Origin of the sequence: Mesorhizobium sp. M0088, assembly GCF_040322895.1 — a bacterium.
GTDB lineage: Bacteria > Pseudomonadota > Alphaproteobacteria > Rhizobiales > Rhizobiaceae > Mesorhizobium.
On record NZ_JAMYUI010000010.1, the window covers coordinates 115,343 to 171,169 of the forward strand.

A 55,827-nucleotide genomic window follows, 5' to 3' on the forward strand; every position below is an offset into this window, starting at 1 on the left:
GGCCGACATGCGGATGGTCGATGACGATGAGATCATAGGCGCGCGCGAGTTCCTCGACCGGGAAGGATTCGAAATCCTGAAGCGAGCGCTTGTCCCACTCGATCACGACGCCGGTCTTCTGCTGCCAAAGCGACGAGCAGGCGACCATCGGATCGTAGCCGCGCGGGTGGCTCCAGGTCATACCTTTGAGCTTGGGCGAACTCACAGGCCGAACTCCGCGCGGATCGCAGCACTGTGCTCGCCGATGCGTGGTGCTGCCCGGTCGACCTTGGCTCTGATGCCGTCGACCCGGAGCGGCGAACTGGTGGTGAGGATCGAGACGTCATCCTCGCGCGTCACCGTCTGCAGCATGTCGAGGGACTGGAACCCTTCGCTCGCCAGCATCTCCGGCCAGGTCAGCACTTTGGCGCACCAGATGTCGGCCGGCTCGAGGATATCAAGCCACTCATCGATGGTCTTGGTCGCGATCCGCTGCGCGATGATCGCCTTGATGTCGTCGCGCGCGGTGAACCAGGATGCCGGCTTGTCACGATAGGGTGCGAGTTCGCTGAGCGACAAGAGATCGGCCAGCTTGGGGATCGGCGTCATGGCGATGGCGAGGTAGCCGTCCTTGGCCGGATAGACACCGTAAGGCGCCGACAGATAGGCATGCGCACTGCGGAAACTGGAGCGCCTGGGCAGCCGGCGGCCGTCATTGAGATGCGTGGTCAGCACCTCGAACTGGAAATCGACAAGCGCTTCCAGCAGGCTGGTTTCGATGTGGCTGCCCTGACCGGTGATACCGCGCCGCACCAGTGCGGCCAGAATGCCCTGCGCACAGGCCGCACCGGCCAGCATGTCGCCGATGGCGAGGCCGAATGGCACCGGCCCCTGGTCCTCGTCGCCGTTCAACCACATCACGCCGGAACGCGCCTGCGCCAGGAGATCCTGGCCCGGGCGTTTGACCCACGGGCCGTCCTCGCCATAGCCGCTGATCGAGGCATAGACCAGGCGTGGATTGATCTTGCGGACCGCCTCATAGTCCAAGCCGAGCCGTTCGATGACGCCCGGCCGGAAATTCTGGATCAGCACGTCGGCCTTGGCCAGAAGGCCGCGCAGCGCCTCGAGGTCGGCCTCGTTCTTGAGGTCGATGGCAAGACTTTCCTTGGCTCGGTTGATGGCATGGAAGATGGTGGAATCGCCGCCGATCTCGGTGTCGCTGAGATAGAGCCGGCGCGACAGGTCGCCGCCATCCGGGCGCTCGATCTTGATGACGCGCGCGCCGAGATCGAGCAGCCTCAGCGAGCAATAAGGCCCGGACAGGAACTGGCTCATGTCGACGACGACGAGACCGGCGAGCGGCAATTCGGCTGCTGCCGGCATCGTTATTTCTCCGTCTTGCCGACGAAGTCGGCCGGGTTGCGGTACTTCACCGTCTGCAGATGCTCGCAATAGAGAACCAGCTCGCCTTCGCCCTTGAACACCTCGTAGCTGGCGCGGATCAACCCCATCTCCTGGTAGCGGGGCTTCTTGTCGAGATTGGAGCGGATCGAATAGATCGTGTCGCCAATGAAGACGGGTTTTATGAAGCGGAGCTTGTCGTAGCCATAGGAAAAGGCGTTGACGCAGTTGGTGGCGACCAGTCCCAGGCCAGCCGAGAAGACGAAGGCGCCGGCGATCAGCCGCTTGCCGAAAATGCCTTCGCTCTCGGCAAACATCTGGTCCTGCACATAGGGGTGGATGTCGAGCACCAACGTGTTGAACAAATGGCTGTCGCCTTCGGCCATGGTCCGTCGCAACGAGCGGATCTTCTGCCCGACCGGCCAATCCTCATAGAACCAGTTTTCGGCGTTCCATACCGGCAGCGCGGCATGATCCGCCGGCATGTTCTTGGGATGCGTCGAGGCGACACCGACGGTGGATGCGAAATCGTTCATGACCGAATCCGCCAGTCCTGCCGAAGGGACCGCGCAACCATTTGAACACGCATCAAGGGGCCTGAATGCAAGACGTCTCCTCCCGTCAATCTTCTTTTGTAAATAGTATTTTCACATATGGGGTTGCGTTGCAAGCGTGAACAGGCGAAATTTTGGCTGCTCCCGCGCGCCGAAGCGCAGGCGGGCAGGGAGGAAAATCATGCACAAGGATTGTCTGGTCTTTGTCGGCAGCCTGAACCGGGAGGCGCCGTATTTTCAGGGCGCTCGGGGCGTCGGCCTCAGCGTCTACAGCTTTGACGAGACGACGCTGGAAACCCGAAAGCTGGCTGAAGCCGATGACGTCGACAATCCAACCTTCCTCTCGGTGACGCCGGACGGTTCACACGTCTACGCCAATTCGGAAGTCTTCACCTGGCGCGAAGGAACTGTCTCCGCCTACAGCTTCGATCGTGCCTCGGGCGCGCTCACCTATCTGAACAAGCAGCCGTCGCTGGGCAGCATCACCGCCCATAACTCCATCACCCGCGACGGGACAAAACTGCTGGTCGCCAATTACGGCATGGGCGAGGGCGGTCCGGATCGCGCGGTGGCGGTCTATGGCTTAGAGGAGAGTGGTGCCTTGTCGGCCCCGCTGGCCAGCGTCTCGCATTCCGGCAGCGGCCCGAATGCGGCACGGCAGGAGCGCTCGCACGCCCACAGCGTCACCGAAACCATCGGCGGGGGAACAGCCATCGTCGCCGACCTCGGCATCGACCGGCTGGTGTCCTACCGGATCGGGCACGACGGCAATCTGGCCAAGCTAACCGAATCCGCTTTGCCATCCGGCGCCGGTCCACGCCACCTCGCACTGCATCCGAACGGACGCTTCGTCTTCGTTATGAACGAGCTGGATTCGACCATCGTGGCGATGGCGCTGGACGAAGCCTCGGGCAAGCTCACGCTCATCGACGCGAAGCCCGCGGTGCCAGCCGAGGCGCGCGACAGCAACCATTGCGCCGACATACAGATTTCCCCGGATGGCCGTTTTGTCTACGGCTCCAACCGTGGCCACGACAGCGTCGTCATCATGGCGGTCGACCAGCAGACAGGATCGCTGAGCCTCGTCGGCTACGTCCCTTGCGGCGGTGCGACGCCACGCAACCTGGCGCTGACGCCGTCAGGCGGCCATCTGTTTTCCGCCAACCAGAACGCCGACCGCATCTCGATCTTCGCGCGCGACGCCGAGACCGGCATACTCAGCGACACCGGGCGCGCCATCGAGATCGGCACGCCGATGTGCGTCAAGATCGTGCGCTGAACACCCACAACCGCGAAGCCTTGGACAAAGTCGCCCTGGGCTCAAGCCTGTTGTATTGCCGAGAGCTTCCAGTTCGAGCCATTCTCACGCACGAATGTCCACAGCTCGGTCGTCTCTGTCGGATGATCATCGTCGCCCGCGACGACCTTGCCGCTGGCCCGTTCGCGCGTGACGTCACGAGACTCGTAGCGCAATGCGGCCGTGGCGTAGTCGCGGTCATCCTCACGCCAGCTTTCAGCGACGTCGGCCTGCAGCAACGTGATGTCCGTTACCTCGTTCCTGAGACCTTTCTGGGCATTGTCGGCCAGCTCTTCCGACAGATAGGATACCATTTCGGGGGTAACAGCCCGGCGCAGAGCGGCATGGTCTTCGCGCCCGAATGCTTCCTGGACATCGGTCAACAGCTGCTGGAATGCGTCGAGGTCGGTCTGAGCCAGCGTGATCTCATCAGAACCGATGGCCGGAGAGCTTCCGCCCGAACCACCGCCAAAGCCGGGAATTGTGAAGGAGCCTGCAGTCTGCTGCCCTGCCGTTGCGCGGTTCTCAAATCTCGAAGCCTGGGCATTGCCGGCACCGGCGAGCGCTGGCGCAGGACCACGCGCCGATTGCGAGCGGAAGAAGCGGATAGCCAGCATGATCGCGCCACCGATGAGCAGGGCCTGAAGCAGGAAACCGAACATGCCGGCCAGGCCGCCGAAGCCTTGGCCGACGAGCAGGCCGATCAGGCCGCCGAGCAGCAGGCCCCGCATCATCGTTCCACCGAAACCGCTCATGAAGCCGGGCCTCTGCGGGCCTGCCTGCGGCTGCCGGGCCGCGTTGTTCACACCGGTGTTGGGCGTCATCGAACGCTCGACTGGAGCGGTCGGGGCCGGTGCGGTCCTGGTCGGCGGTGCCGATTGGAACGTGCGCATGCCACGACTGCCGAAACTGCCGCCGCGGCGCGCCTCGGCATGGTCTATCGCGACCATCGAAAACGCCAGGAACAGTCCTGCAAAGAGGGCTGCAAATCGGCTTGTACGGGAAGTCATCGGAGATGAACCTTTGTCTCTGCGGTTTCGGAAATTTTCAGCCGTCGCCGGGTGCCGGCGTTATACGGTCAATCGAACAACTCTTCGAAAAATGATTTCTTCCGCTTTGGATAGCGGTGGCCGTGGGAGCGGGAATAATCGTCGTCGCGGCCCTGGCCGTGTTGCGGCTGCGAGAATGCTGCCGGCTGTGGCTGCGGCGCCGGCGCCGCTTCCCTGCCGGAACGCTCGATGATCTTGTCGAGTTCTCCCCGATCAAGCCAGACGCCGCGGCACTGCGGACAATAGTCGATTTCGATACCCTGGCGTTCGCTCATCACGAGCGCAACGCGGCAGGAGGGGCAAGTCATGCCAAGGAGAGAAGTAGATGTCATACGGCGCTCCAAACCAAAAAAGAAGGAACCCGCTCGACCGAAAAGGATGAAAACGGGCCCGTTACAGCGGTCCGACATCACAGTCGCCAAAAGCGACAGTCAGAGGGGCCCGGCCCGCAGGGGACAATTAGGAATGCAGCGCCGCGCCTTCAAGGGGCGATATTGCCCGCAAGAGTGATTTGTTCGCCATCTCGCTCAGACCGTGACCACGATTTCAAATCGTCACCACGATTTCAGATCGTCACCACGATCTTGCCGAACTGCTCGTTCGACTCCAGGTGGCGATGTGCCTCGACGATTTGGTCGAACGCGAAGGTCCTATCGATGATCGGCTTTAGAGTCCCGGTCTCGAGTCCTGCGAGGATGAAAGCCTTGGCGGCCTCCAGTTTCGCCGGGTTGCCGGTGATCTCGTGGACGAGGTAGCCGCGCAGCGTCAGTGTCTTGGCCAGCACGGCGAATAGCGGAAACGGTGTCGGCGCGTGGCTCAGTCCGCCATATTCGATGAGGATGCCGCTATGCGACATGGCCGCCGTCAGCGGCTCGAAGATCGGGCCGCCGACCGCATCGAACACGACGCGCACGCCTCGCGGCCCGGCGATCTGGTTCAACCGCGCCGCCAGATCTTCCTCCGTCGAGGCCACGACTTCGGCCGCACCGGCCTCGAGCAGCGCCCGCATCTTCGCCGATGTTCGCGTCACCGCAATCGTCGTCGCGCCCACACTGTTGGCGATCTGGACCGCGGCAAGCCCGACACTGCTCGACGCCGCGGTGATCACCACGTGGTCTCCGCTGTGCAGCCCGGCGATATCGATCAGCGCGCCATAGGCGGTGAGGTACTGCATCCAGACCGCCGCTGCCGTTTGCCAGTCGAGCGACGGCGGGTGCTTGACGATAAGTTCCGCGGGATAAGTGGCAAGCTCGCCATAGGCCGGCCAGCGGATCATCGATTGCGGCGGGATGACACTGACGCCGTCGCCCGGCGCGAATTCCTTCACGCCCTCACCTATAGCCTCGATGACACCCGCCGCTTCGAGACCAAGCCCCGAGGGCAGCTTCGGCGTCTCGATATAGGAACCCGCGCGCAGCAGCGCGTCGGCGCGGTTGAGGCCGAGCGCCTTGACGCGGATTTGAACTTCGCCCGGGCCCGGTGGGGGAAGCTCGGCATCCTCGATGCGCAGAACCTCAGGGCCGCCATGCTGGTGAAAGCGAACCACACGTGTCATTCGGGATACTCCAAATCAACTGGACCGAATGAGCTATGCAGCTAGGCTGCCCAGGGATAAATGGCTGCACGAGAAGAACAGTAGAAACCAGGAGTTCCGAATATGGATCGGCTCGAAAGCATGGCTGTGTTCGTCAAGGCCGTCGATCTCGGCTCGTTCGCGGCAGCAGCGGTCGCCCTGGACGTCTCGGGACCGATGGTTGGCAAGCATGTCCGGTCTCTCGAAGAACGGCTTGGCGTTCGCCTGCTCAACCGGACCACACGCCGGCAGAACCTGACCGATTTCGGCCGCGCTTACTATGAACGCTGTCGGGTGGTGCTGGCCGAGGCCGACGCCGCAGATGCGCTCGCCGCCGACCAGTTTTCGGAGCCACGCGGAAAACTGCGCGTCACCATGCCGGCGCATTTCGGTCGCCACTGCGTGACGCCCGTGCTGCTGAAACTCGCCCGGCAATATCCGATGCTGGAACTCGATCTATCTCTCAGCGATCGCTTCGCCGATCTTGCCGAGGATGGCTACGATCTCGCCATTCGGACCGGTGCTCTGGGCGACAAGGCGGGGGTGATCGCACGCCGCGTCGCGCGCCAGGACATGGTCGTCTGCGCCGCACCTTCCTATCTCAGAATTCATGGCGAACCGCGACAGATCGAGGATCTCGCCGATCATCAGGCAATTGTCTATCGCCGGCTTGGTCAGGTCGTTCAGCCGTGGCTGTTTGCGCAAGGGGGGCAACCCGCGCTCGAGATCACACCAACCGGCCGTCTGCGGCTCGACGATCTCGATGCCATCGCTGACGCGGCTGCCGACGGCATGGGCCTTGCCTGGTTGCCCTGGTGGCTGGTGCGCGAGCGCATTGAAGCCGGCGTTCTGCTGGCGCTGTTGCCGGATCAGCCGCGATATCTCTACGACTGCTACGCCCTTTGGCTGCAGACACCGCATCTGCCGCTGAAGGTGCGGCTGGCCGTCGATGCGCTGGCGGCTGCCTTGCCGAAGTCGATGGCCTAACCGCAACGTCGCAATCGCTCTCAGTTGAGATCGCGCGGATACTCCTTGACCTCGCTGCGGTCGACGATCAGCTCATCGCCATCATGGGCGGTGATGTGGGTCTCGATCCGCCAGACCTTTCGCAGCGCCCTTACCGTCGCCTTCACTGAAAGCCGCACCTGCCAGTCGCCGCGACCATAGGACTTGTCCCAGGTGCAGGTGCCGACCGCCGAGTTCGGATTGTCGGGGTGGATGATGAACCGGTCGACATGCCTCGCCGAGAGCACCATTCCCGTATGTGGATGCCGCACCGTGCCGCCATCATTGGCGACCTGATAGACGGTCTCGCCGGTGACCTGGTCCGTCGACACCGAACGCTGGAAGCCGTCGCCCTTGGCCAGCACCTCTTGCTCCATCGGCGCGGCGCTTTCCGGAGTCAGGAAAACCCCCAGTGTGTCGTCCAGCTTCTGCTGCGCGCGCACCGGCAGGATCAGCCGGCTGTCGCCGCAATGGATCGACAACGTCGCCTGCTCGGCCGTCGGGAAGACGATCGGCCAATGCGATGTCGCCAGCGCCAGCCGGATACGCTCGCCGACCTCGAAACGCTGCCCGCAGCAGCGCAGCTTGACGCGGACGGTCTCCGCCTGGCCCGGCACCATGGGTGCGATGTCCAGATCATCGTTGCGATGGCTCAGATTGAGAATACCGTAGCTGATACGCGAGGCGGCACCTTCAGGAAATACCTGCGACAGCGTGGCGGACAGAAGGGCGACGGGCTTGTCGGAGGAGAGTTTAACTTCGAATTCGGGGAAGCCAAGGATCTCGATCGCCTCGGTCAACGGCACCGTCTCGAAGATCAGGGCATTGCCTTCCTCCGTCCGCTGGTCGACCGGCAAGGTCGGCATGACGCCATAACCGCACCAGGCGCCGGACGACAGGCCGGCCGTCTGCGGCGATGAAATCTCCAGAACCGCGTTTTCGCCCTTGGCTTCGCTCAGCACATGCGGCGCAAGGTGCAGCACCTTTTCGCCGACGCCGGGTCCCGGCCACGCCGGTTCCGCCACCCAGCGGCCGGGCCGCTCGTCATAGATCGCCGCCGGCCGTGCGGGATCCTGGATCCAGGCGCGCAGCATCGGCTCGTCGGCAATGCCGGTGTCGATGCCCTTGAGATATTGATCCCACCAGCGCAGGCACTCCTGCAGGAAGCCGATACGCGGGCCGGGCATGGCGAAGTGCGGATATTTGTGGCCCCAGGGTCCGATCAGGCCCTTGCGAGGACCGCTCAGCTTTTCCAGCATCCGGAAGATCGGATTGGGATAGCCGTCGGCCCAGCCGCCGACGGCATAGACCGGGATCCCGACATCGGCATAATCCTCGCAGATTGAACCGTGCTTGTAGAAATCGTCGCGGCGCTGGTGTTCGAACCAGTCCTGCATCCAGATGCCGTTGCCGTTCAGCCGTTGCTCCCAAAGCTCGCGCCAGCGGTCGCCGACAACAAGCGGATCCGGTGGCGTCATGGCGATGGCCCAAGCGGTGGTTCCCCACATCAGATTGTCGCACATCATCGCGCCGCCGAGATAATGCACGTCATCATTATAGCGGTCGTCGGTCGAGCACAGCGAGACGACGGCTTTCAGCGCCGGCGGGCGGCGGGCGGCGACCTGCAGCCCGTTGAAGCCGCCCCAGCTGATGCCGATCATGCCGACACTACCCGAGCACCAGGATTGCCGGGCCAGCCATTCGATGACCGCCAGGCAGTCATCCTGCTCCTGCTTCAGATACTCACCCTTGCACAGCCCCTCGCTGTCGCCCGAGCCGCGCATATCGACCCGCACGCCGGCATAGCCGTGACCGGCGAAATAGGGATGCGTCAGCGCATCGCGCTCCACCGTTCCGTCACGCTTGCGATATGGCAGATATTCGAGGATCGCCGGCACCGGATCGGCCTCCGCGTCTTCCGGCAACCAGATGCGTGCGGCCAGCTTGACGCCGTCCGGCATCGGAATCCACAAATTCTCGATCTCGCGGACTTTGCGCGGGAAATCGGTGACGACGCGGATATCTTGCATGGCGGCTCCTCTCAACGCCCCGGCCGACACTTGCGCCGGTGGCGATCCTTATGTGTTCAGCGGGAAATGGCAGGTCAGACGGCTGTCGCCAACTGCGACCGGGACGGGGACATCCACCGCGCAGCGGCCCTGGGCCTGCGGACAGCGTGTGTGAAATTCGCAGCCTGAAGGGCGCGCCAACAAGGACGGAACGTCAGCCGGCAGCGTGATGCGCTGATGCACCCTGTCGGGATCGGGCTCTGGATTGGCCGAGAGAAGGGCCGCCGTATAGGGATGATGCGGCGCGCGGAAGATCGCTTCGGTTTCGCCCTGTTCGATGAAGCGTCCGAGATACATCACCGCCATGCGGTCGGCGATCTGGCGCACGACATGCAGATTGTGGGTGATGATCAGCATCGACAGGCCCATGCGGTCGCGCAGATCGTTGAGCAGGTTCAGCACCTCTCCCTGTACGGAGACGTCGAGGCCGGCGGTCGGTTCGTCGGCGACGACCAGCACCGGGTCCAGCGCATTCGCCCGCGCCACACCGACGCGGCGCGCCTGGCCGCCGGAAAGCTGGTGCGGGTAGCGGTCGGCGAAATCGCGCGGCAGTCCGACCAGCGCAAGAAGCCGTGTGACTTCGGCGTTGAGATCGCGATCCGACAGTCCGTGGATGACGAAAGGCTCCGAGAGCAGCGACCGCACGCTGAGCCGCGGCGACAACGATCCGACCGGATCCTGGAACATCATCGGCATGCGCCGCCGCACCGGTTTCATGGCGGTGTTGGACAGGCCTTGCAGTTCCTGTCCTTCAAACAGGATCGTGCCCGCTTTCACCGGCTGAAGACCGTTGAGCGTGCGCGCCAGCGTCGTCTTGCCCGAGCCGGATTCGCCGACCAGCGCGAAGGTGCTGCCTCGTTGGAGCGTGAAGCTGACACCGGACACCGCTTCGATCTCGGTGGCCCGCCCCGCGAGCCTGGCGGACAGGCCGCCAACCCGGAACGAGACTCGCAAATCGCTGACGCGGAGCAGGTCGTCGGAGCTCATGCGTTCATCGCTCCCAAGGGAATGTCCGCATGCCAGCAGTGGGCGATGTGAGACCCACCGAGGATTGCGCTGGGAGGCGTCGTCAGGCATTGGGCGTCGGCGCGATCGCAGCGCGGCTGGAAGACGCAGCCGCTTGGTCGGCGGCGCAGATCCGGCAAGGTCCCGGCGATGGTCGGCAGGCGGGCAACCCGCTGCGACAGCCGGGCCGGATCGCAGGCCAGCAGCTTCTGCGTGTAGGGATGTCGGGCGTCGTGGAATATCTCGCGGGTCGTGCCGCTCTCCACCACCTCACCGGCATACATCACGATCATCTCGTCGCAGAGTTCGGCAATCACGCCCAGATGATGCGAGATGAACAGCACCGAGCAGCCGATGTCGCGCTGCAGATCCTTGAGCAGTTCGATAGTGGCCACCTCCAGCGTCGCATCGAGCGCAGTCGTCGGCTCGTCGGCGATCAGCAGCGCCGGTTCCATCATCAGCGCCATGGCGATGGCGATGCGCTGCTTCATGCCGCCGGAGAACTCGTGCGGAAACTGCGTCAGCCGGCTTTCCGGATCGGGAATGCGAACCTTGCGCAGCATTGCGGCCGAGCGCGCATCCTTGTCCCGCTTCGACAGGTTCGAGCGATACTGGATGTCGCGCATCTGGCGCCCCACCGAAAGCACCGGGTTGAGCGCACCCATCGGGTCCTGGAACACGGTGGCGATCCTGAGGCCGCGCAAGCCGCGCATCGCGGTGGGGTCGAGCCGGGCAAGGTCCTTGTCGCCCTCGAAGATGATCTCGCCCGATGTGATTTCACCATTGTCGGCGAGCAGGCCGAGAATGGCGTTGATGAGCGTCGATTTCCCGCAGCCGGATTCGCCGACCACGCCGACGCTGCGGTTGGCCGGCACGGAAAAGCTCACCTGCTTCAGCGCCTCCAGTGGCCCACTCTCGGTGTGGAAGGCGACGCTCAGATTCTTGACCTCGAGAACCGTCATGAGCGCCCCTTCAGCCGGGGATCGAAGAGGTCGCGCAGCGTCTCGCCGAAGAAGGTGAAACCGAGTGTCGTCAGCACGATCGGCAGGCCGCCGGCAATCACGATCCAGTAGGAATCGCGAATGTTGGCGAAGCCGTCATTGAGGATCGCGCCCCAGCTCGGCGTCGGCGGCCGCACGCCGAGCCCGAGGAAGCTCATGCCGGCCTCGATCGCCACCACCACGGGAATGTCCATCGATATCAAGATCAGGATCGGGCCGATGATGTTGGGCAGGATGTGGACGCGCAGGATGCGGCCCGCACTGGCGCCCATCGAGCGCGCCGCCATGACATGTTCGGCTGATTTGAGCACCAGCGTCTGGGTTCTGATGATGCGGGCATAACCCGGCACATTGACCAGCATCACCACCAGCACCACCGCGTAGAGCGAGGGGCCGAACAGGGTGACCAGCGTCAGCGCCAGCATAACGGTGGGAAAGCTCTTCACCGCGTCGAAGATCAGCAGCAGCACATTGTCGAGCCAGCGCGGCCCATAGCCTGCGATCAGCCCCAGCACGACGCCGACAACCAGCGACACCGCTGTCGCGCCCAGCGCGATCAAAAGCGCGACGCGCCCGCCATAGAGCACCCGGGTGAGAAGATCGCGGCCGAGATGGTCGGTGCCGAGCAGATGCAGGAGGCTAGGCGAAGCGAAACGTTCGGCCGGCGATATCTTGCTCGGCGCATAGCTGGTCAGGCCGCTGGCGAACACCGCCGACAGCACCACCACCGTCACCAGCGTCAGGCCGATGGCGCCCAGCGGTTCGCGCATGATGCGGCGCACGGTGCGCCATATCATGCCGAGACGGAAGCTGCGGGATGGCAGCTCAGTTGAAACTTGATCTGACACGGGGATCCAATAGGCCGACCAGGAAGTCGGCCGCTACGTTGACGAGGACGAAGAAGACCGTGGTAACCAGCACGGCTCCGGAGACGATTGGATAGTTGCGCACCGAGATCGCCTCATAGACCAGCTTGCCGATGCCGGGACGGGCGAAGACGATTTCGGCGAAGACGGAAGACGACAGCATGTGGCCGATGCCGACGCCGAGCAAGGTGATGGTCGGCAGCACGGCGATGCGCAGCGCATAGGTGTAGACGATCCGGTGCTCGGTCAGGCCGAAGGCGCGCGCCGTGCGGATATGGCTGGCCTCCAGCGTCTCCAGCATCGAGGCCCGCACCATGCGCGAGATATAGCCGATCCAGCCAAGGCCGACCGCCAGAGACGGCAGGATGAGGTGCTGAAGCCGGCTGGCGAGGTCGCCCGGTTCGCCGGCGCCGATCGCCGGAAGCCATTGCAGGGCGACCGCAAACACCAGCAGCGAATAGATGGCGACGACGAAGGATGGCACGGCGATCATCGCCACCGACAGGACCCCGATCACCTGGTCGACAAAGCCGCCGCGCCGCACCGCTGCGATGCAGCCAAGCGGGATGCCCAGCGCCACCGACCACGTGATGCCGCCGACCACCAGCGCCAGCGTGAACGGAAGCTGTTCCATCACCACGTCCAGAACTGGCCGGTTCGACAGAACCTCGGTGCCGAGATCGCCATGCAAGGCAGAGCCGTAGAAGTTCACGAATTGCCGCCAGACAGGTTGATCCAAGCCCATACGCTCGCGTAGCGCCTCCTTCATCTCCGGCGTCGCGCGTGGCCCCAGCGCGACGGAGGCCGGGTCTCCGGGAATGAGGTAGACCATGGCGAACATCATCGTCATGGCGACGCTGATGATGATGGCGCCAAGCCACAGACGCTTGAGGGCGTAGCGGATCATTTTCGGTACCTGTCGGATGGTCTTTGGCCGGGGCGAGCCCCGCCCGCCGATATCATACCGGTTTGAAGTCGGTGAACACGGGTTCGCCGTTCGGCTTCAGGCCGGCCACAAGCGTGTCTCGATTCATGATGCCGGTGACCTCATGCGTCAGGAAAACGTAATTGCCGTTCTCCTCCATCAGGTCCTGCAGCTTCTTGTAGATGACATCGCGTTTTGCAGGATCGAGTTCGACCATGCCTTCAGCGTTGAGCTTGTCGAATTCCTCGCTGGAAAAACGCTCCCAGTTCCAGACGCCGATCTGGTCGCGCGTGAACCAAGCGGTCGCCCAGCTCGGGTCCGGCTGCATGGAGAAGCGGCTGATGATCATCTGCAGCTTCTTGTAGTAGTCGCCTTCCTTGGCGCCAAGCGTCCAGAAGGTGCCGCTGTCGTTCTGCTTGATCTCCACAGTGAGACCGACATCCTGCAGGTTCGACTGCACGACCTGCGCCGCGGTCAGCCGCTCGGTCTTGTTGAGGATGTCGAGCGTGATCGTGGTGCCGGCCAGCCCCTCCTTGGCGATCATGTCGCGGGCGCGGTCCGGATCGAAATCGAAGAGGTTCTTCTCGCGGTGGCCGGGCAGGCCGGGCGCGATGATGCCGGTGGCGGTGGCGGCGGCGCCGAAATAGGCGGCGTCGACCACCGCCTTGCGATCCACGGCGTACTGCACCGCGCGGCGCATGTTCGGATTGTCGAAAGGCGCGACATCCTGGTTCATGCCAAGCCAGACAAAGGCCAGCGACGGCTTCTCCACCACGGTCGTTTTTGGCGGCGGCGTCTGCTTCAGGCGCGAGATCGAGGAGACCGCGGTCCAGGTGTAGTCGAGGTCACCCGCCTCATAGCCGAGTTCGGCGGTCTTCTCGTCCTCGATCGGATGGATGTGGATTTCCGCGAAGGCGCCTTGCTCGTACTTCCAGTCGGGATTGCGCACCAGCACCGTGCGCTGCTTGGGCAGCCATTCCTTCAGGATGTAGGGGCCCGACTGGGCCACCGGCTTGACGCCCATCTTGCCGCCGAGCTCGGTTATGGCGCGCTTCGACAGGATGGTGCCGGACGGCGTCGGCAAGGTCGACGTCCACAGCGGCGCGAAGGCCTGCTTCAGGTGGATCAGCCCCGACAGCTTGTCCTTGACCTCGACTTCCTTGAGCGTTGCCCAGTCGCCGGAATAGGGGCTTTTGTTGGCGGGGTCGGCGATGCGTTCGATCGAAAACTTGACGTCTTCCGCCGTCATCTGGCCGTAGCCGTCTGTGAAACCGATATTGTCGCGCAGCTGGAAGGCGACGGTCAGCGGGTCGAGCTGCTTGATCGTTTCCGCCGCCATCGGTCGCCAGCCCCAGCTATCGCCCGGCGTGGTGACGACGAGGCCGGCGAAGATGACGCTGGTGATGTCGCCTTCAGGCGCCGCCAGCCGGAAGCAAGGGTCGAGCGTCTGGATGTCGGCGTAGGATCGCACCTTGAGGATCGGCCCGTCGCTCGACCAGGAAACTTTTGGATTGACCATTGAGGCGAGGCCGAAAGCGCCGGCTCCGGCGAGCAGGCTGCGGCGCGAAACCCTGGTGTCGGCTAGAATGGACATGCTCTACCCCTCTGCTGTTTTCGTTGTCTTGTTTCCGGCCGTTGGCCATTCTCCAAGCCGGGCCGAATGTGTCTGTCAGCTAAAACTGCTAATAATAGACATCTATGTCTAGCGAAAATTTTGCCGGCATGTCCGAATCTTGGATACGGACGATCTTGCGCGAAATCTCGATATCCGATCCGACCCCGCCGCTGCGTCGGCATGGGCAAGCGGCTAAGCGCGAAATGTGATCGCGCACACGGTGCGGCCTGGCCCGCCATTCGGTGGGGCCTGGATCAAGAGTTGGAGCGGAGACGCGCTCTCCGCTACCTTCACTTCCAGATTTCGGCCGCCAGGCGCACGAAATTGCCGCCCAGGACGTTGCGCACGGTCTGCTCGGACTGGCCGCGGCGCAGAAGCACATCGGTCAGTTCGCGCATCTGGCCGGGAGCCGCGTAGGTCGTCGCCCCTTCCGGATATTCGCTCTTGGGCCAGAATTGCGGATTGTCGGAAATGATACGGTCGATGCCTTTGACGTCGACGGGGAAGGCGTAGTCCAGCCCGATGCCGACATGATCTGGGCCAGCCATGTCAACGAGATATTCGATGTGGTCAGCCAGCCTGTCCGAGTCCGTGCGTCCCTCTCCCAGGAAACGATTGAGCCCTACGATCGCGACTATGCCGCCGGTGCGCGTGCAGGCCTTGATCTGCTCGTCGGTGATGTTGCGGCCATGGCCGCACAGGGCCTTGGCGTTGGAGTGCGAGAAAATAACAGGGCGGTTGGAGTACTCCATCACCTCCATCGAGGTGCGATAGCCGGTGTGGGTGACGTCGACGAACATGCCGAGTCGGTTCATCTCGTCGATGACCTGGCGGCCGAACGCCGTCAGGCTGGTCTCGACATCGTGGCAACCGCCGCCGGCGAGGTTGTTCCTGTTATAGGCGAACAGGATCTGGCGCACGCCCAGATGGTGATAGAACTCCACCATCTCGATGCGGCCGTCGAGCGCGTTCATGCCCTCGATGTCGAAGGTGATCGCCAGTTTTCCTTCGAGCTTGGCCTTGCGGATTTCCGCGACGGAGGAGACCAGCGTGTAGTGCTCGGGATTGGCAAGGATCCAGTGACGGAAATTTGCGAGCGTCCGCACTGTCTGCTCCCAGGGCAACAGGTCGAAGCCGACATCGATTGACAGATAGTCGATGCCGGCGTCGCGCCAGATCTGCAGATTGTTCAGGTCCGCAGCCGGATCCGGCATGAAGCCGGAATGCGCGTCCCATATGATTTCACTGTCGAAAATGGCCTTGGCGGCAGTCGAAACGCTCACTTTTTTCCTCGCTCTCTCGGCAACACCAACAACGGAAGGCCAGATCAAGCGGCGTTCCGGACGTGTGATCCAGATGCAGTGCGCATCAAGTATCAGGCCACAGACACATGTGTCTAGACAGCTCCGAACGGGCCTGTATGGTCGCCGTCGCTGCATGTCGCTCCGACCGAACCATCGGCAAAAGGGAGAACAAAGATGAGCTCAAACGGAAGCCATGGCGGGAGCGATAGCAGGCATATCGCCGTGATCGGCGGCGGCATTATCGGCTGCAGCGCGGCTTTCCATTTGCTGCGGTCCGGCGTGCGCCAGGTGACGGTCATCGATGCCGGCCAGCCGGGTGCCGCAACCACAAGCGCTGGTGCTGGCTTCGTCTCCCATTGGTCCGCCGGCATGATCCCGCTTGGCGAAGAGGGCCTTCAGCTGCAGCAATATGGCCTCGATTTCTATCGCAGGCTGCACGAGGTCGGCGTCGAGATCGGTTATCGGCCGAACGGCACCTTGATCATGGCGCTGACCGAGGACGGGCGAGAACGCTTCGTCCGACCGGTGCTGGACTCACCCTATGCCCCACCGGAAATGCAGGATTTGAACGCCGCGCAGATTGGCCAGAAGATGCAGGGCCTCATTGATCCGGCGCGGGTCCATTCGGCCGCCTATAATCCGCATGGCATCCAGCTCGACACCACGCTGGCGATGGGGGTACTGACCGGCCAGATCAGCGAGCTCGGCGGTGTTTTTCGCAGCGGCACACGCGTAACGGCCGTCCATGATGCCGGTGACCGGGTGAGCATCGAGACCGATCAGGGCAGCCTTGAGGCTGACGGCGTGATCGTTGCCGCCGGCGCCTGGAACAACCAGGTCATATCAGGCCTCGGCTGGAAGTTGCCGCTGCTGCGCGTCGTCGCAACGCGCATCGTCACCGACGATCGTGGGCTGCCGTCGACCATTCCCACGGTCCAATGCCGCGAATTGCGGCTGTGGCTGCGCGAAACATTCGGCGCCGTCATGTGGGGAACCGGCCGGCATTACAAACCTCTCTACAAGACCGACGACAACGAGATCGAACCTGGCCAGCCGCACAATATCGAGCTGATGCGGGAGACCTCCGAGCAGGAGCTTGCCGAGTTGCAGACTGTGTTCCCGCCGCTGCGCGGTTCGACGATCGCGAGCTGGGCGCAAGGCGTGCCGTGCTACACGCCCGACAACGGCCTTGTCGTCGGCAAGGTGCCCGGCAGCGACAATGTCGTGGTCGTCGGCGGCGACAATGAGAGCGGCGTCACCCATGGACCGGGTCTTGGCCGGCTATCCTGCGAACTGGTCCTCGGGCACACCCCGTTCGTTTCCGCCGAGCGGTTCCGTGTCGATCGCTACGCCTCCGATGCCTTCAAGTCGGAGGCCGAGATCGAGGCCGCCATGCCGGCCTGGGGCGCGCGTCATGAAGCGTCGCGGTTTGGTCGCGAGGCCTGATCTGTTAGCTGTCGCCGACGCTGGCCAGCAGCGCCTGCGCCACCGCCCTGACCACCGGGCCGGCATTCTTCCTCATGACGATGTGGAAGGAGCCGGCGTGGCGACGCGAGGTTTTCGTCAGCCGGACGAGCTGGCCGCGGCGCAGATGCTCATCGGCAAATCCCGCCCAGGCGAGTGCCGCGCCGCGCCCGGCGATGGTTTCGTGGATCATCGACATGTAGCTGGTGAACCGAGGCCCATCGAGCTTCCGCTCGGTTCCGATCCATGACTGCCAACTGTCGATCGCGCCCGGCGGCGTCACCTGGTGCAGCAGCGGCACCCCCAGGAAACCCTCGGGGTCCTCCGAGGCGAGCGCCGGGTAACGCGCCAGGAACGCCGGTGCGCAAACCGGGAACCATTCGCCGTCGAGCAGTTTGTCGGCCACGAATTCGGACCATTGCCCGGCTTCGCCGAAACGGATCGACAGCGCCACTTCGGGCTGGTCGAAATCCCTGTAATCGGTGGATGTCTGCAAAAGCACCCGGTCGCCGGCCACCCGCGAGGTGATGAGGTCGAAGCGCGGCATCAACCATGCCTGCGCGAAATCGTGGCTGCAGCCGACCACGAATGTATCGCTGTCGTGCGCGGTCAAATCCTCGACCGCTTGCCTGATGGTGCCGAGACCCTCGCGGACCGCTTCGGCCAGCGTGTTGCCGGCCCCGGTGACGGCGACGCGGTTGCCTTTGCGCGTGAACAGCTCGACCGACAACTGGCGCTCGAGGTTGGCGACATGCCTGCTGACCGCCGATTGTGCGATGTTGAGCTCCTGCGCGGCCAGCGTCAGCCCGCCATGCCTGGCGGCAGCCTCGAAGACGACCATGGCGTTCAGCAGGGGAAGCGATGTCTTGAGGGTTTTCACGATCCGAACCTGCATTCATGCCTTTTCGATATGGAGGTCTATTATTTCTGTATTTGCCGCAGGCCTTTCCGCATCGCACACTCTATCGAAAAATCATTCTAACGCCAGCGAGCAGAAAGGTGTTTGCCGTGCAGGCCTCCACATCGAACGGCCAGCCTATCGACAGAAGCGAGACCGTCAGGCTGATCGACCGGCAAAGTCCGGACTGGTCGCTGGAACAGGCCTTCTATGCCGATCCGGCGATCTTCGCGCTGGAACGGGACTTGTGGTTTCCGCGCCAATGGATGCTTGTCGCCCATTCCAGCGAGGTGCCTGAAAAGGGCCGCTACATCGTGCGCCAGCTGTTCGACGAGGAGATCATCGTCGTGCGCTTCGGCGATGGCGAGGACGACATCGCGGCCTATTACAATGTCTGCACCCATCGCGGCTCGCGGCTCTGCGCCAAAGATGGTCGCGGCAAGCTTCTGGTCTGTCCCTATCATGCCTGGTCGTTCAGGCTGACCGGCGAACTGAAATCACGGCAGGACCTTCCAGCAAGCGTCGACCCGGAAGCGCTGGGACTGCACCGCGTGCCCTGCAAGGGTTTCGGCGGCCTCGTCTTCTGCGGCCTCGATGCTAGTTCGCTGCCCGACATCCAGCCTGTCGCGGACGGGCTGACGGGCGGCTTGCGCGAAAACGGCCTCGACCGTGCACGCATCGTCGCCCGCAAGAATTATCTGACCAAGGCGAACTGGAAGCTGGTGCTCGAGAACTTTCTCGAATGCTATCACTGCCGGCCGGCTCATCCCGAATATTACCGCGTCAACGGCCATGTCAAAGTGACCGCGACCCGCGATGCCGACAAGGCGGTCGAGTGGCAGAACGAAATCGAGGCCTGGCACAGCGTCATCGGCGATGCCGAGTTCCACAAGGGCGCATGGCAAGCAGGCGACCTCGACACGATGCCGTTTGCCATGCACCGCAAGCCGATCGGCTCCGGCCGTAACACGCTGTCCAATACGGGCGAGGGGGTCTCGTGCCTGATGGGTGGTCGTCACGCCTATGATGGCGGCGAAAGCGGCTTTCGCCTCGGACGCCTGTCGTTTGCAAGTGCTGCCAATGATTATGTCACGCTGTTCCAGATGATACCGCGCAACGCCATGGAAACAGACGTCATCCTGACCTGGCTCGTCGACAAGGATGCCGATAACGACGTCGACGCCGATGCGATCAGTTGGATGTGGGACGTCACCACGGTGCAGGACAAGAAGATCACCGAAGACAATGCCGACGGCATCATGTCGCGCGCCTACCGGCCGGGCCCCTATACGCCGCTGGAAAGCCAGACCTCGTTCTTCGTGCAGACCTATCTGTCGGAACTGCGTTCGCTGATCACCGGCACGCGCGGCGCGACCGTCAGCCAGTGGTCCGCGCCGAAGGAACTTTTCGCATCGCCGAAAGCGGCGAGCTGCAACACGCGCCTCTGACCCGCGGCCGAAGATGCCTCTTTGAGGCGTCGCATTCCGATGCCATATGAAGGTGGCCGACGGAATGTTGCGGGAGAGACAGTTTATGACCAAAGGTTCGGACTTGTTCGTCGCGGCCCTCGAGAACGAAGGGGTCGAACGGATTTTCGGCATTCCCGGCGAAGAAAATCTCGATATCGTCGAATCCATCCGCCGCTCCTCGATCCAGCTGATCCTGACCCGCCACGAGCAAGCAGCCGCTTTCATGGCCGCCACCTATGGCAGGCTCACCGGCAAGGCAGGTGTGTGCATCACCACGCTTGGCCCAGGCGCGCTCAATCTTTCGACCGGTTCGGCCTATGCGCTGCTCGGCGCGATGCCGATGATCATGATCACCGGCCAGAAGGGCATCCTGTCATCCCGGCAGGCGCGCTTCCAGATCGTCGACATCGTCGCGGCGATGAAGCCGCTGACCAAGCTGTCGCGCCAGATCGTCTCGCCGAAGATGATCCCCTCGCTGGTGCGCGAAGCTTTCCGTGTCGCCCAGGAAGAACGTCCCGGCCCCGTACATCTGGAACTGCCGGAAGACATTGCGGCGGCCGAGTGTGAGCCGATCGCACTGGTGCCGACGCACCCGGTCGAACTGCCGCTGGCCAGCCCGGGTGCGCTTGATCGCGCCGCCCTTATGATCATGGAAGCCAGGCGCCCGCTGCTGATGTTCGGCGCGGCGGCGTCGCGTCCGCGCGTGACCCCCGATGTCGCGCAGTTCGTGCTGCGGACGCAAATTCCCTATTTCACCACGCAGATGGGCAAGGGAACCGTGCCCGGCGGCACGGAGCTCTATATAGGAACGGCAGCCCTTTCGCAGCGCGACTACGTGCACGAGGCCATCGAGCAGGCCGATCTGATCATCACCATCGGTCACGACACCGTGGAGAAGCCGCCCTTCATCATGGGAGCGAAGGGGCCGAGGGTCATTCATGTCGGCTACCAATCAGCCGATGTCGAGCAGGTCTATTTCCCGCAAGCCGAAATCGTCGGCGACCTCGGCCCTTCGCTGGCGCTGCTGGCCGACCGCATCGAGGGCAAGATCCCCAACGCGCAGGTCCTGCTGCCGCTGCGCGAAGGCATTCTGAGCCGGATCGCCGCGCGCGCCACCGAAGATCGCTTCACGCCGCAGCGCATCGTGCACGACGTGCGCGCCGTGATGCCGGCCGACGGGATTCTCGCCCTCGACAACGGCATGTACAAGATCTGGTTTGCGCGCAACTACCGGACGCGCATGGCAAACACGATCCTGCTCGACAATGCGCTGGCCACCATGGGCGCGGGCTTGCCGTCGGCGATGATGGCGGCACTGCTCTATCCGCAGCGCCGTGTCATGGCCATCTGTGGCGATGGCGGGTTCATGATGAACAGCCAGGAACTGGAAACCGCCGTCAGGCTCAAGCTCAACCTGGTCGTCCTGCTGCTCGAGGACCACGCCTACGGCATGATCCGCTGGAAGCAGGCGGTCGATGCGTTCCCGGATTTCGGCATGACCTTCGGCAATCCCGATTTCGTCAAGTATGCCGAGGCCTATGGCGCCAAGGGGACCAGGGTTGCGGAGATCACCGACTTGCGGCCGGTGCTGGAACAGGCCTTCACCGGCGGCGGCGTGCATCTCGTCGTCGTGCCCATCGACTATTCCGAAAACACCAGGGTGCTTGTCGACGAACTGCGCGAGCGGCTGCCAGCGCCGCAGACGCCCTGACGGCAGCGACAAGCCGCCGTCAGGATTGCTTGGGCGGAAGACCCTACACCTTGCAGTAAGGCGTCACCGGCTCGATGGTGCCGAAGTCCTTAGCGATCTCGTAGCCGATGCCGTCGGCCGCCGCCTTGCCTACATAGGAATGGCACAGCGTGTGGTTGTTGGTGGCGTCGACACGGATCTTGCCTTGCGGTGCGTCGAACTCGATCGACGGCAGCGCGGCCAGCACATCATCGTCCTTCAACGATCCAGCCTTCTCGGCGGCCAGCGCATAGAGATGCAGGCCGTTGTAGCCGGCCTCGCCGATGCCGTTGACCATCTTCTCCTGACCGAATTTCTCGCGGAAGCTCGAGATGAACTTCTTGTTGACCGGGTTGTCCAGCGCCATCCAGTAGGGTTGCGGTGCATAGGTGCCGGCCGCCACGCCGGGCGGCAGCGCGTCCTTGTTGAAGACCTCGTCGAGCGGGGCGATCAGCGGCTGCTTGATGTCGAAGCTGCGATACTGCTTGAGCTGGGTGACGGCGTCGTTGCCGACCACCATCGACCAGACGACATCGGGCTTCAGTGACTTGATCTTCTGGAAGGCCGGGCCGAAATCGGTGGTGCCGAACGGATAGTAGTCGGCGCCGATGATCTTGCCGCCGGCCTTCTCATAGGCCGCCGTGATCGCCTCGGTCATCTTCTGCGGCCAGGCATAGTCCGAAGCCATGACATAGATCGTCTTGCCGAGGTTCTCGGCCACCCATGGCATCATTGGGTCGACCTGCTGCATCGGGATCGGGCCGGTGGCGACGAAGTAGCGGTTGCATTCGCCGCCTTCGAAATTGGTCGGGTAGAAGAACAGCTTCTTGGCCTTCGAGGTGACCGACAGCGTGGCGCTGCGCTCGGGCGAAATGATCGTGCCCATGATCACGTCGACCTTGTCTTCGTTGATGAGCTTGCGCGCCTTGTCGATGGAGCCCTTGGTCGTGGTCTGGTTGTCCTCGATGATGAGCTCGACCTGGCGTCCGCCAATGCCGTTGGCGGCGTTGAGTTCGGCGGCGGCCAGCTTGTAGCAATTGAGCAGCGTCTCGCCGAGAATCGCCTGCAGCCCGGTGATCGGGATCGACAGGCCGACCTTGACGGTGTCGGCGGCGCGCAGGATCGACGGCGCGCCGACGATGGCGAAGGCGGCCGCGGCGCCGCCGGATTTCAAGACAGTTCTTCTGCTTATCATTGTTGTGTTCCCTTCCAGTCCCAGGCGCGCCCCATGCACGCCTTACAAGTCAACAAGTTCCCAGGCGCGCTTCACGCGCGCTCTATAGGGCCAACAGGTCCTTCAGCAGGGTCTCGTCGGCGAAGGTCTCAGGCGCACCTTCGTGGACGATCCTGCCCTTCTCCATCACCAGGCAGCGGTCCGATGCCTTGAGAACGAGATCGAGATTCTGCTCGACAAGAATGATCGCGATGCCGTGCTCGCGGGCGATGCGCGGCACCAGTTCGGCGATCGACTGCACGATGTTCGGCTGGATGCCTTCCGAGGGTTCGTCGAGCAGCAGCACCGATGGCAGGCCGCATAGCGCGCGACCGATCGCCAGCATTTGCTGCTGGCCGCCCGAAAGTGTGCCGGCAACCTGCGCTTCGCGCTCCCGCAGGATAGGAAAATAGCCGAAGATGTCGTCCGGAATGCCGCCATCGCCACGCTCCTTGGCGGCGCGGGTGCCGACCTCCAGGTTTTGCCGCACCGTCAGCTGGTTGAAGATCCCGCGCCCCTGCGGCACATGCGCGATGCCTGCCCGCGCGCGGCGGAAAGCTGGCGCGTTCGTGAGGTCTTTATCACCGAGAACCACCGCGCCTCCGCTCGCCCGCAAGCCGCCGGCGATGACGCGCAGCAGCGTCGTCTTGCCGGCGCCGTTGCGGCCAAGCAGGCCGACGACTTCGCCGGACGCGACACTGAGGTCGATGCCGTTCAGCACCGGGAGCAGGCCGTAGCCGGCCGAGACGGCAAGTGTCCGCAGCATGCTCAGCGCCTCCCCAGATAGACGTCGCGGACCATCTCGTCGGTCTCGATGTCGTGGAAAGGACCGCTGCGCAGCCGGCGTCCCTGATGCAGCACCAACGTCTCGCAGTTCAGCGCCCGCACGAAGCGGATGTCGTGCTCGACGGCAACGATCGAGAACTCGCCCTTGAGGCGCAGCAGCATCTGCGCCGTCGCCAGCGTCTCCTGCGGCGTCATGCCGGCAGTGGGTTCATCGAGCAACAGCAGGCGCGGCTCTATCGCCAACGCCATCCCGATCTCCAGCCATTGCTTCTGGCCATGCGCGAGCTCGCCGGCCAGCGTGGCGGCACGGTTACCGAGCGCGACCAGTTCCAAGAGTTCACCAACCAGGCGCACTGGCGAAGGCGCGCCCCAGCGCGCGACCTTCAGATTGTCCTCCACCGAGAGGTTCGGGAAGACCGAGGGAATCTGGAATTTGCGGGCGATGCCGAGCCGGGCGATGCGATGCAGCGGAAGTCCGGCAATGTCGTGGCCGAGGAAGCGCACGCTGCCGCTGGTCGGACGCAGCGTGCCGGTCAGCACGTTGAGGAAAGTGCTCTTGCCAGCGCCGTTCGGCCCGATGATGCAGCAAAGCTCCTTGTCTCGTACGGTGAGGTTCAGAGCCTCCAGCGCCTGCAGTCCGCCAAAGCGGATACCGACATTTTCAGCCTGCAGCAGGATGTCGCTCATTGCGCGCGCCTCCTGCCCTTGAACAGGCCTTTCAGCCGCGCGTAGATCGACAGGATGCCATCCGGCAGGACGAAGACGATGATGACGAAGACACAGCCGAGGAGAAGGGGCCACAGGCTCGGGTTGAAGCTGCTGATCGTCTGCTGCGCGCGCTGAATAAAGATGGCGCCCAGTACTGGCCCAAGCAGCGTGCCGCGTCCGCCGACCGCCACCCAGACGATAACTTCCGTCGACAGAAGCAGCCCGGACAGATCGGGTGCCACCAGCCCTGCCATGCAGACATAGAGGGCGCCGGCAAGGCCGGCGATCGCCGCCGACAGGACGAAAGTGACAAGCAGCCGCAACGGCGCATTGTGGCCGAGCGCGGCCGCCCGGATTTCATTGTCTTGAATGGCGGTCAGCACCGTGCCCCAGCGGCCACGGCTGATCGACCAGAGCGCCAGCACCGTCATGGCGACGATGGCCGAGACGAAGATGTAGCTGGGCAGATCCTGGCTGAGATCGACGTGCAGCCCGCCAAGATCGAACTCGATCGGCGGGATGCCGATCAGGCCGCTGTCGCCGCCGGTAACCGAGCTCCAGGAGACCGCGGCCTGCTGGCAGATGACGCCCATGGCCAGCGTGACGATGGTGAAATAGCTGCCACGGATGCCGCCGAAGAACAGGAAGTAGCCGATGATGGCGGCGACGAAGGCCGCACCCGCCACCGCACCCATGATGCCGAGTAAGCTTCCAAAGGGGATGGCATCATTGAGTGTGACCAGCGCCATGATGTAGCCGCCGATGCCGAAAAAGGCGGCGTGGCCGAAACACAGGATTCCGGTGCGGCCCCAGAAGAAGTCGAGGCTCGCCGCGAACAAGCCGAAGATCAGCGCGTCGCGGATCACCGTCAGCTGATAGCCGCCGGCAAAGAACGGATAGATGATCGCGAGCGCCACGCAGGTGGCGAAGATCAGCAGCCAGTTGCGATCACGGGCGATCATCGCGACGCTCCGTTGAACAGACCGTTGGGCCGCAGACGGACAGCGACGATAGCAGCCAGCAGCACGATCGCCTGCGCCAGCGACGGCGAGATCTGATAATTGAGGATGCTGGTCATCCCGCCGACGAAGACGCTGCCGGCGACAAGGCCGCCAATCGAGCCGACGCCACCGACGATGACGACGAAGAAGGCGTTGGCGAGATAGTTCACCCCCATCTGCGGCAGCACGATCGCCAGTGGCGCGACCAGTCCGCCGGCAAGCCCGGCGATGGCCGCGCCGAAGGTGAAGGCAATGGCGTAGGTACGCCGCGTGTTGATGCCGACGCCCTCGGCCATCTCGCGGTTCTGGATGACGGTTCGGATATCGAGGCCGAAGGGCGTCCGGCTGATCAGCAGGATGACGCCGAGCAAGGTCAGCATGGCGATGCCGATCAGGATCAGCCGGTAGGCCGGATAGACGGTGAAGACGAGATCGAGCGTGCCCTCGATCGGCGGCGTCACCGGCTTGGCGCCGAGGCCGAAGGTCAGTTCCAGCCCTTGCTGCAGGATCAGGCTGACGCCCCAGGTGGCGAGCACGGTCGAGACAGGCCTGGAATAGAGATGGCGGATGATGGCGAATTCGAGGATGCAGCCGACCACCGCGCCGGCGATGGGCGCGGCGGCCAGGCCCAGCCAGAAAGAGCCGCCTATGCTCTGGACGAAATAGACAGCGAAGGCGCCGACGGTGACGAACTCGCCATGCGCCAAATTGGTCACGTTCATCAGCCCGAAGCTGATCGCCAGCCCGAGCCCGACCAGCATCAGGATGCTGATCAGCGTCAGACCATTGAGCAGCGTGGTGATGAGAAAATCCATCGCGTCAGGCCGCGCTTGCGAGACGTTGGCGCAGGCCGGCGAGCAGCCCCTCTGCGGCATCGATCGCAGCAGCCTGGTGTGGCTGCAGATCCTGCCCAGCCCACTCGTCGATATGGTCCGACAGCGGATCGACCACTTCGGTACGGTGATTGGCCAGCGTCTCGATGACGGCATGGCCGCAGAACGGCACATAACCTTCGGAGTAGCCGCCCTCATGGGTCATGATCAGGCGTCCTTGCGATGTTTCCGCGGCCAACGCCACCATGCGCGCGGCGAGCCGCCTGAAGCATTCGCTGTTGAGCATCATGCGGCCGAGCGGATCAAAGCCTGACGCATCGAAGCCGGAAGCGACGATGACGAGGTCCGGTCGGTAGGCGCGCAGCGCAGGTGCGATGACGCGGTCGAAAGCCGCTTCATAGGCGCCGGTGCCGCTGCCCCCCGGCAGAGGTATGTTCATGTTGTAGCCTTTGCCGGCATCTTTCCCGTTGTCGGCCAGCGCACCGCGCCCGGTCGGGTAGAGATTGTCCTGATGCACGGAAATGGTCAGCACCGACGGGTCGGAATAGAACACGGTCTCGGTGCCGTTGCCGTGGTGCACATCCCAGTCGACTATCGCCGCGCGCCCGAGCAAACCTTCATGCTGCAGCCGGCGGACAGCAACGCCGATGTTGGAGAACAGGCAGTTGCCCATCGCCTGGTCGGGTTCGGCATGATGCCCCGGCGGCCGCGCCAACGCATAGGCATTGTCGACGCGGCCGGTCAGCACCGCGCGCATGGCGGCATAGGTGGTGCCGGCAGACAGCAGCGCGATGTCGAAGCTGTTGAGACCGATCGGCGCCTGTGGTCCGGCGAAACCGGAGCCACGCTCGCTCAGCATGCGGATATCGTCGACATGGCGTTGCGTGTGCACGCGCAGCAGGTCCTCGATCGAGACCGGCTCTGGGATGATCGGCACCAGATGACGCGACAGGCCACTGACCTGGATGAGGTTGTTCAGCCGGCGCTTCGAGCCGGGCGATTCCAGATGGCGGCCGGGTTCCACGAAACGGCCGGGCGGCATCATGTCGGCGCTGGGGCCGGTGTCGTGCCACATCAGCTGTTCGTGAAAAACGTAGCCTGTCGCCATCCGCAGCGTCCTCTGAAAACCAGGTGACGCTAGCAGGCTAACGATTATGTGGCCCGACCCGAAAGAGGGGCTGTGCCAGATGTCTATGCCCCTCCTTTCGGAGGGGTATGGGCGCCTGCGGACCCTTGCGCGGCGCGCACGGCCTGGACCCGGTTGGTCACCGCGAGCTTGCCGAAAATGTTCTTCAGATGCCACTTCACCGTGGTTTCGCTCACCGACAGCGCAAGGGCGATATCGCGATTGGACATGCCCTCGGCGAGATAGCGCAGCAGTTCGGCCTCGCGCTGGGTGAGCTGTTCCTTCTCAGCGGCTGGTGCGGCCAGCTTGCGCGTCGCCACGGGCATCGCCTGCGCGGCATCGATGATGCGTGCTGCATAGGCTGACAGCGCGGGATCGGTCTTTGCCTGAGCCGCACGCAGCCGCATCAACCCTTCGACGACAGACCTTCCCTCGTCGACGAAGGAACGGATGAAGCCTGACGGCTGGGCAAGACGTAGTGCTTCGAGGAGATTGCGGTCTGCCTCGCGTTGGTCGTGGGCAGCGCTGGCAGCCTTGGCGTCCAGGATCAGCGCCAATATATGGCGGCGCATGCGCCCGCTGTCTCTCGTGCGCTCCAGCAGCGCGTCGAAAATCCGCGCGGCATCGGCATAGGATTTCTCGGCCGTCAGCAGGCGGCCTTCGGCGAAGAACTCGAACTCGTTGGCTGTGGTGATGGCCATCGAAGCCTCGGTCCCTTCGCCGCGATGCTCGGTCAGCAGCGCGCGCGCCTCGACATTGCGGTTCTGGTCGAGCAGCACACGTATGCGGTCATGCACGATCATCGATGCCAGGCGGCGATAGACGGTGCCGCGCACGCGTTGATAGATGCGCTCAAGCATATCCAGTGCCGCTTCGGTGCGGCCGGTCAGCTGCAGCACGCGGGCATAGGTCGGCACGCTGGCCAAGGGATAGACGATGACCGCCGCGCCTTCGATCTGCGGTCCGAGATTCTCGACCAGCGTCAACGCCTCGCCCGACGCATTGGTCTCGTAGGCGAGTTCGGCAAGCAGCGTTCCGGCTAGGGCTTCGGCATAGGAGTTTGCACCGATCCGCGCCCTGGCCTCGATGATGGCGTTGCGCAGCAGCCGCTCTGCGGCGGGCAGGCGGCCCGCCGAACGCTCGATCACGGCCATGTAGCAATTGGCGATGGTGACGCCGAGCAGGCTGCCGCTTCGCTCGTGCGCCCGTCGTGCCGCGTCGATGGCGGCGCGGGCACCTTCGAGGTCGCCCAGCGCATAGAGGTTGTAGCCTATGACGTTGGCGGTCGCGCCCTCCATGAACCAGGCATCGGGCGCAATGACGCGCAGGGCCGCAAGGGCTGTGTCGCGCGCCTGATCGAACTGCTCCAGCGTGCTGTGCACGGCAGCGGCGAGGACCACGAGCTCGGCCTTTATCGTCGTGCCGGTCATGGTGCCCGGGTCACTGCCGTCGGCCGGTCCGGCCTCGACCAGCTTGCGCGCGTTGCTAAGCGTCTGCTGCGCAATCTCGGGTTGGCTGCTGTGCACCGCCAGCCACAGCACGACGAGTTGCAGCCGGATGCGCTGGTCAATCAGCGTCCTCGGCAGCAGCGCAAGCAACTGACGCACATAGAGGAGCTGGCACCGGGCGATGAGGTCGAGCGCATTGTTCTCGACGAACACCGCCGCGCGGGCATGGTCGCCGGCGGCCAACGCGTGCCCGATCGCCTCTGTCAGCATCTTGCGCTCGCCGAACCATTCGGCGGCCGCCAGATGCAGCGGCGCGATCATCTCCGGTTCGCGCCGCTCCATTTCGCGGCTGAGGAAATCGCGGAACAGATGATGGTAGCGGAACCAGCGCCGTTCTTCGTCGAGCGGCACCAGGAACAGGTTGCGCGTCTCGATCTCGGTAATCGCCGCCTCGGCATCGGCCGCCCGCATCACCGCTCGGCAGGCCTCGGCACTGAAGCGTTCGAAGATCGAACTGTAGAGCAGGAATTTTGCGATTGCCGGCGGCAGTTCCAGGAACACTTCGCCCATCAGGAAGTCGGCGACGTTTCGGTTGGCGCCGGTGAAGTTGCCGATGACGGTTTCGGGTGCATGTGCGGCACTCAGCGACAGCGAGGCCAGTTGCAGGCCGGCGGCCCATCCTTCGGTGCGCGAGCACAGGGTTTCCACCGCACCGCTGCTGACGCTCAAGCCCAGCTTGTCGTTGAAGAAGGCTTCCGCTTCTGACGAGGCGAAGCGCAGATCGTCCGGGCCGATTTCGAAGACGTCGCCAAGCACCCGGAGCTTGCCGAGCTGCAGGTCGGGCAGGCTGCGCGAGCCGATGACGAAGGCGACGTTTGCCGGCGCCTGCCGGGTCAGACGCTCCATGAACCGCTTCACCGCCGGCGCCTCGACGGCGTGGTAATCGTCGAAGAACAGGGTGATGTCGGCCTGGCGCGCCGCCAGACCCGCCACAAGTGCCGAGAGCACGACATCGAGCTGGGGGATCGGGCTCGACTGGAAGGCAAGATCGAGTTCCGCCGGACTCTGAACCAGTTGGCGCAGCGCGCCCACCAGATGCGACAGGAAGGCGCCCTCGTCATTGTCCGTCGCTTCGCAAGACAGCCAAGCGGTCAGCCGACCGTGGCGCGCGACTTCCGCGGCCCATTGCGCCATCGTCGTCGATTTACCAAAGCCGGCGGGCGCGGCGAACAGCACGATGCGCGTGTCGATATGGCGCTCCAGCGTCGACAGGATGGTCTCGCGGCGAACCCATCGGCGATGGTGCGGCGACGCTTGGCTGACGGATTGCGGGGCTGTTCTCATCTAGGTCCGCGCAACTTGTCGCTTTTCCGGGGAAAGCGCGGCTCCCTTGCCATTGCTCCACTCCGTTTCGATCAGCGGAATCTGCGGTGCGGCATCGCGCGGCAAGGTTCCCTTGATCCGGGGATCGTCGACGATCTCAAATCCGGTCGCGAAGGGCACGAACCCGCAGGCACTGTAGAACCCGATGACACTGTGATGATCGAAGCTGCTTGTATGCAGCCAGATGCGGCTCGGGTTGAGACACCATGCGAGGTCCAGTGCCCCGGCCATCAGCCGTTTGCCGAAACCCCTGCCGGTCAGGGACGGGAACAGGCCAAAATAGATGATCTCGATCTCGCTGCTGTCGGCGACGAAGAATTCGACCATACCGAGATGCGCGCCGGTCTCGTCATGGCCGTAGTAGAGATGCTGGCGCGGGTCGGCGAAATGCTCGGTGATTTCGGCATCGGACATTTCGGAAACACGGTCCCAAAGCCAGGGCGCGCCGATCTCGAGGAAGATCGCCCGATAGGAAGCGCAGTCGGGCGTCGTGATCCGTGTCATGGCCAAGGGGTGCGCGAGATCGGGCTGCGGCGAGCGCGCCTCCATCCACGTCACCGCATTGGCAAGCTTGCCCGCCGGCAGGCGATGGTAGCCAATGGCGAGATCGGTGATTTCGGCCGGCATCGTGTCTTCGGTGATCAACGCATTCCCCGTCATGTCTTCCAGAGATAGCAGTATCGGCTTGCTGCATCCGATGCCAACTCCCCAAGACCATGGCAGCATCGAACGGCAAACCTTGGACTGAAAGTTTGGCGCGTATGCCTCTTGCATTTCACAGGAATGGCATATGAGATATGATACACCATTCAGAAGAAAGTGAAATATGATGCCTGAGCGGATTGCGGACGAGGCCATTCTGAGCGCGGTCGATGACGGCTTCGCGCGGCAGGTAGCGTTTCTGCAAGAGCTCGTGCGTTTTCCTTCACAGCGTGGCGAGGAACATGCCGCACAATCGTTCATGGCGGCTGCCTTTGAGGCTGACGGCTATGCCGTCGACATGTGGCGCGTCGATGTCGATGCGATTCGCGACCTGCCGGGTTTTTCACCCGTGGCAGTTTCTTATGACGACGCCTTCAATGTCGTTGCCACGCATACGCCGCGAAACGCGACCGGCCGCTCGCTGATCCTCAACGGCCATATCGATGTCGTTCCGACCGGACCGCTCGACCGCTGGGTGCGCGATCCCTACGACCCGGTGATCGAGGACGGCTGGATGCATGGCCGTGGCGCCGGCGACATGAAGGCCGGCCTGTCCGCCTGCCTCTATGCGCTGGCCGCATTGCGCAGCCTTGGCTATCAGCCGGCCGCGAACGTGTATCTCCAGTCGGTGGTCGAGGAAGAATGCACCGGCAATGGCGCGCTTGCCTGCCTGCAGCGCGGCTACCGCGCCGACGCCGCCTTCATTCCCGAACCGCTGGAGCCGAGGCTGATGCGGGCGCAGGTCGGGCCGATCTGGTTCCGGGTCGAGGTCGACGGCGATCCGCAGCATGCATCCGGCGCTTTCTCGGCCGGCGCCAATGCCATCGAAAAGGCCTTCGTCATCATCCAGGCGCTGAAGCAGCTCGAAATCGTCTGGAACGCGCGCAAGGTCGACGACAAGCATTTCCACGATCACCCGCACCCGATCCGCTTCAATCTCGGCAAGATCGAAGGGGGCGAGTGGACATCGAGCGTTCCGGCGCGCTGTGTCTTCGAGATGCGCGTCGCCACCTACCCCGGCCAGAGGCTCGAAGACGCGAGAGCCGAGCTCGAGGCCTGTATCGCCGAAGCGGCGCGTGCCGATCCGTTCCTGGCCAATCGTCCGCCGAGCCTCACCTACAACGGCTTCATGGCCGAAGGCTATGTGCTGGAGGGTGCCGACGAGATGGAATCCGTGCTGCGCCGCAGCCATACCGCCGTCTGGGGCGAGCCGCTGACGGAACACGTCACCTCGGCGACGACGGATGCACGCTTCTTCGGCCTCTATGCCGACACGCCGGCGATCGTCTATGGCCCGATCTGCCGCATGCCGCATGGTTATGACGAGGCGGTCGATCTCGACTCGGTGCGCAAGGTCACCCAGACCATCGCGCTGTTCATCGCCGAATGGTGCGGGCTTGAACCTATCGAGGCTAAGCCATGAATGCGGCCGTCCCCGATGCGTTCGGCGAAACACTCGCCGAGGACGCGCCTGATGTTTCGGCGGTCGACGCGCTCGCCATCCTGCGCCGGCACTATGGGCTGACCGGCACCGCGCGTCCGCTGCCTGGCGAACGCGACCACAATTTCCACATCCAGGCCGATGGCGAGCGTGAGTTCGTTCTAAAGATCTCCCATCCGGCGGAAGAGGCCGGCTTCACCGATTTCCAGAACAAGGCGCTCGACCACATCCTTGCAGTCGACCCCACCTTGCCGGTTCCCTCGGTGCGCAAAAGCCTTGAAGGCGAAGCGCAATTTGCGGCCAGTGTTGGTGGATCGGCGCCGCGCATCATCCGGCTGGTGACTTATCTGCCCGGTCAGCTGCTGTCGCGCTCGCCGACTTCCGATGCGCAGGATCGCAATCTCGGCGTCTTCCTCGCCCGCCTTGGCCGGGCGCTGCGCGGTTTCTTCCACCCGGCCGCCGGCAGCGACCTGCTCTGGGATATCCGTAAGGTCGCCAAGACGCGGCCGATGATGGCGCATATCAGTGACGTTGGCCGGCGGGCGATGGTCGAGCGCGCGATCGACTCCTTCGAGCAGCATGCGGCGCCGGTCATCCCGACCCTGCGCGCGCAGATCGTCCACAACGACATGAACTCCTACAATGTGGTGATGGACGCGTCGCGGCCGGAGGTCGTCAGCGGCATCCTCGATTTCGGCGACATGATCCATTCGCCGCTGATCTGCGACCTCGCCATCGGCGCCGTCTATCGCTGGCCGGCGCAAGGCCATCCGCTGGCGCCGGCCGCGCGCTTCGTCGCCGGCTATCAGTCCGTGCAGCCGCTCGAGGAGGAAGAGATCAGCATTCTCTTCAATCTGATCCGTGCCCGCCTTGCGCTCATCGTCAACATCGCCAGTTGGCAGGCCGAGCGCTTCCCGGCCAAGCGCGACTATGTGCTGCGCCTCGCCACCGAGGTCTGGGCCTCGCTTGAAAAGCTGGATGGTCTGTCATCCACCGATGCCCGCCGCTATTTTCTCGACAATTCCAATCCGGAGTAAATGCTCGTGTCCCAGTCCTCGCCATATCCTTCAAATGCCGACGCGGCAGCATCGGAGCGCGCGCTGCTCGAGCGCCGCGCCAGGCTGCTCGGGCCGACTTATCGCGCCTTCTACCGCAACCCGATCCATCTGGTGCGTGGCAGCGGTGTGTGGCTCTACGATGCCCAGGGTCGCAGATTCCTCGACGCCTATAACAACGTCGCCTCGGTCGGACACTGCCATCCGCGTGTCGTCGAGGCGCTGTCGGCGCAGGCCGCCACGCTCAACACCCACACACGCTATCTCAGCGAGATCATCCTCGACTACGCGGAGAAACTTCTCGGCACCGTGCCGGCCCACCTCGGCCATGCCATGTTCACCTGCACCGGCAGCGAGGCCAACGACCTCGCCATCCGCATCGCCCAGCATTCCAGCGGCGGCACCGGGGTGATCATCACCGACTTTGCCTATCACGGCGCCACCATCGCGACGGCGCAGCTGTCGCCGGCGGCGGTCGGGGCAAAGGGCGTGCCCGCGCAGCACCGCACCGTGACAGCGCCGGACACGTTCCGCGACCATGGCCGGGCCGCGCATGATTTCGCCAGAAATGTCGCGGCCGCCATCGAGGACATGGGCGCAAAGAATATCCGGCCGGCAGCGCTGCTTCTCGACTCGGCCTTTTCCAGCGACGGTATTTTCTTTCCGGATGCGGCGGTGATGCGCGAAGCGGCGGATCACGTCAAAAAGGCCGGCGGCATCATCATCGCCGATGAAGTCCAGTCCGGCTTCGGCCGGCTTGGCCAGGGAATGTGGGGTTTCGCCAATTATGGAATCGAGCCCGACATCATCACGATGGGCAAGCCGATCGGCGATGGGCACCCGATGGGTGCCGTGCTGGTGCGGCCGCAACTTGTCGCCTCCTTCGGCTCGAACACCGGTTACTTCAACACTTTTGGCGGCAATCCGGTCGCTGCCGCCGTCGGCCTCGCCGTTCTGGAGGTGATCGAAGGCGAAGGACTGATCGAGAATGCGCGCAATGTCGGCGCCTATACGGCTGAGCTGCTGCGCGCCCTGCAGAGCCGGCATGGCGCGGTCGCCGATATCAGGCACAACGGCCTTTATTTCGGTGTCGAGCTGACGGCGGACGGTGACGAGGCGCTGGCCGCCACCAAGACATCGGCGGTCGTCGAAGCCATGCGCGAGGACGGCGTGCTGATCTCGTCCTGCGGTCCGCACGGCAATGTGCTGAAGATCAGGCCGCCACTGCCGTTTGCCAGGGACAACGCCGAGCAACTGGCTGAGACGCTCGATCGCGCTTTGTCGAACTGGTGATCGGAGCGCGCCGCGCATGCTGAAGCTCGAACATCAAACCCTGAATGACCGCGCCTATGGCGCGCTCAAGCAGGAGTTGATTTCAGGCGGCTTCAGCCCGGGGCAGACGCTGGTCATCCGCAAGCTCGCCGAGACGTTCGGCATCTCGACGACACCGATCCGCGAGGCGCTGCAGAGGCTTGTCGCCGAGCGGCTGCTCGAGATGCAGAACAACCGCTCGGTCATCGTGCCGTTGCTGTCCGCGCCTGCCTTCGAGGAGCTGACGCGCATCCGCATCGCCGTCGAGGGACTGGCGGGCGAGATGGCGGCGACCAGGATGAGCGAAAGCGGACTGGCTGACATACAGGCGACGCTCGTCGGCATGCAGCGTGCCATCGAGGCCGGCGACGCCAGGGCCTATCTCTCGTTGAACGAGGCGTTCCACTTCGCCATCTACCAGCACGCCGGCGCACCGATCCTGCTCAACATGATCCGCGACCTCTGGGGGCGGGTTGGGCCTTATCTCAAGCTGCTGATGCAGGCCGATCGGTACATCCCGCAGTCCAACGACGCGCATCGCAAGATCGTCGCCGCGCTGGAGCAGCGCAGCGGTCCCACCGTGCGGACTTTCATAGAAGAGGACATCGCCGTGGCGGCCGCCGTATTATCTGCAAACCTTGACGCTGCCAGGTAGCCGTCGGCCTAGCTCGTCCCGTCCAGCCGGTCGCGCAGCATGCTCCAGCCGAGCAGCATGTTGGGCGCGTGCCGCAGCACGGCGTGGAAAGGGATCGGCGCAGGCGCCGCGAAGGGCAGCGGCAGGTCGCGGGCATCGGTTCCAGCAGCCCAGTCCGCCAGCACCTTGCCCATCGCCGTGGTCATGGCGATGCCGCGGCCGTTGCAGGCGCGGCCGGCGATCAGGCCCGAGCCGAGGTCGATCAGATGCGGCAGGAAATCCGGTTCGACCGCTGCCATTCCCGACCAGCTGTAGGCAAGCGGCGGCAGATCGGGCAGATCGAGATGCCGGCCGAGCCTTCGCCAGATCGTCTGCGGTACGCGCGTATCCGCACCGGCGCCAAGGATATGCATGCCGCCGCTGATCAGCCGGTTTTCGGCGTCGAAGCGGAAGGTGAAGAGATTGCGCCTGGTGTCACCGACACCTTGCCCGCCGGGAAGCAACCGGCTGCGAACGTCACGAGGCAGCGGCGCTGTTGCGATCTGGAAAACCTTGAGCGGGAAATAGGTTCGCTGCAATGACGGATTGAGGGACCAGCCATAGGCGTTAGTGGCGATCAGCACCTTGCTGGCGCGTGCTGAGCCAGATGGGGTTTTCAGCATCCAGCCATCGGCGATGCGATCAACCGAGGTGACGCGCGTCTGCTCGAAGATCTTTGTGCCGGCCTTCTCCGCCGCATCGGCAAGCCCGCGCGCATAGGCGACTGGATTGAGCACGCCGCCGGAACGATCCATCCAGCCGCCGACATAGCCTGGCACGCCCGTCAGGGTCTCGATTTCCTGCCGGTCCAATGTGACTGCCGGCCGGCCAAGCTGTGCCCATTGCCCGGCACGTGACTTGACCCTCTCGAAGGCGGCAGGCGAATGCGCCGGCTGGATCCACCCGTTCTGCACGGCGTCGCAGTCGATGCCATGCTGCCGGATCAGGCGGAAAACCAGGTCGGCGCTGCCGGCGGCGAAATCGATCAGCCTTTCGCCGCGCGAGGGTCCGAGATGGGCCAGTATGTCGATTGGATCCATTTTGGCGAAGTTCGGCACGACAAAGCCCGCATTCTTGCCGGTCGCACCCCAGGCGATGAACTCGGCTTCGAGAACGGCGACGGACAGGCCTTTGCCCGCCGCATGCAGCGCGGTTGAAAGGCCGGAAAAGCCGCCGCCGACGATGGCGAGGTCGACATCGAGTCCGCTCTGCAGCGCCGGCCGCGCTCGACGGTTACGGCTGACGGCATGCCAGAGCGAAGCGCCGCGCGCTTCCGGCCGGATCGCGGCATTCATAACGGGGAGATGCTCTTGGCCGTCGCTACCTTCGCCCGCTTGCCAAACCACGGCCGCCGCGGCCTGTCGCCGAGCAGGCCATTCGGTCGGATCAGCAGGATGACGCAGAGCATGACGCCGATCGCGGCGATCTGCAGTGCGGCGGCGCGCGCCTGCTGTTCCGGCGGGAACAGGATGCTGGTCAGCGTGCCTGATCCGGCCCATATCGCCCACACCAGGATGCTGCCGATGACGGCGCCGGGATTGCTGCCCGAGCCGCCGACGATCAGCATTGCCCAGACCTGGAAGGTCAGGATCGGAAGGTAGTTGTCCGGCGCGATGAAGCCGGTGAAATGCGCCTGCAGCGCGCCGGCCAGCGCCATGATGGCGCCGCCGACGGCAAAGGCCTGGACGCGATAGAAACGCGCGCTCTTGCCAAGCGAGATCGCTGCCCGCTCATCCTCGCGCAGCGCCTTCAAGACCCGCCCCCATGGGCTGCGCGACAAATGCTCCAAGGCGAGATAGGCGATCAGCGTGACGACCGAGACCACGGCAAGGTTGGACAGGTTGAACAGCAGCGGCGTCTCGGCAAGGCTGCCGAAGGGGCGCGGGATGAAGCCGATGCCGAATGGACCGCCGGTCAGTTTCTGCGCGTTGAGCGCGACCAGTTGCACCACCACGGCGACGCCGAAGGTGGTAATCGCCAGATAGTCGGATCTCAGCCGCAGCGTCGCCATGCCGGTCAGCGCTGCGGCGATGCCGCCGACGACCATGGCGCCCGCCCAGCCGACAAGGATCGGCAGGCCGAAGCCGCCCAGCCGCGCGGCATCGTCCGGTGTGGTCAGCAGCGCCGATGTGTAGGCGCCGATGGCAACGAAGCCGGCGAGGCCGACATTGAACAGCCCGGTCAGGCCCCATTGCAAATTGAGCCCCAGCGTGACCAGCGAGAAGATCAGCGCGGTGGTCAGAAAGAAGGCGCCGTAGCCGAGCAGGTCCATCAGCGTTCCCTCACACCAAACAGGCCGATCGGCCGCACGAACAGCACCGCCATCAGGATGATGAAGGAAACGGCGGCGCGCCACTCGGCGCCGATCAACTGCACCGCACCGGCCTCGGCGAGCCCGATGATCAGGCCGCCGAGCACGGCGCCGGGAATGCTGCCGATGCCGCCGAGAATGGCGGCGGCAAACATCGGCAGCAGCATGTCGAAGCCCATGAACGGGCGAATCTGCACCAGAATGCCGATCATCACGCCGGCGACGCAGGCGAGAGCGCCGCCGATGACCCAGGTGACGCGCACCACGCTGGCGACATCGATGCCGACGATGCGGGCCAGCGCCGCGTTCTGGCTCAAGGCCTGCATCGAGCGGCCGGTCTGCGTGCGCGTTATCAACAGATGCACGCCGAGCACCAGCACCGCGGTCAGCAGCAAAAGCGCGATCTGGTCGGGCGTGATGCGGATGCCGAAGCCCACCGGCATGGCGATCTGGATCACGCGGCTGAAATAGGTCGGCCGCGAGGTGAAGGTGAATTCGAGCAGGCTTCTCAGCGCCATCGAGGCGCCGAAGCTCGCCATCACCACGATGATGGCCTGGCCTTGCAAGCGAAGCCGCGAAAACAGCACCTTGTCGAGCAGCAGCGCCAAGAGCGCGGTGAAGGCCATGCCGATAACGAGCGCAACAATGAGCGGCCAGCCGAAGGACAGCGGTGCGATCGGCGCCACCTTGCCGACTGTCGCGCCGATGGCGCTGACGACGGCCAGCGTCGCATAGGTGCCCCATGCCATGAAGTCGCCATGGGCGAAGTTCGAGAAGCGCAGGATCGAATAGGTAAGCGTCACGCCGATGGCGCCGAGGCCGATCATCGAACCCGTCAGCAATCCGTCGACGACAAATTGCAGGCTCATGCCTCACCTCCTTTCCCTGCCTTAGATGGGCGCTGGCCGAGATAGAGTTCGGCGACCACCGGATCGTTCCACAATTCGGAGGCGATGCCCTCGTGCCGGTCCTTGCCTTCGACCAGGACATAGGCGCGGTCGCCGATGGCGAGCGCCGCCTTGGCATTCTGTTCGACCAGCAGGATGGTGACGCCGGACTTGCGGATGCCGGCCAGCATCTCGAACACCATCGAGACGAATTTCGGCGACAGGCCGGCCGACGGCTCGTCCAGCACCAGCACTCTGGGGTGGACGATCAGCGCCCGTGCGACAGCGAGCATCTGCCGCTGTCCGCCCGACAAATTGCCGGCGGCGGTGCGGCGCTGGCGGACGAGGTCTGGGAAGGCGGCATACATCTCCTCGATGCGGGCAGGGATTTCGCGCCGCTCGAGGATGCCGCAGGCAACCCTGAGATTATCCTCGACCGACATCAGCTGAAAGATGTTTTCGGTCTGCGGCACGAAGGCCAGTCCAAGCCGCACCATGGTGTGGGCAGGCGCAGCGGTGATGTCCTTGCCGTCCAGAAACACCGTGCCACCGGTGATCGGGACGAGGCCGGCGATGGCCTTGATGAAGCTCGACTTGCCGGCGCCGTTGGGGCCCAGCACGACGACGATCTCGCCTTTTTTGACAGTGATCGAGGCGCCGCGCACGATCGGCACGCCGGGCTCGTAACCGGCTTCGAGGTCGCGGACATCGAGGACGATCTCGCTCATGCCGCGCCTCCGAGATAGGCCTCGATGACACGTGGGTCGCGAGCGACTTCTTCGGCCGTGCCTTCGCTGAGCAGCTGGCCGCTCGCCATGACGAGGACGCGATGGCAAAGCCGCGTCACCATATCGATATTGTGCTCGATCAGCAGGAAGGTGATGCCACGCGCGTTGATGTCCCGGATGCGGTCGATGATGACCTCCAGCAGCGTCGCGTTGACGCCGGCCGCCGGTTCGTCGAGCAGTATGATCGCCGGGTCGGCCATCATCACGCGGGCGAGTTCGAGCAGCTTGCGCTGGCCGCCGGAAAGCACCCGCGCCGGCTCATGCGCGAGATGGGTGAGGGTGACCAGTTCCAGCAGTTCGAGCGCCTTTGTCCTGGCGGCTCTTTCCTGCGCGGCGACGCGCCATGGCGTGATGAAATTGGCGAGCAGCTTTTCGCCGGCCTGGCCCTGTGCGGCCAGCATAATGTTTTCGATCAGCGTCAGATTGGCCAGCGGGCGCGGGATCTGAAAAGTTCGGCCAAGGCCATGACCGATGCGCAGATGCGCGGCTTCGCCCGAGACAGGCGTGCCGTTGAGTAGGATCTCGCCGCTGGTCGGCAGGATGCTGCCGGCGAGCAGGTCGAACATCGTCGTCTTGCCTGCACCATTGGGGCCGATCAAGCCGAGGATTTCTCCCGCTTTGACGTCAAACGAGACATCGTTGACCGCGACAAGGCCGCCGAACCGCCTGACGACATTCCTTGCCGTCAGAACCGGCGCGCGGGTTTCCCCTTGCCGTTTGGTTGCCTCGCTCATCAAACCCTCTGGCCGAAGACGATCGTTGCCGTCTCCTGATTATGATTTGTGATCACACTTGCTTTGATCACGCTATTCGGCTTTAATTTCATCCGCAAGCCGAAAACCGGCCAAGAACGGAATTCCATGCAAAAGGCTGCCATCGAAAAGAACAACGAGGCGATCGCGGCCCAGCTTGCGCCAGTCGGCCGCGAAACTGTGCAGGACCGCGTCTACTCGGAATTGCGCCGCGCCCTGATCGGCGGCCTGTTCGAGCCGAGCCAGGTGCTGACCATCCGTGGCCTAGCTGACGCCTTGGTCACCTCGACCATGCCGGTGCGCGAGGCGCTCGGCAGGCTGATCACGGAAAAGGCGCTGGAGGCGCTGCCCAACCGTTCGGTGCGTGTGCCGCCGATCACATTGGAACGGCTGGATGATCTCTTGCGTGCCCGCATCCTGATCGAGGGCGAAGCGATCGCGCTGGCCGCCGCCCGCATGGGCCCGCGCCAGATCGCCACCATCGAAACCATTCTCGGCGAATGGGACGAGATGCGGGCGCTGAAACACAAGAAGGACGTCGATCGCGAAGTGACGCTCAATCAGAGCTTTCATTTCGAGATCTACCGCTCCTGCGGCTCGGCCGTGCTGATCCCGATGATCGAGAGCCTGTGGCTGCAATCGGGGCCCTGCATCCGCGTCGCTATCTATGCCTTCTCGGAGGCCGGCGAAGTCGACACCGCCCAGTATCACCGCCGCATTGTCATGGCGCTGTCCACGCAGGATGCGCAGGCGGCGCGCGAATCGCTTGTCGCCGACATCAGCCGCCCCTTCACCTTCCTGCGCAGCAAGCTGCAGGCCGCCGCCGCGAAAGACCAGACATGACCGCCATCAGGATCACCGAGCCGCGCTCGCAGCTTTCCGTCACGGCGCTGCTGCTGCCCGAGAAGGCACCGGAAAACGCTGCCTTCCTCTCGGCCTATCTCGGCACGCCACGTGTCGTCCCTGGCATCCATGCGATGTGGACGGGGCCGGAAATCTCCTGTCCGGTTCCCGCGGCCGATCTCGAGGGCCAGGCCTATGCGAAACCGTTGCCGGCCGAGAACGCGACGCTGACGCCGCAGCCGGGCGACATCGTGCTTTCCTACGTGCCGCCACGCATGTGGGGCGGCAATCCCAATGCGATCTTCGACATCGGCCTCTACTACGGGCAGGGCGCGCGGCTCTTGTTCCCGATCGGCTGGCTGGCCGGCAGCGTGGTGGCGCAAGTGCGCGTCGAAGAGCGTGACCGGTTCGCCGCCGCTTGCGGTGTCATCCGCCGCAACGGCGCCTGCGATGTTACCTTCAGCCTGATGGAGGCTTGAATGGCCGACGACAGTTTCGAGCTGTTCGATCTTCGCGTCGAGGCGGTCATCCCGGAGGGCAAGCCGATCTATTGCGGCGCCAAGGAAGGCGACTATTTCGAACTTAAGGGCGAGATGCTGTCGATGCCGGCAGGGCAGGGTTTTTCGATCTATTCGCTCGCCGCCGTCTTGCCTCTGCTGGCGGCCAAGCAGCGCCCAACCCACCCGAACGACTGGATGACCTCGGACGCGGAGATCGCTTGTCCCGATCCCAATTGCGCCAGCCGGCTGAGGATCGTCAGGATGGCCAAGCGGCGGTTCAGCCACGCCGAGACCACGGCGGTGCCGCTGCCTAAAGAGGATGACCTGAGATGAGTGCCAAGACCTTCGAACTCGGCTCTGGCTACACCATCTCGCGCGTCATCCGCGGCGGCTGGCAGCTGGCCGGCGGCCACGGCGCCATCGACCGCAGCCAGGCGGTGGCCGATCTGATCGCCACCTTCGATGCCGGCATCTGGACCTATGATTGCGCCGACATCTACACCGGCGTCGAGGAATTGATCGGCGCCGCGCGCCTGCGACTGGCCAGTGAGCGCGGCCTCGATGTCGCCGCCCGGATGAAGGTGCACACCAAGCTGGTGCCCGACCTCGAACGGCTGGCCAGCATCAGCCGCGACTACATCAGGAGCATCGTCGACCAGTCATTGCGGCGGCTGAAGACCGAGCGGCTCGATCTCGTTCAGTTCCACTGGTGGGATTATGACCAGCCTCGCTATGTCGAGGCGATGGGCTGGCTCGACGAGCTTCGGCTTGAAGGCAAGGTGCGCAATCTCGGCACCACCAATTTCGACACGCCGCGCCTGGCTGAAATCCTTGCCGCCGGCATACCGCTGGTCAGCCAGCAGCTGCAATATTCGGTGCTCGACCAGCGGCCTGGCAACAGCTTGGCGAACCTCGCCGCCAAACACGGCGTCAGCTTCCTCTGCTATGGCTCGGTGGCCGGCGGCTTTCTCAGCGACAAATGGCTCGGCGTGGCCGAACCGGCCACGCCGCTCGAAAACCGCTCGCTGGTGAAATACAAGCTGATCATCGACGATTTCGGCGGCTGGGGCCTTTTCCAGCACCTGCTTCAGGCGCTGAAGGCCGTTGGCGACCGCCACGGCGTCGACATCGCCACCATCGCCAGCGCCTGGGTGCTGGAGCAGCCGCAAGTGGCGGCCGTCATCGTCGGCGCCCGCAACCAGGCGCATGCGCTGGCCAATGCAAAGATCATGGACGTTGCGCTCGACGCCGAAGACCGGGCGCGGATTGCCGCCGTCATCGCGCAAGGCACCGGTCTCGAGGGCGACGTCTACACGCTGGAGCGCGACCGTCACGGCCGTCACGGCTCGATCATGCACTACAACCTCAATGCGGGGAAGAAATGAGCGACGAGCCCTCCCTGTTTTCACGCGCCAGCGCCGAAATCATCGACCTGCACCGCTTCTTCGTCGACTGGTTCGTCGCTGCGCGCGCCAACACGGTGGACTTCGGCCGCTTCGAACGCGCCATGGGCAAAGACCTCAGCATGGTGGCGCCGGACGGGCAGATCCTCGACCGCGAAGCGGTCATCGATCATGTCCGCGCAAGCCGCGCTTCCTGCGACGATGGTTTTGCCATTTCGATCGAGGACATCCGGCCCGGCTGGCAGGACGCCGATACCATCGTCGTCCTCTATGTCGAAGCGCAGCTGCGCGCAGGCAAGCACAGCCGCCGCCAGTCCAGTGCCGTCTTCACCACCAGTTCATCGGCGCCCAACGGCGTTGAATGGCGACATCTGCATGAGACCTGGCTGCAGGTGCCGGAACGCTGAACAGGCTCCAGAATTCAAATACAGTCGAGTAACGAAAGGGGAACAACAATGACAAAGACGATACTCCAACTCACCACCGCGCTCGCCCTCGTCACGATGGCGGGTGCTGCGCAAGCCGCCGATTGCAAGATCACCGTCGGCCTCGTCATGGAGCTGACCGGCCCGGCCGGCGAATACGGCCAGGCCGGCGCCAAGTCGGTCGAGATGGCCTTCCGCGACATCAACGGAGCCGGCGGTGTGCGCGGCTGCGATCTCGTCACCGACACGCGCGACAGCCAGAGCCAGGGCAACGTCGCCGTTGACGCCGCCACCCAGCTGGTTCAGGTCAAGAAGGTGCCGGTCATCATCGGCGGCATCATCTCCTCGGTGTCGATCCCGATCCTGACTTCGGTCACCGCACCAGCCAAGATCGTCCAGGTCTCGCCGGCTTCGTCCTCGCCGACGCTGACCGCGCTCGGCCGCGACGGCAAGACCAACGGCATCTTCTTCCGCACCATCACCTCGGATGCGCTGCAGGGCGTCGCCGCCGCCAAATACGCCGTCGACAAGGGTTTCAAGAAGCTGTCGATCATCCATGTCAACAACGATTTCGGCGTCAACATGGTGGCCGAATTCTCACGTGCCTACAAAGCGCTCGGCGGCACCATGGTCTCCGACACGCCCTACAATGAGAAGCAGTCGAGCTATGCCTCGGAAGTCACGGCGGCAATGGCCGGCGAACCGGACGGTCTTTACCTCGTCAGCACGCCGGTCGACGGCGCTACGGTCGCCCGTACCTGGATCTCGCAGGGCGGCGTGCAGAAATTCCTGCTCAATGACGGCATGAACAGCCCTGATTTCATCGAGTCCGTCGGCGCCGACTATCTGAAGGAAGCCTACGGCACGTCCTCCGGCACCAGCCCGACGGCCTCGACGGAGTATTTCACCAAGAACTACAAGGAATTCTCCGGCATCGAACCGACCAATCCGGCGGCCGACCGCTCCTATGACGCCGGCGCGATTGTTGGTCTGGCCATCGCCATTGCCGGTTCTGAGGATCCGGCCAAGATCAAGGATGCGATGTACAAGGCCGTCGATCCGGCCGGCACGCCGATCTTTGCCGGCAAGGAAGAGTTCGCCAAGGCGCTCGGCCTGATCAAGGACGGCAAGCCGATCCGCTATGAAGGTGTCATCGGCCCTGTCGCCTTCGACAAATATGGCGACATCACCGGCCCGTTCCGCCTGTGGAAGATCGTCGACGGCAAGGTGGCAACGGACGGTGAAATGACCACCGACGATGTCAACGCGCTGCAAGCCAAGCTTCAGTAAGACAACTCTCCGGTATCGATCACGATCCATCGTGATCGATACAGGACGATTGTCCTGTTTTACATTGCCGACGGACACGGACGACGTCGCTTTGCGTGGACGAGCGTTTGCCCGGCAGGCGGCGTTTCGGCCGAACATGGCATCGGCCTCGACAAGAAGAAGTGGCTGCATCTGGTCCGCAGCGACGCCGAGATCGCCACGATGCGGCGGCTGAACGCAGCGCTTGACCCGAGAAACATCCTCAATCCGGGACGGGTCTTCGACCTCGACCCGACTGCCTTCTGCCGATGACGATCCCGCACAGCCTGACGCATCAGCCGCTTTGCCTTGCCGCTTCGCGGATGGTCTGCAGCAGGATGGAAAAGGCCGGCGAGGGCGCGGTGTCGGTCCGCATGGTCAGGCCGACCGGTCCCTTGGTTTCCTCGGTGTTGACCGGCAGGGCGACGAAGGCGCCGCTGCCGAGTTCATTGGCAACGACGCCAGCCGAAATGATCCAGACGGCATTGCTTTGCCGCAGGAAGGCGCGGCCGAAGGAGTCTGAAACGGTTTCGATCTCGGTTGCCGGCGCCGTCATGCCGTTGGTGATGAACAGGCGGTCGACGAAGGGGCGGATGACCGATTCCCGCGTCGGCATCAGCATCGGGAATTCGTCGAGCCGTGCGAACACATCCTGTCCCGGATCAAGCAGCGGATGTCCGGCTCGCACCACGAACAGCACCGGTTCAGAATAGAGGTGCTCGAAGAAGAAGCCGGTCATGTTTTCCGGCGCCGCCAGCCTTCCGACGACGAGATCGAGCGCTCCGGTGCGCAACTGTTCGAGCAGCACGGCGTTCTCGCCGGTGACGATCTTGATCGCCGCACCTGTGTCCTCCTCGAGGAACAGGCCCATGGCGAGCGGTATCACCCGCGCCGACACTGTCGGCAGCGCACCGATGCGGATCGGGTGCCGGCTGACCGCTCCGTCCTGGCGGACGGAATCGACGCCTTGCTTGAGTGCCGTGATCGCCGTTCCGGCATGGCGAAGAAAGATCTCGCCAATGCGCGTCAGTCGGATGCCACGGCCGTCGCGCTCGACCACCGCAACCCCCAGCGCCCCTTCCAGCTCGCGCAATGTCTTGGTCACTGCCGGCGGGCTGACATGCAGCAAGTCAGCCGCTCGTGCCACGCTTCCCTGCCGCGCGACCTCCAGGAATGCCTGCAAATGGCGGAACCGGATCCGGCTCTCGGACATGAATTAATAACCCATGAGTTAATGAAACGACGCAAAATATCATTTTACCGAACCAAACGCCTTGTGCAATGTGGGGGCGGAGGACCGAAACCGTGCCATTCCTCACCATCGGCGGCATCACGCTGCACCATCGCCACATCAGGGCGAGCGGCAATGCGCGCCCTATCATATTCATCAATTCACTGGGCACCGACTTCCGGATCTGGGACGAAATTGTCTCGGCGCTCGATGGTGAAATGCCGCTGCTGGTCTATGACAAGCGCGGTCACGGGCTGTCCGACATCGGCGACATCAGGTCGATCGACGATCATGTCGATGATCTCTCGGCCCTCATCGATCATTTCGAATTGAGCAAAGTCGTGCTGTGCGGCCTGTCGGTTGGCGGCATGATCGCGCAGGGGCTCTATGCCAGGCGACCTGAAATCGTCGAAGGCCTGATCCTTTGCGACACGGCGCACAAGATCGGCACGACGGACAGCTGGAACACACGCATCGCAACGGTCGAAAGCAAGGGCATCCAGGCGATTGCCGATGGCGTGCTCAAAATGTGGTTCACCCCCGCCTTCCACGCGGCGCGTGTGGCCGAACTCGACGGCTATAGGAACATGATGACCAGGCAAGCGCTCGCCGGTTACATCGGGACCTGCGCTGCCGTTCGCGATGCCGATTTCACCGATGCCGCACGCCGCATCGCGGTGCCGACACTCTGTGTCGCCGGCGACCAGGATGGCTCGACGCCGCCCGATCTCGTCCGCTCGCTGGCCGAGCTGATCCCCGGCGCGCGCTTCGAGATCATCCGCGACGCCGGACACATTCCTTGCGTCGAACAACCCGAAGCGCTGGTCGCCCTGATCCGCAGTTTTATCGCGTCGCTTGCCCCTGGAGCAGAAACCCATGGATGAAGTCCCCGGCGACGCAGCCAGATATCGCAAGGGGCTCGCGGTGCGGCGCTCTGTGCTCGGCGACCGGCATGTCGACCGGGCCGAAATTGCCGCCACCGATTTCGACCAGCCTTTCCAGGAGCTGATCACTGAGGCTGCCTGGGGAACCGTGTGGGCGCGGCCGGGCTTCACCAAGCGTGAGCGTTCGATCGTCACGCTGGCGCTGCTGGCGGCACTCGGCCATGATGAGGAGGTTGCCATGCATGTGCGCGCCACCGCCAACACCGGTGCGTCGCGCGACGACATCTGCGAGGCGTTCCTGCATGTCGCCATCTATGCCGGCGTGCCGGCCGCCAACCGTGCCTTCAAGATCGCCAAGGACGTGTTTTCGGAAATGGACGGGAGCCAGAATGCCCGCTGAGTCCGGCTCGACCCGGAGGCCCGAGACCGGCGCCTTCTTCCAGCGCGACCGGACATGGCATCCGCCGGCTCTGACGCCGAACTATAAAACCTCGGTGCTGCGCTCACCGCAAAAGGCGCCGCTGTCGTTCGACAACACGCTATCGGAGATTGCAGGCCCGGTCTTCGGTCACGCCATGCTCGGCGAACTCGACGCCGACCTGATCCACAATTTCGCCAGGCCCGGCGAGAGCGCGCTCGGTGAGCGCATCCTCGTCTATGGGCGGGTGCTCGACGAACGCGGCGTTGGCGTGCCCGGCGCGCTGCTTGAGTTCTGGCAGGCCAATGCCGGTGGCCGCTATCGCCATAAGAGGGATGGCTATCTGGCGCCACTCGATCCGAATTTTGGCGGTTGTGGCCGAACTATTACAGGCGAGGATGGCTTCTATGCGTTTCGTACCGTCAAGCCCGGTCCCTATCCCTGGCCGAACGGGCCGAACGACTGGCGGCCTTCGCACATCCATTTCTCTGTCTTTGGTCACGGCTTTGCGCAGCGGCTGATCACGCAGATGTATTTCGAGGGCGATCCGCTGATCTGGCACTGCCCGATCGTGCGCGGCATCCCCGACAAGGCGGCCATTGAGACGCTGATCGCAACGCTCGACATGCAAGCGACGATCCCCTTCGACGCGCGCGCCTACAAGTTCGACATCGTTCTGCGCGGGCGCCGCGCGTCGCGGTTCGAAAACAGGCTGGAGGGCAATTGATGGCCCAGTCGCTCGACCGGCTCAGGGAGAGCCCCTCGCAGACCGCCGGACCGTACGTTCATATCGGGCTGACGCCCAATTTCGGTGGCATCGGCTGCGTCTACCCGACCGACCTCGGCGCGACCATGGTCAACGACAAGACCAAGGGCGAGCGCATCGGCCTGCGCATCCGGGTGCTCGACGGCACTGGCACGCCGCTCAAGGATGCGCTGATCGAGATCTGGCAGGCGGATGCCGACGGGCTCTACAATTCGCCGGCAGAACCGCGCGGCACGGCCGATCCCAACTTCTTCGGCTGGGGCCGTTGCCCGACCGACATGGACACCGGCCTGTGTGCGTTCGAGACGATCAAGCCTGGCCGCGTCCCGTTCAACGATGGTCGCCTGATGGCGCCGCATATCACGCTCTGGATCGTCGCCCGCGGCATCAATCTCGGCCTGCACACAAGACTGTATTTTTCCGATGAGGAAAAGGCCAATGCTGAAGATCCGATCCTTGCGCGGGTCGAGCACCGCCTTCGCGTGCCGACGCTGATCGCCGAGCGCCAAGGCGATATGTATGTCTTCGACGTCCATCTCCAGGGGGAGAAGGAAACGGTCTTCTTCGATAGCTGATGCTCAGGAGGCCTGTGACATGACTGTATCGCCTTTCGACCATCCGCTGCTCTCCGCTCTTCTCGGCGACGAAGAAGCGGCGAGGCATTTTTCCGTCGAGGCGGAAATCGAGGCCATGTTGGCCTTTGAACAGGCGCTGTCGCAAGCGGAGGCCGATAACGGGATGATCTCCAAGGATGCCGGGGCAGCTATCGTGGCGGCGCTTGGCACGTTCCGGCCGAACACGGCTCTGCTGCGAGCCGGGGTCGCCAAAGACGGCGTCATGGTGCCGGAGTTGGTGCGCCAGATCAGGGCGGCGGTCGGCGAACCGCATGGCCAGAAAGTGCATTTCGGCGCGACCAGCCAAGACGTCGTCGACACGGGCCTGATGCTTCGGCTGAAACCCGTCGTCGAGCATCTCGATCTGCTGTTGACCGAAACCGTCATGCGCCTCGCCTCGCTCGAAGAGCGTTTTGGCGGCAGGGCGCTGACCGGCATGACGCGTATGCAGAAGGCGATTCAGATCAAAGTGCAGGATCGTGTGGCAGCGTGGCAGGGGCCGCTGCAACGGCACCAGGAAAAGCTGCCGGAACAGTCGAGATGCCTGCTGGTGGTGCAGTTCGGCGGTGCCGCCGGCACACTGGAAAAACTAGGCGACAAAGGGAAAGCGGTGCGCGCAGCCCTAGCCGTCAGGCTTGGTCTTGGCGACGCACCGCAATGGCAGAACCAGCGCGACGCGCTCGCTGATTTTGCCGGTTGGTTATCGCTGCTGACCGGCAGCCTCGGCAAATTCGGCCAGGACATCGCTCTGATGGCGCAAGATGGAACCGAGATCAAACTTTCCGGAGGTGGCGGCTCGTCTACCATGCCTCACAAGCAGAACCCGGTGAAGGCCGAAGCGCTGGTGGCGCTTGCCCGCTTCAACGCCACGCAGCTTGCCGGCCTGCATCACGCGCTCGTGCATGAGCAGGAGCGGTCGGGTGCTGCATGGACGCTGGAGTGGCTATTGCTGCCGCAAATGGTCGTCGCAACGGCAGCGTCGCTGCGCCTTGCCGCCGAACTGGCCGCACAGGTCGAAAGTCTCGGCCACTGATGCGCACGCAAATCGTCGTCATCGGGTCCGGGCCGTCCGGGCTGCTGCTTGGGCAATTGCTGGCCGGCATCGGCGTCGAGACGGTCATTCTGGAACGCGCAAGCCGCGAGCACGTGCTTGGCCGCGTGCGGGCAGGGGTGCTCGAACAGGGCACCGTCGAATTGCTGGAACAGGCCGGCGCGGCGGCAAGGCTGCATGCCGAAGGGCTGCCGCATTCCGGCATCTCGCTCGCCTTCGACGGACGCTTGCATCGCATCGACCTCGAGGCGCTGACCGGCGGCAGGCATGTCACCGTCTATGGCCAGACCGAGGTCATGCACGATTTGATGGACAAGCGCGACGCGGCAGGGCTGACCACGATCTACGAGGCGGCAAATGTCGCTCTGCACGATTTCGACGGCACCGCGCCTTTCGCCACCTATGACAAGGATGGCGTCACGCATCGCATCGACTGCGACTTCGTTGCCGGCTGCGACGGCTATCATGGCGTCAGCCGCAAATCGGTGCCCGAGCGTACGCTAAAAATCTTCGAGCGGCAGTATCCGTTCGGTTGGCTCGGCGTGCTGGCAGAAGTGCCACCGGCCGATCACGAACTGGTCTACGCCAATCACGAGCGGGGGTTTGCGCTGTGCTCGATGCGCTCGACGCATCGCAGCCGCTACTATGTGCAGTGCCCCCAGGACGATCGCGTGGAGGCGTGGTCGGATGAGCGCTTCTGGGACGAGTTGCGCCGCCGCTTGCCGGAGCAGACGGCGGCAAATGTCGTCACCGGCCCATCCTTCGAGAAATCGATCGCGCCGCTGCGCTCCTTCGTTGCCGAGCCAATGCGCTTCGGCAGGATGTTCCTGGTTGGCGACGCCGCCCATATCGTACCGCCGACCGGGGCGAAAGGCCTCAACCTCGCCGCCAGCGACGTGCGCTATCTCTTCGCAGGTTTGCGCGACTTCTACGTCGAGAAGTCACATGATGGCATCGATGCCTATTCCGGCAAGGCGCTGGCACGGGTCTGGAAGGCGGTGCGCTTTTCCTGGTGGATGACGACGATGCTGCACCGTTTTCCCGACACCGGCGATTTCGGCCAACGCATCCAGGAGGCCGAACTCGACTACCTCATGCACTCGCGCGCCGCATCGACCGCGCTCGCCGAGAACTATGTCGGCCTGCCTTATTGAGGGCTGCGGATCATCCCGCGCCTTGCTGCCTGGCAAGATCCAAAAGCATCGGGCGCTGCCCCTTGAGGATTTTCACCTCTGCCTCGGGCAAGGTGAACCAGCCCGCTCTGTCGACCTCCGGGAACTCCTTAAGGGATCCCGACCTTGGCGGCCATTCCATGGTGAAAATGTTGCTCTTGATGGAGGTCACATCGATGTCGATGGTCGCCTCGACGGACCAGGCCGAGACGATCTTGCCGCCCGGTTGCCTGTAGTCGCCGAGACGAGTGAAGTATCCATCGACCTTGACGCCAAGCTCTTCCTCGGTCTCGCGTTGCGCTGCCGTCAACTCATCCTCGTTGTCGTCGACAAGACCCTTCGGTATCGACCACGCACCATCGTCCTTCTTCGCCCAGAAGGGTCCGCCCGGGTGGATCAGCAACACTTTGAGACCACCGTCTTCGCGGCGATGGATCAGCAATCCCGCACTCCGTTTTGCCATTTTATACGTCCGTCTGCGAAGCCGGCAGCCTGCCGATGGTCCTTGAATCGTTGACGCGAACCTTGCACCAGGGGATTGCGACGCTATGTCAGGCGCGGCTGCATTGCACCTCACCCGCGAGTCCGGCAATCTGATACCATCGCCTATTTGGCGGCTCGAAGGCTAGGTGACGATGCAACTCGGTCTTATTGGCTACTACAGCGACTTCGTCGTGTATCCGCTGGTAATCGCCGTGCTGGCAGTGGCTGGGCTGCTCGAGACCGGCGAAGAGGGTGCGCCGGGCTGGATAGGCACGGTCCTCGCCTGTCTCGGCCTCTGGACGCTGATCGAGTATGTGCTGCACAGGTTCGTTCTTCACCACATTCCCTACATCAAGGACCTGCACGACCGTCACCATGTCGAGGAGCGCAGTTCGGTGGGCACGCCGACCTGGCTCAGCCTCGGGGTGCATGCGCTGGTCGCGTTCCTGCCGCTATGGATGATCTCGGATTTCGCCACCGCTAGCGCGGTAAGCTGCGGGTTGATGCTGGGGTACCTCTGGTACATCAGCATCCACCACATGATCCATCACTGGCATCCCGCGCATCCGAGCTATCTCTACACGCTCAAGCGCCGTCACGCGGTGCATCACCACATCGAGGAAACGGCCAATTTCGGTGTGACGTCGGCGTTCTGGGATCGCGTTTTCGGCACGGCGCGGCTCTAGTCTGAAGCCAGTTCAGCCTCGGCCGTTCAACGCCTCTTACCGCGACCGCCGGGTGACTTGGCGCCGCGAGGGCCGCTCTGAACCGGCGTGTTGTTCTGGTTCTCGTCGGACAGTTTTCGCCAGCGGGCAAGGCGCTCGGGATCGAGCGTCCCGGCCTTCAAGGCAGCCTGCACAGCACAGCCCGGCTCATGCACATGCGTGCAGTCGCGGAACTTGCAGAGCGGCGCGAGCTCGGTGATTTCGGCAAACAGCGTGTCGATGCCATAGCCGACGTCGCTGACTTGCAGCGTCCGCATTCCCGGCGTGTCGATCACCCAGCCGCCGCCGGCAATGGCGTGCAGCGATCGCGACGTGGTGGTGTGGCGTCCCTTGGCATCGTGCTCGCGAATGCCTCCGGTCTGCTGCGGCGATTGCTGCCCCGATCCGGCCAGCGTGTTGACCAGCGTCGATTTGCCGACACCGGAGGAGCCGATCAGCGCCACCGTCTGGCCGACACCGCACCAGGCAGCCAGGACGGTCGCCGCATCCGATGTCCGGGGGTTCAGCGTCACGACCGGCAATCCACGCTGCAACGCGGCAGCCTGCCTTGCATATGTCTCGGCGTCTTCAGCGGTATCGGCCTTGGTCAGCAGGATCACTGGCGTCGTTCCGGCCTCATTGGCGAGCGCCAGATAACGCTCGAGCCGGGCGGGATTGAAGTCGGCATTGCACGAGGTGACGATGAACAGCGTGTCGACATTGGCCGCGGCAAGCTGCGGCACCCTGCCGCCCTGGGTGCGGCGCTCCAGCACCGTCTTGCGGACCAGGCGGCGCTGCACAAGGTGTTCATGCCCATCGACCAGTACCCAGTCGCCGACCGCATAGTCACCGGTGTTCGCCTGCGCCGGCAGTGTCAGATCGACCGGCCCTGCCTGGGACAGGCCGGTCAGGCGATCGCGGTGGACGGTGGCGATCCGCGTCGGGACAAGATCGGCGTCGCCGGGTTCGAGCTGGTCGCCAAAAAAATCCGTCCAGCCCAGGCCGGCAAGCGATGGCATGGAGTGGTCCGTCACGGCTTTGACCACGGCGTCGCGGACATTGGAGAGTATCCCTGGCAGGTGAGGCGCGGACGGGGTGGGCGATTGCCCAGCTGTATGGGCGGCATGGCGGCATTTGGCAAGCAGGCCCGGAGCCGAGAGCGAGCGGCAAGCTTCTGCGGCCCTCGATCGTCGAACTGACGATCAAGTCGACGAAACAGCGCTATCCGAAAGCGTTTGGCGGGAAAAAACGGCGGCGAGCCGCCTCAGTTTTGAAACGTTAACGAATAATTTGACGCATGCAATATTTTTGGGTTCTATTGGTAACTGTGAAAATTGACTGAATAAGTTCCATCCAGGATTGTCGCATCCGGTCAACGGCCGCATGACTGGGGGCGGGCCGATCATGGCAGGGGATCAGGAATATATCGATGGCGGAGAAGACGCACCGCACGATGGATGACTTCGCCCAGGCATGCGGCGTGTCCCGGCCTACGCTGTCCAAATATTTCGACGATCCGGCGAGCGTGAAGCCGGCGACGCGGGCGCGCATCGAAGCCGCCCTGCGCTCCTCGGACTATCAGCCCAACCTTTTCGCCCGAAATCTCAACCGCAAGCGCACCCGCAACATCGGCATCGTCGTGCCGACGATCACCGATCCGTTCTACGCCGAGATGGTCAGCCGCATCGAATTTCGCTGCCGCGACGAAGGCTACTGGCCGATCGTCATCTCCTCGCATGGTTCGCCGAAGCTGGAGGCGGAGTCGGTCAGGACGCTGCTGTCCCTGAAGGTCGCCGGCGCGATCATCGCCCCACTGGGTCTGGCTTCCGACCGCGGCGTCTTCGACAAGCTCGGGCAGGATATTCCGATCGTCTATTTCGACACCTATATCGAGGGCGATACGCCGTTCGTCGGCAACGACAACCGGCAGAGCGTCTCGACCATCGTCGACTATCTCTGCCGTTCGGGTGAGCCGCCGGTCTATCTCGACATCCCACACGTCAACCACAACTCCGGCGAACGCCAGGAAAGCTACATCGTCGCGATGGAGACCGCCGGGTTCAAGCCGGTCGTCATCGAAGGCACCCGCGATTACACCTGGGACTTCGAACGCATCGGCTACGAGCAGACGGAAAAAATGCTGGAGGCCGGCTCCTTGCCCGGCCGCACCATCCTGTGCGCCAATGATCGTCTCGCCTTTGGCGTGATGGCGGCTGCGTACTCGCGCGGCCTGAAGGTCGGCCGCAGGCCCGATTGCGATCTGCGGGTTGCAGCACACGACGATCATCCGCTGAGCCGCTACACCTGCCCGGCGCTGACCACCATGGCGCAGGATTTCACCGCCATGGCCGGCCGCAGCGTCGAGATACTGCTGGCTCTGCTGGACGAGGCCGATCCGCCGAAGCAAGGCCTGGCCCGCACTGTCAAGCTCGGCGCCACCCTGGTGATGCGTCAGTCGGCCTGATCGTCAGCGACCTTCTCGAAGTGGCGCCAGGCAGCCACCGCCTCGGCCACCGCTTGCCGGGCAGCGGGAATATGGCGTCCCATTGAGACGAAGCCATGGATCTGGCCCGGCCACTGCCGGAGGATCACCGGCACGCCCGCGGCTTGCAGGCGCGCCGCATAGGCTGCCCCTTCGTCGGCGAGGATGTCGCAGCCGGCAAGCGCCACAAAAGCCGGCGCCGAGCCGGCGAGGGCAGGCGCCAGCAAGGGCGAGACGCGCCAGTCCGTGATATCGTCGGGCGTTCGCACATAGTGGTCGCGGAACCATGCCATGGTGGTTGCGGTGAGCCCGAAGCCGTCGCCGAAACGCTGGTAGCTATTCGATGCCTGCCGCGCGTCGGTGTTGGGATAGATCAGGAGTTGCGCCGCAAGCGGAGGCGCAAGCCCATCGCGGGCAAGCAGCGCCAGCACCGTGGCGAGATTGCCGCCGGCGCTGTCGCCGGCAACGCCGATGCGTCTGATGTCGATGCCGAGACCGGCGGCATTCTCCGCCATGAAGTGCAGTGTTGCCAGGCAATCCTCGATCCCGGCGGGAAATTTGTGCTCTGGCGCCAGGCGATAATCGGGACAGACAATGACGGCGCCGCCGAGATTGGCCATCAGGCGGCAGATCTCGTCATGCGAATCGAGGTTGCCGATGACCCAGCCGCCGCCATGCAGGTAGAGCAGCGCCGGTGCCCCGCTTTGCGGTGCGCCGATGCCGCGATGGATGCGGAGCACTATAGGCCCATTCGTCCCGTCGATCCGCCGTTCCTGGGTCGCAGCGACCGGCTCGTGCTCACCCTGTAACGTCGGGAACGAGGCGTTGTAGGCAGTTCGCGCCGCCGCCACGCTGCCGGTCTCGAATGGCTCGCCGCCGGCTGCACGACCAATTTCGAGGACGCGCAGCGCATCCGGATCGAGCGTCATGGTCATGTCCTCAGGCCAGCAGGCTGCTCGCCTCTTCCTCGGTCAGCAGGGCCGGCTGCACGACATCGCCCGCGATGGCGACTGATCCCTGTGTTTCACCGGAGCGCAGGATAGCCTCCATGATCTCCAGTACATGCAGCGCGAGGCTGCCGGAGGCCCGTGGGGTGTTGCCGGTTTGAAGCGAGCGCACCAGATCGGCGACGCCGAGCATGCGGTAATTGGCGCGATCGGGTGCCGCATAAGGCCAGTTGCGGGCGCCGTAGAGTTCGCCCTCGCTGGCGAAATCCTGCCAGTCGGTGCCGCGTTCCGACAGCGACACCGTGCCGCCGAACGTGTCGGGATCGGGCAGGCGCAGCGAGCCCTCCGTGCCGTGCAGTTCGATCGGATGGTTGGAGTGGCGAAAGACATCCCACGAGGCGCCGAAGGTGACGGTCGCGCCGGAGCGGAATTCAAGCAGCGACAAAACGTTGGTTGGCGTGCCGACCTTGAATGTCGTGTTCTTGAATGGCCCATCGGCTGATATCAGCCTTTCTTCCTGGCCGCGTGTCGCCATTGCCATGACGCGCTCGACCGGGCCGAGCAGATTGACCAGCATGGTCAGATAGTACGGACCCATGTCGAACACGGGGCCACCGCCTGGCTGGTAGTAGAATTGCGGGTTGGGGTGCCAGTGCTCCATGCCGCGGCCCATCATGAAGGCGGTGCCGGTGACCGGGCGGCCGATGGCGCCGTCATCCATCAACCGGCGCGCACGGCGCCCGGCAGCACCGAGGAACGTGTCGGGCGCCGAGCCGAGCAGCAGGCCGCGCGACCGCGCCTCGTTGACCAGGCGTTGTCCGTCGGCGGCCGAGGTGGCGAGCGGCTTTTCGGTGAAGACGTGCTTGCCGGCCGAAAGCGCGGCAAACGAAATGTCGAAATGCGCCGCCGGAATGGTCAGGTTGAGGACAAGATCGATCTCCGGGTCGGCCAGCAGCGCATCGACGCCGAGTGCCT

General features: G+C 64.0%; 55 protein-coding genes and 1 pseudogene (2 of these 56 only partly in view). 24 read left to right on the top strand and 32 right to left on the bottom strand.

The window, feature by feature from the left end; translation table 11 throughout:
* The 3 genes in view from NKJ67_RS14140 to NKJ67_RS14150 are tightly spaced (at most 2 nt apart) and all read right to left on the bottom strand, a layout consistent with a single transcriptional unit that may run on beyond the window.
* On the bottom strand, positions 1–205 hold the 5' end (the start) of the coding sequence (locus NKJ67_RS14140) for an extracellular solute-binding protein (protein WP_256747222.1). It extends 965 nt beyond the left edge of the window; the window shows 205 of its 1,170 coding nt (coding positions 1–205); it begins with the start codon at positions 203–205; its stop codon lies beyond the left edge, outside the window.
* Entirely contained in the window at positions 202–1,362 is a 1,161-nt protein-coding gene (locus tag NKJ67_RS14145; RefSeq protein ID WP_127255131.1) for a CaiB/BaiF CoA transferase family protein, read from the bottom strand. The genes NKJ67_RS14140 and NKJ67_RS14145 overlap by 4 nt, the downstream gene beginning before the upstream one ends.
* Positions 1,363–1,364: 2 nt before the next feature.
* Positions 1,365–1,916, bottom strand: a complete 552-nt coding sequence (locus NKJ67_RS14150; protein WP_127270127.1) for a MaoC family dehydratase — start codon at positions 1,914–1,916, stop codon at positions 1,365–1,367.
* A 199-nt stretch (positions 1,917–2,115) separates the two neighbouring features.
* On the opposite strand from NKJ67_RS14150, the gene NKJ67_RS14155 reads away from it, so the two are divergent.
* A complete protein-coding gene (locus tag NKJ67_RS14155) occupies positions 2,116–3,213 on the top strand; it encodes a lactonase family protein (RefSeq protein ID WP_352581701.1) in 1,098 nt (365 codons plus the stop codon).
* Between the two features lie 41 nt (positions 3,214–3,254).
* Here the strand turns inward: NKJ67_RS14155 and NKJ67_RS14160 are convergent, their stop codons facing one another.
* The 3 genes from NKJ67_RS14160 to NKJ67_RS14170 all read right to left on the bottom strand — a co-directional run bounded on the left by NKJ67_RS14160 (position 3,255) and on the right by NKJ67_RS14170 (position 5,835).
* A complete protein-coding gene (locus NKJ67_RS14160; protein WP_128362995.1) occupies positions 3,255–4,241 on the bottom strand; it encodes a Tim44 domain-containing protein in 987 nt (328 codons plus the stop codon).
* Positions 4,242–4,309: 68 nt separating this feature from the next.
* Positions 4,310–4,612, bottom strand: a complete 303-nt coding sequence (locus tag NKJ67_RS14165; RefSeq protein ID WP_127397117.1) for a TFIIB-type zinc ribbon-containing protein — start codon at positions 4,610–4,612, stop codon at positions 4,310–4,312.
* Between the two features lie 233 nt (positions 4,613–4,845).
* Positions 4,846–5,835 (bottom strand): zinc-dependent alcohol dehydrogenase family protein, encoded by a 990-nt coding sequence (locus NKJ67_RS14170; protein WP_352581702.1) that lies wholly within the window; start codon positions 5,833–5,835, stop codon positions 4,846–4,848.
* A 102-nt stretch (positions 5,836–5,937) separates the two neighbouring features.
* Here NKJ67_RS14170 and NKJ67_RS14175 point away from each other — a divergent pair, with 102 nt between their 5' ends.
* Positions 5,938–6,840, top strand: coding sequence for a LysR family transcriptional regulator (locus NKJ67_RS14175; RefSeq protein ID WP_352581703.1), 903 nt, complete (start codon positions 5,938–5,940; stop codon positions 6,838–6,840).
* Between the two features lie 20 nt (positions 6,841–6,860).
* On the opposite strand, the gene NKJ67_RS14180 is transcribed toward NKJ67_RS14175, so the two are convergent.
* From NKJ67_RS14180 to NKJ67_RS14210, 7 genes are all read right to left on the bottom strand, one after another.
* Entirely contained in the window at positions 6,861–8,888 is a 2,028-nt protein-coding gene (locus NKJ67_RS14180; RefSeq protein ID WP_352581704.1) for a CocE/NonD family hydrolase, read from the bottom strand.
* 48 nt (positions 8,889–8,936) lie between these two features.
* Positions 8,937–9,914 (bottom strand): ABC transporter ATP-binding protein, encoded by a 978-nt coding sequence (locus tag NKJ67_RS14185; protein WP_352581705.1) that lies wholly within the window; start codon positions 9,912–9,914, stop codon positions 8,937–8,939.
* Positions 9,911–10,894: an ABC transporter ATP-binding protein gene (locus tag NKJ67_RS14190; RefSeq protein ID WP_352581706.1), complete on the bottom strand. Its 984-nt coding sequence runs from the start codon at positions 10,892–10,894 to the stop codon at positions 9,911–9,913. Before NKJ67_RS14190 ends, NKJ67_RS14185 begins: the two co-directional genes overlap by 4 nt.
* A complete protein-coding gene (locus NKJ67_RS14195) occupies positions 10,891–11,730 on the bottom strand; it encodes an ABC transporter permease (protein WP_127395805.1) in 840 nt (279 codons plus the stop codon). Before NKJ67_RS14195 ends, NKJ67_RS14190 begins: the two co-directional genes overlap by 4 nt.
* A 28-nt stretch (positions 11,731–11,758) precedes the next feature.
* Positions 11,759–12,706 (bottom strand): ABC transporter permease, encoded by a 948-nt coding sequence (locus tag NKJ67_RS14200; RefSeq protein WP_352581707.1) that lies wholly within the window; start codon positions 12,704–12,706, stop codon positions 11,759–11,761.
* A gap of 52 nt (positions 12,707–12,758) precedes the next feature.
* Positions 12,759–14,318, bottom strand: a complete 1,560-nt coding sequence (locus NKJ67_RS14205; RefSeq protein ID WP_352581708.1) for an ABC transporter substrate-binding protein — start codon at positions 14,316–14,318, stop codon at positions 12,759–12,761.
* Positions 14,319–14,629: 311 nt separating this feature from the next.
* Complete coding sequence (locus NKJ67_RS14210) at positions 14,630–15,622, bottom strand: dipeptidase (RefSeq protein WP_352581709.1); 993 nt, start codon at positions 15,620–15,622, stop codon at positions 14,630–14,632.
* A gap of 195 nt (positions 15,623–15,817) precedes the next feature.
* Here NKJ67_RS14210 and NKJ67_RS14215 point away from each other — a divergent pair, with 195 nt between their 5' ends.
* The gene (locus NKJ67_RS14215; protein ID WP_352581710.1) at positions 15,818–17,089 is read left to right on the top strand and encodes an NAD(P)/FAD-dependent oxidoreductase; all 1,272 of its coding nucleotides are present in this window, start codon (positions 15,818–15,820) and stop codon (positions 17,087–17,089) included.
* Between the two features lie 4 nt (positions 17,090–17,093).
* Here the strand turns inward: NKJ67_RS14215 and NKJ67_RS14220 are convergent, their stop codons facing one another.
* Positions 17,094–17,987, bottom strand: a complete 894-nt coding sequence (locus NKJ67_RS14220; protein WP_352581711.1) for a LysR family transcriptional regulator — start codon at positions 17,985–17,987, stop codon at positions 17,094–17,096.
* A gap of 128 nt (positions 17,988–18,115) precedes the next feature.
* On the opposite strand from NKJ67_RS14220, the gene NKJ67_RS14225 reads away from it, so the two are divergent.
* Together NKJ67_RS14225 and NKJ67_RS14230 are read left to right on the top strand one after the other, a co-directional pair.
* Positions 18,116–19,453 carry an aromatic ring-hydroxylating oxygenase subunit alpha gene (locus tag NKJ67_RS14225; protein ID WP_352581712.1) on the top strand — a complete coding sequence of 446 codons (1,338 nt, stop codon included), beginning with the start codon at positions 18,116–18,118 and terminating at the stop codon, positions 19,451–19,453.
* An 85-nt stretch (positions 19,454–19,538) separates the two neighbouring features.
* Positions 19,539–21,185 (top strand): acetolactate synthase large subunit, encoded by a 1,647-nt coding sequence (locus tag NKJ67_RS14230; RefSeq protein WP_352581713.1) that lies wholly within the window; start codon positions 19,539–19,541, stop codon positions 21,183–21,185.
* A gap of 43 nt (positions 21,186–21,228) precedes the next feature.
* Here NKJ67_RS14230 and NKJ67_RS14235 read toward each other — a convergent pair whose 3' ends face one another.
* The 8 genes from NKJ67_RS14235 to NKJ67_RS14270 form a co-directional block, all read right to left on the bottom strand.
* Complete coding sequence (locus NKJ67_RS14235; protein ID WP_127327020.1) at positions 21,229–22,398, bottom strand: substrate-binding protein; 1,170 nt, start codon at positions 22,396–22,398, stop codon at positions 21,229–21,231.
* 82 nt (positions 22,399–22,480) lie between these two features.
* A complete protein-coding gene (locus NKJ67_RS14240; RefSeq protein WP_352581714.1) occupies positions 22,481–23,182 on the bottom strand; it encodes an ABC transporter ATP-binding protein in 702 nt (233 codons plus the stop codon).
* A gap of 2 nt (positions 23,183–23,184) precedes the next feature.
* The gene (locus NKJ67_RS14245) at positions 23,185–23,889 is read right to left on the bottom strand and encodes an ATP-binding cassette domain-containing protein (RefSeq protein WP_352581715.1); all 705 of its coding nucleotides are present in this window, start codon (positions 23,887–23,889) and stop codon (positions 23,185–23,187) included.
* Positions 23,886–24,872: a branched-chain amino acid ABC transporter permease gene (locus tag NKJ67_RS14250; protein WP_128307276.1), complete on the bottom strand. Its 987-nt coding sequence runs from the start codon at positions 24,870–24,872 to the stop codon at positions 23,886–23,888. Before NKJ67_RS14250 ends, NKJ67_RS14245 begins: the two co-directional genes overlap by 4 nt.
* Positions 24,869–25,786 (bottom strand): urea ABC transporter permease subunit UrtB, encoded by a 918-nt coding sequence (gene urtB, locus NKJ67_RS14255; protein WP_352581716.1) that lies wholly within the window; start codon positions 25,784–25,786, stop codon positions 24,869–24,871. Before urtB ends, NKJ67_RS14250 begins: the two co-directional genes overlap by 4 nt.
* Entirely contained in the window at positions 25,731–26,852 is a 1,122-nt protein-coding gene (locus tag NKJ67_RS14260; protein WP_127267844.1) for a histone deacetylase-like amidohydrolase, read from the bottom strand. Before NKJ67_RS14260 ends, urtB begins: the two co-directional genes overlap by 56 nt.
* A gap of 83 nt (positions 26,853–26,935) precedes the next feature.
* On the bottom strand, positions 26,936–29,662 hold the full coding sequence (locus NKJ67_RS14265) for a winged helix-turn-helix domain-containing protein (RefSeq protein ID WP_352581717.1): 2,727 nt from the start codon (positions 29,660–29,662) through the stop codon (positions 26,936–26,938).
* Entirely contained in the window at positions 29,663–30,346 is a 684-nt protein-coding gene (locus NKJ67_RS14270) for a GNAT family N-acetyltransferase (protein WP_352581718.1), read from the bottom strand.
* Between the two features lie 184 nt (positions 30,347–30,530).
* Between NKJ67_RS14270 and NKJ67_RS14275 the strand changes: the two genes are divergently transcribed.
* From NKJ67_RS14275 to NKJ67_RS14290, 4 genes are read left to right on the top strand one after another with little or no spacing between them, the layout of a single operon-like run.
* Positions 30,531–31,826, top strand: coding sequence for an ArgE/DapE family deacylase (locus NKJ67_RS14275; protein WP_352581719.1), 1,296 nt, complete (start codon positions 30,531–30,533; stop codon positions 31,824–31,826).
* Entirely contained in the window at positions 31,823–32,881 is a 1,059-nt protein-coding gene (locus NKJ67_RS14280; RefSeq protein WP_352581720.1) for a phosphotransferase, read from the top strand. The genes NKJ67_RS14275 and NKJ67_RS14280 overlap by 4 nt, the downstream gene beginning before the upstream one ends.
* On the top strand, positions 32,882–34,192 hold the full coding sequence (locus NKJ67_RS14285; protein WP_164895622.1) for an aspartate aminotransferase family protein: 1,311 nt from the start codon (positions 32,882–32,884) through the stop codon (positions 34,190–34,192). It abuts the gene before it with no gap.
* Positions 34,193–34,208: 16 nt separating this feature from the next.
* Positions 34,209–34,865: a GntR family transcriptional regulator gene (locus NKJ67_RS14290; protein WP_352581721.1), complete on the top strand. Its 657-nt coding sequence runs from the start codon at positions 34,209–34,211 to the stop codon at positions 34,863–34,865.
* 8 nt (positions 34,866–34,873) lie between these two features.
* Here the strand turns inward: NKJ67_RS14290 and NKJ67_RS14295 are convergent, their stop codons facing one another.
* The 5 genes from NKJ67_RS14295 to NKJ67_RS14315 are packed head-to-tail and all read right to left on the bottom strand — an operon-like array spanning position 34,874 to position 39,603.
* Positions 34,874–36,178: an NAD(P)/FAD-dependent oxidoreductase gene (locus NKJ67_RS14295; RefSeq protein ID WP_352581722.1), complete on the bottom strand. Its 1,305-nt coding sequence runs from the start codon at positions 36,176–36,178 to the stop codon at positions 34,874–34,876.
* Positions 36,175–37,158 (bottom strand): branched-chain amino acid ABC transporter permease, encoded by a 984-nt coding sequence (locus NKJ67_RS14300; protein ID WP_352581765.1) that lies wholly within the window; start codon positions 37,156–37,158, stop codon positions 36,175–36,177. The genes NKJ67_RS14295 and NKJ67_RS14300 overlap by 4 nt, the downstream gene beginning before the upstream one ends.
* Positions 37,155–38,063: a branched-chain amino acid ABC transporter permease gene (locus NKJ67_RS14305; RefSeq protein WP_352581723.1), complete on the bottom strand. Its 909-nt coding sequence runs from the start codon at positions 38,061–38,063 to the stop codon at positions 37,155–37,157. Before NKJ67_RS14305 ends, NKJ67_RS14300 begins: the two co-directional genes overlap by 4 nt.
* Positions 38,060–38,809 carry a branched-chain amino acid ABC transporter ATP-binding protein gene (locus tag NKJ67_RS14310; RefSeq protein WP_352581724.1) on the bottom strand — a complete coding sequence of 250 codons (750 nt, stop codon included), beginning with the start codon at positions 38,807–38,809 and terminating at the stop codon, positions 38,060–38,062. Before NKJ67_RS14310 ends, NKJ67_RS14305 begins: the two co-directional genes overlap by 4 nt.
* Positions 38,806–39,603: an ABC transporter ATP-binding protein gene (locus NKJ67_RS14315; RefSeq protein ID WP_352581725.1), complete on the bottom strand. Its 798-nt coding sequence runs from the start codon at positions 39,601–39,603 to the stop codon at positions 38,806–38,808. The genes NKJ67_RS14310 and NKJ67_RS14315 overlap by 4 nt, the downstream gene beginning before the upstream one ends.
* A 126-nt stretch (positions 39,604–39,729) precedes the next feature.
* Between NKJ67_RS14315 and NKJ67_RS14320 the strand changes: the two genes are divergently transcribed.
* The 7 genes and pseudogenes from NKJ67_RS14320 to NKJ67_RS14350 all read left to right on the top strand — a co-directional run.
* A complete protein-coding gene (locus tag NKJ67_RS14320; RefSeq protein WP_127270675.1) occupies positions 39,730–40,464 on the top strand; it encodes a GntR family transcriptional regulator in 735 nt (244 codons plus the stop codon).
* Positions 40,461–40,943 carry a DUF3830 family protein gene (locus NKJ67_RS14325; RefSeq protein WP_127270673.1) on the top strand — a complete coding sequence of 161 codons (483 nt, stop codon included), beginning with the start codon at positions 40,461–40,463 and terminating at the stop codon, positions 40,941–40,943. Before NKJ67_RS14320 ends, NKJ67_RS14325 begins: the two co-directional genes overlap by 4 nt.
* Complete coding sequence (locus NKJ67_RS14330) at positions 40,944–41,297, top strand: TIGR04076 family protein (RefSeq protein ID WP_127270671.1); 354 nt, start codon at positions 40,944–40,946, stop codon at positions 41,295–41,297.
* Positions 41,294–42,349, top strand: coding sequence for an aldo/keto reductase (locus NKJ67_RS14335; protein WP_127811104.1), 1,056 nt, complete (start codon positions 41,294–41,296; stop codon positions 42,347–42,349). Before NKJ67_RS14330 ends, NKJ67_RS14335 begins: the two co-directional genes overlap by 4 nt.
* Entirely contained in the window at positions 42,346–42,774 is a 429-nt protein-coding gene (locus NKJ67_RS14340) for a DUF4440 domain-containing protein (RefSeq protein ID WP_127266587.1), read from the top strand. Before NKJ67_RS14335 ends, NKJ67_RS14340 begins: the two co-directional genes overlap by 4 nt.
* A 48-nt stretch (positions 42,775–42,822) precedes the next feature.
* On the top strand, positions 42,823–44,082 hold the full coding sequence (locus tag NKJ67_RS14345) for an ABC transporter substrate-binding protein (protein WP_352581726.1): 1,260 nt from the start codon (positions 42,823–42,825) through the stop codon (positions 44,080–44,082).
* Between the two features lie 117 nt (positions 44,083–44,199).
* A pseudogene (locus NKJ67_RS14350) lies at positions 44,200–44,373 on the top strand (FAD-linked oxidase C-terminal domain-containing protein); the annotation flags it as partial.
* A 22-nt stretch (positions 44,374–44,395) separates the two neighbouring features.
* On the opposite strand, the gene pcaQ reads toward NKJ67_RS14350, so the two are convergent.
* Positions 44,396–45,313, bottom strand: a complete 918-nt coding sequence (gene pcaQ, locus NKJ67_RS14355; protein ID WP_127266585.1) for a pca operon transcription factor PcaQ — start codon at positions 45,311–45,313, stop codon at positions 44,396–44,398.
* Between the two features lie 92 nt (positions 45,314–45,405).
* Here pcaQ and pcaD point away from each other — a divergent pair, with 92 nt between their 5' ends.
* Genes pcaD through pobA form a run of 6 tightly spaced genes read left to right on the top strand, consistent with a single transcriptional unit; the run spans position 45,406 to position 50,218 of the window.
* Positions 45,406–46,215 carry a 3-oxoadipate enol-lactonase gene (gene pcaD, locus NKJ67_RS14360; protein ID WP_352581727.1) on the top strand — a complete coding sequence of 270 codons (810 nt, stop codon included), beginning with the start codon at positions 45,406–45,408 and terminating at the stop codon, positions 46,213–46,215.
* Complete coding sequence (gene pcaC, locus NKJ67_RS14365) at positions 46,208–46,615, top strand: 4-carboxymuconolactone decarboxylase (protein ID WP_352581728.1); 408 nt, start codon at positions 46,208–46,210, stop codon at positions 46,613–46,615. The genes pcaD and pcaC overlap by 8 nt, the downstream gene beginning before the upstream one ends.
* Entirely contained in the window at positions 46,605–47,360 is a 756-nt protein-coding gene (pcaH, locus tag NKJ67_RS14370; RefSeq protein ID WP_127318461.1) for a protocatechuate 3,4-dioxygenase subunit beta, read from the top strand. Before pcaC ends, pcaH begins: the two co-directional genes overlap by 11 nt.
* Positions 47,360–47,974, top strand: coding sequence for a protocatechuate 3,4-dioxygenase subunit alpha (gene pcaG, locus NKJ67_RS14375; protein WP_127318463.1), 615 nt, complete (start codon positions 47,360–47,362; stop codon positions 47,972–47,974). The genes pcaH and pcaG overlap by 1 nt, the downstream gene beginning before the upstream one ends.
* Before the next feature lie 19 nt (positions 47,975–47,993).
* Positions 47,994–49,046 (top strand): 3-carboxy-cis,cis-muconate cycloisomerase, encoded by a 1,053-nt coding sequence (locus NKJ67_RS14380; RefSeq protein ID WP_352581729.1) that lies wholly within the window; start codon positions 47,994–47,996, stop codon positions 49,044–49,046.
* Complete coding sequence (gene pobA / locus NKJ67_RS14385) at positions 49,046–50,218, top strand: 4-hydroxybenzoate 3-monooxygenase (RefSeq protein ID WP_352581730.1); 1,173 nt, start codon at positions 49,046–49,048, stop codon at positions 50,216–50,218. The genes NKJ67_RS14380 and pobA overlap by 1 nt, the downstream gene beginning before the upstream one ends.
* A 10-nt stretch (positions 50,219–50,228) precedes the next feature.
* On the opposite strand, the gene NKJ67_RS14390 is transcribed toward pobA, so the two are convergent.
* Entirely contained in the window at positions 50,229–50,699 is a 471-nt protein-coding gene (locus NKJ67_RS14390; protein WP_352581731.1) for an NUDIX hydrolase, read from the bottom strand.
* 172 nt (positions 50,700–50,871) lie between these two features.
* On the opposite strand from NKJ67_RS14390, the gene NKJ67_RS14395 reads away from it, so the two are divergent.
* A complete protein-coding gene (locus tag NKJ67_RS14395) occupies positions 50,872–51,405 on the top strand; it encodes a sterol desaturase family protein (protein ID WP_352581732.1) in 534 nt (177 codons plus the stop codon).
* Positions 51,406–51,431: 26 nt separating this feature from the next.
* On the opposite strand, the gene rsgA is transcribed toward NKJ67_RS14395, so the two are convergent.
* Entirely contained in the window at positions 51,432–52,442 is a 1,011-nt protein-coding gene (gene rsgA, locus NKJ67_RS14400; protein WP_352581733.1) for a ribosome small subunit-dependent GTPase A, read from the bottom strand.
* Positions 52,443–52,852: 410 nt separating this feature from the next.
* On the opposite strand from rsgA, the gene NKJ67_RS14405 reads away from it, so the two are divergent.
* A complete protein-coding gene (locus NKJ67_RS14405) occupies positions 52,853–53,887 on the top strand; it encodes a LacI family DNA-binding transcriptional regulator (RefSeq protein ID WP_352581734.1) in 1,035 nt (344 codons plus the stop codon).
* On the opposite strand, the gene NKJ67_RS14410 is transcribed toward NKJ67_RS14405, so the two are convergent.
* The gene (locus tag NKJ67_RS14410) at positions 53,875–54,834 is read right to left on the bottom strand and encodes an alpha/beta hydrolase (protein WP_352581735.1); all 960 of its coding nucleotides are present in this window, start codon (positions 54,832–54,834) and stop codon (positions 53,875–53,877) included. The two genes, NKJ67_RS14405 and NKJ67_RS14410, sit on opposite strands and share 13 nt — an antisense overlap.
* A gap of 10 nt (positions 54,835–54,844) precedes the next feature.
* A protein-coding gene (locus NKJ67_RS14415; protein ID WP_128307382.1) for a Gfo/Idh/MocA family protein crosses the window boundary here: on the bottom strand, positions 54,845–55,827 show its 3' portion. The gene runs 166 nt beyond the window's last position; the window shows 983 of its 1,149 coding nt (coding positions 167–1,149); the start codon falls outside the window, past its right edge; its stop codon occupies positions 54,845–54,847.

Coding starts and splice junctions, on each gene's coding strand:
- NKJ67_RS14405 (WP_352581734.1), top strand. CDS start 52,853: ATGGCGGAGAAGACGCACCGCACGATGGATGACTTCGCCCAGGCATGC.
- pcaG (WP_127318463.1), top strand. CDS start 47,360: ATGGCCCAGTCGCTCGACCGGCTCAGGGAGAGCCCCTCGCAGACCGCC.
- NKJ67_RS14285 (WP_164895622.1), top strand. CDS start 32,882: ATGCTCGTGTCCCAGTCCTCGCCATATCCTTCAAATGCCGACGCGGCA.
- pcaC (WP_352581728.1), top strand. CDS start 46,208: ATGGATGAAGTCCCCGGCGACGCAGCCAGATATCGCAAGGGGCTCGCG.
- NKJ67_RS14195 (WP_127395805.1), bottom strand. CDS start 11,730: ATGATATGGCGCACCGTGCGCCGCATCATGCGCGAACCGCTGGGCGCC.
- rsgA (WP_352581733.1), bottom strand. CDS start 52,442: ATGCCATCGCTTGCCGGCCTGGGCTGGACGGATTTTTTTGGCGACCAG.
- NKJ67_RS14335 (WP_127811104.1), top strand. CDS start 41,294: ATGAGTGCCAAGACCTTCGAACTCGGCTCTGGCTACACCATCTCGCGC.
- NKJ67_RS14330 (WP_127270671.1), top strand. CDS start 40,944: ATGGCCGACGACAGTTTCGAGCTGTTCGATCTTCGCGTCGAGGCGGTC.
- NKJ67_RS14345 (WP_352581726.1), top strand. CDS start 42,823: ATGACAAAGACGATACTCCAACTCACCACCGCGCTCGCCCTCGTCACG.
- NKJ67_RS14305 (WP_352581723.1), bottom strand. CDS start 38,063: ATGAGCCTGCAATTTGTCGTCGACGGATTGCTGACGGGTTCGATGATC.
- NKJ67_RS14165 (WP_127397117.1), bottom strand. CDS start 4,612: ATGACATCTACTTCTCTCCTTGGCATGACTTGCCCCTCCTGCCGCGTT.
- NKJ67_RS14260 (WP_127267844.1), bottom strand. CDS start 26,852: ATGGCGACAGGCTACGTTTTTCACGAACAGCTGATGTGGCACGACACC.
- NKJ67_RS14340 (WP_127266587.1), top strand. CDS start 42,346: ATGAGCGACGAGCCCTCCCTGTTTTCACGCGCCAGCGCCGAAATCATC.
- NKJ67_RS14240 (WP_352581714.1), bottom strand. CDS start 23,182: ATGCTGCGGACACTTGCCGTCTCGGCCGGCTACGGCCTGCTCCCGGTG.
- NKJ67_RS14410 (WP_352581735.1), bottom strand. CDS start 54,834: ATGACGCTCGATCCGGATGCGCTGCGCGTCCTCGAAATTGGTCGTGCA.
- pobA (WP_352581730.1), top strand. CDS start 49,046: ATGCGCACGCAAATCGTCGTCATCGGGTCCGGGCCGTCCGGGCTGCTG.
- NKJ67_RS14395 (WP_352581732.1), top strand. CDS start 50,872: ATGCAACTCGGTCTTATTGGCTACTACAGCGACTTCGTCGTGTATCCG.
- NKJ67_RS14310 (WP_352581724.1), bottom strand. CDS start 38,809: ATGAGCGAGATCGTCCTCGATGTCCGCGACCTCGAAGCCGGTTACGAG.
- NKJ67_RS14185 (WP_352581705.1), bottom strand. CDS start 9,914: ATGAGCTCCGACGACCTGCTCCGCGTCAGCGATTTGCGAGTCTCGTTC.
- NKJ67_RS14235 (WP_127327020.1), bottom strand. CDS start 22,398: ATGATAAGCAGAAGAACTGTCTTGAAATCCGGCGGCGCCGCGGCCGCC.
- pcaH (WP_127318461.1), top strand. CDS start 46,605: ATGCCCGCTGAGTCCGGCTCGACCCGGAGGCCCGAGACCGGCGCCTTC.
- NKJ67_RS14250 (WP_128307276.1), bottom strand. CDS start 24,872: ATGATCGCCCGTGATCGCAACTGGCTGCTGATCTTCGCCACCTGCGTG.
- NKJ67_RS14325 (WP_127270673.1), top strand. CDS start 40,461: ATGACCGCCATCAGGATCACCGAGCCGCGCTCGCAGCTTTCCGTCACG.
- NKJ67_RS14170 (WP_352581702.1), bottom strand. CDS start 5,835: ATGACACGTGTGGTTCGCTTTCACCAGCATGGCGGCCCTGAGGTTCTG.
- NKJ67_RS14160 (WP_128362995.1), bottom strand. CDS start 4,241: ATGACTTCCCGTACAAGCCGATTTGCAGCCCTCTTTGCAGGACTGTTC.
- NKJ67_RS14175 (WP_352581703.1), top strand. CDS start 5,938: ATGGATCGGCTCGAAAGCATGGCTGTGTTCGTCAAGGCCGTCGATCTC.
- NKJ67_RS14155 (WP_352581701.1), top strand. CDS start 2,116: ATGCACAAGGATTGTCTGGTCTTTGTCGGCAGCCTGAACCGGGAGGCG.
- NKJ67_RS14320 (WP_127270675.1), top strand. CDS start 39,730: ATGCAAAAGGCTGCCATCGAAAAGAACAACGAGGCGATCGCGGCCCAG.
- NKJ67_RS14295 (WP_352581722.1), bottom strand. CDS start 36,178: ATGAATGCCGCGATCCGGCCGGAAGCGCGCGGCGCTTCGCTCTGGCAT.
- NKJ67_RS14275 (WP_352581719.1), top strand. CDS start 30,531: ATGCCTGAGCGGATTGCGGACGAGGCCATTCTGAGCGCGGTCGATGAC.
- NKJ67_RS14380 (WP_352581729.1), top strand. CDS start 47,994: ATGACTGTATCGCCTTTCGACCATCCGCTGCTCTCCGCTCTTCTCGGC.
- NKJ67_RS14280 (WP_352581720.1), top strand. CDS start 31,823: ATGAATGCGGCCGTCCCCGATGCGTTCGGCGAAACACTCGCCGAGGAC.
- NKJ67_RS14290 (WP_352581721.1), top strand. CDS start 34,209: ATGCTGAAGCTCGAACATCAAACCCTGAATGACCGCGCCTATGGCGCG.
- urtB (WP_352581716.1), bottom strand. CDS start 25,786: ATGCCGCAGAGGGGCTGCTCGCCGGCCTGCGCCAACGTCTCGCAAGCG.
- NKJ67_RS14200 (WP_352581707.1), bottom strand. CDS start 12,706: ATGATCCGCTACGCCCTCAAGCGTCTGTGGCTTGGCGCCATCATCATC.
- NKJ67_RS14180 (WP_352581704.1), bottom strand. CDS start 8,888: ATGCAAGATATCCGCGTCGTCACCGATTTCCCGCGCAAAGTCCGCGAG.
- NKJ67_RS14230 (WP_352581713.1), top strand. CDS start 19,539: ATGACCAAAGGTTCGGACTTGTTCGTCGCGGCCCTCGAGAACGAAGGG.
- NKJ67_RS14215 (WP_352581710.1), top strand. CDS start 15,818: ATGAGCTCAAACGGAAGCCATGGCGGGAGCGATAGCAGGCATATCGCC.
- NKJ67_RS14150 (WP_127270127.1), bottom strand. CDS start 1,916: ATGAACGATTTCGCATCCACCGTCGGTGTCGCCTCGACGCATCCCAAG.
- NKJ67_RS14390 (WP_352581731.1), bottom strand. CDS start 50,699: ATGGCAAAACGGAGTGCGGGATTGCTGATCCATCGCCGCGAAGACGGT.
- pcaQ (WP_127266585.1), bottom strand. CDS start 45,313: ATGTCCGAGAGCCGGATCCGGTTCCGCCATTTGCAGGCATTCCTGGAG.
- NKJ67_RS14145 (WP_127255131.1), bottom strand. CDS start 1,362: ATGCCGGCAGCAGCCGAATTGCCGCTCGCCGGTCTCGTCGTCGTCGAC.
- NKJ67_RS14190 (WP_352581706.1), bottom strand. CDS start 10,894: ATGACGGTTCTCGAGGTCAAGAATCTGAGCGTCGCCTTCCACACCGAG.
- NKJ67_RS14245 (WP_352581715.1), bottom strand. CDS start 23,889: ATGAGCGACATCCTGCTGCAGGCTGAAAATGTCGGTATCCGCTTTGGC.
- NKJ67_RS14205 (WP_352581708.1), bottom strand. CDS start 14,318: ATGTCCATTCTAGCCGACACCAGGGTTTCGCGCCGCAGCCTGCTCGCC.
- NKJ67_RS14265 (WP_352581717.1), bottom strand. CDS start 29,662: ATGAGAACAGCCCCGCAATCCGTCAGCCAAGCGTCGCCGCACCATCGC.
- NKJ67_RS14315 (WP_352581725.1), bottom strand. CDS start 39,603: ATGAGCGAGGCAACCAAACGGCAAGGGGAAACCCGCGCGCCGGTTCTG.